Annotated in this window: 37 protein-coding genes; 14 read left to right on the plus strand and 23 right to left on the minus strand. The window is 27.0% G+C overall.

Going from position 1 to position 51,507, the window contains the following annotated elements; translation table 11 throughout:
* Both X274_RS06810 and X274_RS06815 read left to right on the plus strand, forming a co-directional pair.
* A partial coding sequence (locus X274_RS06810; protein WP_047266078.1) for an ATP-binding protein occupies window positions 1–320 on the plus strand: 320 nt, incomplete at its 5' end.
* A 48-nt stretch (window positions 321–368) separates the two neighbouring features.
* Window positions 369–599 (plus strand): hypothetical protein, encoded by a 231-nt coding sequence (locus tag X274_RS06815; RefSeq protein WP_047266079.1) that lies wholly within the window; start codon window positions 369–371, stop codon window positions 597–599.
* A 103-nt stretch (window positions 600–702) separates the two neighbouring features.
* Here X274_RS06815 and X274_RS06820 read toward each other — a convergent pair whose 3' ends face one another.
* Entirely contained in the window at window positions 703–2,070 is a 1,368-nt protein-coding gene (locus tag X274_RS06820) for an ATP-binding protein (RefSeq protein ID WP_047266080.1), read from the minus strand.
* A gap of 351 nt (window positions 2,071–2,421) precedes the next feature.
* Between X274_RS06820 and X274_RS06825 the strand changes: the two genes are divergently transcribed.
* Both X274_RS06825 and X274_RS06830 read left to right on the plus strand, forming a co-directional pair.
* Window positions 2,422–3,060, plus strand: coding sequence for a hypothetical protein (locus tag X274_RS06825; protein ID WP_047266081.1), 639 nt, complete (start codon window positions 2,422–2,424; stop codon window positions 3,058–3,060).
* 12 nt (window positions 3,061–3,072) lie between these two features.
* On the plus strand, window positions 3,073–3,390 hold the full coding sequence (locus X274_RS06830; protein ID WP_047266082.1) for a hypothetical protein: 318 nt from the start codon (window positions 3,073–3,075) through the stop codon (window positions 3,388–3,390).
* 422 nt (window positions 3,391–3,812) lie between these two features.
* Here X274_RS06830 and rsmA read toward each other — a convergent pair whose 3' ends face one another.
* The 5 genes from rsmA to recJ form a co-directional block, all read right to left on the minus strand.
* Window positions 3,813–4,610 carry a 16S rRNA (adenine(1518)-N(6)/adenine(1519)-N(6))-dimethyltransferase RsmA gene (gene rsmA, locus X274_RS06835; protein ID WP_047266083.1) on the minus strand — a complete coding sequence of 266 codons (798 nt, stop codon included), beginning with the start codon at window positions 4,608–4,610 and terminating at the stop codon, window positions 3,813–3,815.
* Window positions 4,611–4,766: 156 nt separating this feature from the next.
* Window positions 4,767–5,747: an AI-2E family transporter gene (locus X274_RS06840; RefSeq protein WP_047266084.1), complete on the minus strand. Its 981-nt coding sequence runs from the start codon at window positions 5,745–5,747 to the stop codon at window positions 4,767–4,769.
* A gap of 4 nt (window positions 5,748–5,751) precedes the next feature.
* Window positions 5,752–6,408: a Holliday junction resolvase RuvX gene (ruvX, locus tag X274_RS11610; RefSeq protein ID WP_052913229.1), complete on the minus strand. Its 657-nt coding sequence runs from the start codon at window positions 6,406–6,408 to the stop codon at window positions 5,752–5,754.
* A complete protein-coding gene (locus tag X274_RS06850; protein ID WP_047266085.1) occupies window positions 6,405–6,650 on the minus strand; it encodes a hypothetical protein in 246 nt (81 codons plus the stop codon). The genes ruvX and X274_RS06850 overlap by 4 nt, the downstream gene beginning before the upstream one ends.
* 1 nt (window position 6,651) lies before the next feature.
* Window positions 6,652–9,780: a single-stranded-DNA-specific exonuclease RecJ gene (gene recJ, locus X274_RS06855; RefSeq protein WP_047266086.1), complete on the minus strand. Its 3,129-nt coding sequence runs from the start codon at window positions 9,778–9,780 to the stop codon at window positions 6,652–6,654.
* Between the two features lie 201 nt (window positions 9,781–9,981).
* Between recJ and X274_RS06860 the strand changes: the two genes are divergently transcribed.
* Window positions 9,982–11,190 (plus strand): hypothetical protein, encoded by a 1,209-nt coding sequence (locus X274_RS06860; protein ID WP_047266087.1) that lies wholly within the window; start codon window positions 9,982–9,984, stop codon window positions 11,188–11,190.
* A gap of 315 nt (window positions 11,191–11,505) precedes the next feature.
* Here X274_RS06860 and X274_RS06865 read toward each other — a convergent pair whose 3' ends face one another.
* The 9 genes from X274_RS06865 to X274_RS06905 all read right to left on the minus strand — a co-directional run bounded on the left by X274_RS06865 (window position 11,506) and on the right by X274_RS06905 (window position 23,739).
* A complete protein-coding gene (locus X274_RS06865) occupies window positions 11,506–12,351 on the minus strand; it encodes a carbohydrate ABC transporter permease (RefSeq protein WP_047266088.1) in 846 nt (281 codons plus the stop codon).
* A gap of 9 nt (window positions 12,352–12,360) precedes the next feature.
* Window positions 12,361–13,236 carry a carbohydrate ABC transporter permease gene (locus tag X274_RS06870; RefSeq protein ID WP_047266089.1) on the minus strand — a complete coding sequence of 292 codons (876 nt, stop codon included), beginning with the start codon at window positions 13,234–13,236 and terminating at the stop codon, window positions 12,361–12,363.
* A gap of 54 nt (window positions 13,237–13,290) precedes the next feature.
* A complete protein-coding gene (locus tag X274_RS06875) occupies window positions 13,291–14,604 on the minus strand; it encodes an ABC transporter substrate-binding protein (protein WP_047266090.1) in 1,314 nt (437 codons plus the stop codon).
* 147 nt (window positions 14,605–14,751) lie between these two features.
* A complete protein-coding gene (locus tag X274_RS11785) occupies window positions 14,752–16,788 on the minus strand; it encodes an HD domain-containing phosphohydrolase (RefSeq protein ID WP_084822674.1) in 2,037 nt (678 codons plus the stop codon).
* An 8-nt stretch (window positions 16,789–16,796) separates the two neighbouring features.
* Window positions 16,797–18,119, minus strand: a complete 1,323-nt coding sequence (locus X274_RS11615) for an NYN domain-containing protein (RefSeq protein ID WP_052913230.1) — start codon at window positions 18,117–18,119, stop codon at window positions 16,797–16,799.
* 25 nt (window positions 18,120–18,144) lie between these two features.
* Window positions 18,145–19,743, minus strand: a complete 1,599-nt coding sequence (locus X274_RS06890; protein ID WP_047266091.1) for an NAD(P)/FAD-dependent oxidoreductase — start codon at window positions 19,741–19,743, stop codon at window positions 18,145–18,147.
* A 182-nt stretch (window positions 19,744–19,925) separates the two neighbouring features.
* The gene (locus tag X274_RS06895) at window positions 19,926–21,095 is read right to left on the minus strand and encodes a sugar ABC transporter permease (RefSeq protein ID WP_047266092.1); all 1,170 of its coding nucleotides are present in this window, start codon (window positions 21,093–21,095) and stop codon (window positions 19,926–19,928) included.
* A 12-nt stretch (window positions 21,096–21,107) separates the two neighbouring features.
* Window positions 21,108–22,622 (minus strand): ATP-binding cassette domain-containing protein, encoded by a 1,515-nt coding sequence (locus X274_RS06900; RefSeq protein ID WP_047266093.1) that lies wholly within the window; start codon window positions 22,620–22,622, stop codon window positions 21,108–21,110.
* 55 nt (window positions 22,623–22,677) lie between these two features.
* Window positions 22,678–23,739, minus strand: a complete 1,062-nt coding sequence (locus X274_RS06905) for a sugar ABC transporter substrate-binding protein (protein WP_047266094.1) — start codon at window positions 23,737–23,739, stop codon at window positions 22,678–22,680.
* A 255-nt stretch (window positions 23,740–23,994) separates the two neighbouring features.
* Here X274_RS06905 and X274_RS06910 point away from each other — a divergent pair, with 255 nt between their 5' ends.
* From X274_RS06910 to X274_RS06920, 3 genes are read left to right on the plus strand one after another with little or no spacing between them, the layout of a single operon-like run.
* Window positions 23,995–25,971: a sensor histidine kinase gene (locus X274_RS06910; RefSeq protein WP_047266095.1), complete on the plus strand. Its 1,977-nt coding sequence runs from the start codon at window positions 23,995–23,997 to the stop codon at window positions 25,969–25,971.
* Window positions 25,968–27,320, plus strand: coding sequence for a sigma-54-dependent transcriptional regulator (locus tag X274_RS06915; protein WP_047266096.1), 1,353 nt, complete (start codon window positions 25,968–25,970; stop codon window positions 27,318–27,320). The genes X274_RS06910 and X274_RS06915 overlap by 4 nt, the downstream gene beginning before the upstream one ends.
* Window positions 27,320–28,522: an ABC transporter substrate-binding protein gene (locus X274_RS06920; protein ID WP_047266097.1), complete on the plus strand. Its 1,203-nt coding sequence runs from the start codon at window positions 27,320–27,322 to the stop codon at window positions 28,520–28,522. The genes X274_RS06915 and X274_RS06920 overlap by 1 nt, the downstream gene beginning before the upstream one ends.
* A 311-nt stretch (window positions 28,523–28,833) precedes the next feature.
* On the opposite strand, the gene nagA is transcribed toward X274_RS06920, so the two are convergent.
* The 8 genes from nagA to X274_RS06960 form a co-directional block, all read right to left on the minus strand.
* Entirely contained in the window at window positions 28,834–29,922 is a 1,089-nt protein-coding gene (gene nagA, locus X274_RS06925; RefSeq protein ID WP_047266098.1) for an N-acetylglucosamine-6-phosphate deacetylase, read from the minus strand.
* Between the two features lie 29 nt (window positions 29,923–29,951).
* Complete coding sequence (locus tag X274_RS06930; RefSeq protein WP_047266099.1) at window positions 29,952–30,881, minus strand: SIS domain-containing protein; 930 nt, start codon at window positions 30,879–30,881, stop codon at window positions 29,952–29,954.
* The gene (locus X274_RS06935; RefSeq protein ID WP_047266100.1) at window positions 30,878–32,113 is read right to left on the minus strand and encodes a carbohydrate ABC transporter permease; all 1,236 of its coding nucleotides are present in this window, start codon (window positions 32,111–32,113) and stop codon (window positions 30,878–30,880) included. Before X274_RS06935 ends, X274_RS06930 begins: the two co-directional genes overlap by 4 nt.
* Window positions 32,110–32,988, minus strand: a complete 879-nt coding sequence (locus X274_RS06940) for a carbohydrate ABC transporter permease (protein WP_047266101.1) — start codon at window positions 32,986–32,988, stop codon at window positions 32,110–32,112. The genes X274_RS06935 and X274_RS06940 overlap by 4 nt, the downstream gene beginning before the upstream one ends.
* Before the next feature lie 52 nt (window positions 32,989–33,040).
* Window positions 33,041–34,249, minus strand: coding sequence for an extracellular solute-binding protein (locus X274_RS06945; protein ID WP_047266102.1), 1,209 nt, complete (start codon window positions 34,247–34,249; stop codon window positions 33,041–33,043).
* 13 nt (window positions 34,250–34,262) lie between these two features.
* Window positions 34,263–35,690: a glycoside hydrolase family 3 N-terminal domain-containing protein gene (locus X274_RS06950; protein WP_047266103.1), complete on the minus strand. Its 1,428-nt coding sequence runs from the start codon at window positions 35,688–35,690 to the stop codon at window positions 34,263–34,265.
* The gene (locus X274_RS06955) at window positions 35,687–36,790 is read right to left on the minus strand and encodes an ROK family transcriptional regulator (RefSeq protein WP_047266104.1); all 1,104 of its coding nucleotides are present in this window, start codon (window positions 36,788–36,790) and stop codon (window positions 35,687–35,689) included. Before X274_RS06955 ends, X274_RS06950 begins: the two co-directional genes overlap by 4 nt.
* Window positions 36,791–36,986: 196 nt before the next feature.
* Entirely contained in the window at window positions 36,987–37,685 is a 699-nt protein-coding gene (locus X274_RS06960; protein ID WP_047266105.1) for a zinc metallopeptidase, read from the minus strand.
* 340 nt (window positions 37,686–38,025) lie between these two features.
* On the opposite strand from X274_RS06960, the gene X274_RS06965 reads away from it, so the two are divergent.
* The 6 genes from X274_RS06965 to X274_RS06990 all read left to right on the plus strand — a co-directional run bounded on the left by X274_RS06965 (window position 38,026) and on the right by X274_RS06990 (window position 51,281).
* Window positions 38,026–40,245, plus strand: coding sequence for a hypothetical protein (locus X274_RS06965; RefSeq protein ID WP_047266106.1), 2,220 nt, complete (start codon window positions 38,026–38,028; stop codon window positions 40,243–40,245).
* 13 nt (window positions 40,246–40,258) lie between these two features.
* Window positions 40,259–44,620 (plus strand): outer membrane protein assembly factor BamB family protein, encoded by a 4,362-nt coding sequence (locus X274_RS11620; RefSeq protein ID WP_052913231.1) that lies wholly within the window; start codon window positions 40,259–40,261, stop codon window positions 44,618–44,620.
* Window positions 44,621–44,723: 103 nt separating this feature from the next.
* A complete protein-coding gene (locus tag X274_RS06975) occupies window positions 44,724–46,457 on the plus strand; it encodes an NAD+ synthase (RefSeq protein ID WP_047266107.1) in 1,734 nt (577 codons plus the stop codon).
* A gap of 4 nt (window positions 46,458–46,461) precedes the next feature.
* A complete protein-coding gene (locus X274_RS06980) occupies window positions 46,462–47,205 on the plus strand; it encodes a hypothetical protein (RefSeq protein WP_047266108.1) in 744 nt (247 codons plus the stop codon).
* A gap of 76 nt (window positions 47,206–47,281) precedes the next feature.
* Complete coding sequence (locus X274_RS06985; RefSeq protein ID WP_047266109.1) at window positions 47,282–50,242, plus strand: Eco57I restriction-modification methylase domain-containing protein; 2,961 nt, start codon at window positions 47,282–47,284, stop codon at window positions 50,240–50,242.
* Window positions 50,243–50,252: 10 nt separating this feature from the next.
* Entirely contained in the window at window positions 50,253–51,281 is a 1,029-nt protein-coding gene (locus X274_RS06990; RefSeq protein ID WP_047266110.1) for a potassium channel family protein, read from the plus strand.
* Window positions 51,282–51,507: the final 226 nt, after the last annotated feature.

Genomic DNA, 51,507 nt, shown 5'->3' on the forward strand with positions numbered 1-51,507 from the left:
AAAATAGATTAGAAACAAGATTAAAGCATTTTTCGAAATACAAAGTATTAATAATAGACGAAATAGGATATTTGCCAATTGATACAGATGCTTCAAACTTATTTTTTCAATTAATATCAAAAAGATATGAAAAACACAGTACAATAATTACAACAAATATGCCATTTTCAAGTTGGGGTGAAATATTTGGTTCTCCAGTTTTAGCTCAAGCTATATTAGACAGATTATTGCATCATTCTCATGTTATTTCAATTAAAGGTGAATCTTACAGACTAAAAGAAAAAATGGATTTTTTTGCTAATTCTGTTTCTAATTCTTAATCCCTTTTTTGTACATTTTTATTTTCCCTTTTTTTAACATTCTTGTAGTTGTTTTTACACTTTGAGAAGGGTATTGAGAAAGGTATTGAAAAAGGAAATTTTGAAGGCGAAAAAACAATCGCAAAAAGTCTTTTATTCAAAAAATTTGGAGATAATATTGTTCCATACTTAAATAACCTTGATTATTTGGATATAAAAACAATTGAAGATTTAACTAACAATATCTTTGATATTACTCTTGAAGAGGCTATTAACCTTCTTAAAAATTCATCTAATTAAATTAATAGATATTTTCAATTAAATAGACAACGCCAGGAATAACTCCTGGCGTTGTTGTATATGCTTGGATATCGTAATAAAAATAAAAAAAACATGGGAGCTACTATAAATTATAAATGTTTTCTATATCTTTTGGGCTAAATAAATATAAATTACTGCCTTTTAATTTGAGAAGTTCATTTGAAAATCCACTTTTTGAAAAAATAGCATATATTATATTTTTGTTTTTTACATTCAAAAATTCACTTCTTAATCTTAATTTATCATATACATCGATATCTACTTTTTTATTTGTCCATTTACATTCAGTAAAAACAATATTATTTTTATCATACGCGACTATATCTATATCATATGATTCATTTTTCTTGTATGGAACTCTTCCCCAAATTTTTCCAATCTTCTCTGGTGTAAACCCAAATAAATCGGGATTTTCCATAATGAATCTTTTACTAATTTCTTCAAATTGAAACCCCATAAATGTATTAAAAGTATCTTTAATTTTTTCAATTGCTTTTTGAGGTGCAAACTCCATTAATGAATAATTTTTATATATGTGATAAAAATAAAAATTGTAAAAACTATCTTTTATAACATATCTAAAGTTTTTGCTATTTTTCCCAAATAATGATTTTTCTTTTACAATTATCTCGTATATATCACTTAATTCATTAAGAAATTTTGGCAAATTTGTTTGTGGAATGCCTGAAATATCTGAAATTTCAGAACTTGTTCGCATTCCACCTGATAGAGATTCTAATATGGAAAAATAGGATCTATGTTCTGAACCAAATTCAGTAATTAATATATTTTTTGCTTCTTCCTTTAAAGGGGCAAAATCATCAACAAATAATTCATAGACCAAATCTTTTAAATTTTTTTTGTTTTGAAACAACCATAAATATTTAGGTATTCCACCTGTTATTCCATATATTTCTAATGATTCTATAATATTATAACCAAAGTCCTTTAACATAATTAAAGAATCCATTAAAGAAAAATCTTTGATTTTTAAAATATAATCATTTCTTCCAAACATAGGCATTTTCTCATCTGTAAATATTTTCTTTATCATTCCTACATATGATCCTAGAACAATTAATTTATTATTATTTCTATTTTCATCCCAAGCATGTTGAAGTGCATATAAAATTTCTTTGTTCACTTTAAAGAAATTTTGAAATTCATCAAAGATAATATATTTAAACTTTTTAAATAGATCAGAAAACAGGTCATACCAATTTGTATATATTCCCTTTGAAAATAATAGACTAATTTCTTTTAATAAAGTTTCTTCTTTTTTTGCTTCAACAAAAAAATAAAATGTATTTTTTTTGTTTTTATAAACCTCTTTAATGAGAGTAGTTTTTCCAATTCTTCTACGACCGTATAAAACAATAAAAACCTTTCTATTTAATTCATTTATTTTATTGAAGAAATCAATTTCCTTTTTTCTGTTATAGAATTTCATAATCTCATCCCCATTATTCTAATAATAATTATACTAATCAGAATTATTCTAAACAGTATAATTATAATACTATTAATAATGAATGTCAACTATTAATTCAATAAAAATAAATCTTTGTGCAATGACTTTTTATTAGTAAAAAAAGATAAAACAAAAAATTAACTATATTAATATATCAGGTGATATATTAATTGAGTAATTATTATTAATTTTAGAAATATAAAATTAACAGCAAATTTACCACGTTTTTGTTTACTTTTTTTTTTTTTTTTTGATAAAATAATAAGTGAATAAATTAATATTTTCTGCTGGTGCCAGTTTTATTAATCAAAAAGTATTGGAGGGATGGTAGTGAAAAAGTGGTATGTTTTTATTATATCGATGATGTTATTTGTGACAAGTTTAAATGCAGCTACGATTATAGGTAGTGAAGAAAATAGAAGCTTAAATAATGTCAGCTCTAAAATCGATAAGACATTAGAAATTCAAATTGACAATAAAGTTATAAAATTTATTCCAGAAAATAATATTCCAAAAAATATAAAAGTTTTTTGGGTAAAAGATATTGCAGAATTAAAGAAAATTATTAATGAAATATATTCATTAAAATTAGTACATAGTAAGAAAAATTTTTTAGATAATAAGATTTCGAATACATTAAACATAACTAATCGTACGCATTTTAATTATCTTTTTGATACTTCGGAATATAAAAACAGATGGAACCAAACTGTATTAAAAGTAGTGTTAATTGGAAAGTACTTTTATAATAATAAAAAAGTTACAAGTATAAATGTTAATTTGGAATCTTATACATATAGACCAGGATGGGAGATTGTATCAATGAATAAAAATTATGGTGGAATAGGTTATGATTATGCCTGGGCTTCTGGAGAAGTTGTTTTTAGATTTTATTTAGGAATACACCCCATAGGTGTAACTATTATAACGAAAACATTACATGTTTATGATCAGGCTTTTATTAAATAAAGGGGTGATTAGATGAATTTAATAAATAAAATAATAAAAATAAATTTAGCTATTATATTATCAATAATATCTGTTGTGTTAATTTTTCAGGTAATTTCAATTTTCAGTATTGCAGGCGGTGAAGAAATTTCATTATCAGAAAATAAAATTATAAAAGATATAGTAGATAATTATATGAAAATCGAATTTTATATAGAAAAAGCAAAAAAAGGTGAAATTATTGATATAGAAAAAATAAATAATTTATTGAATGAAATAGAAAATTATAAAATAAGATTAAAAAGAGATATTCAAAAATATTTTCAGGAAGATATGTCATCTGCTGAATAAAAATAAGAAAAACTCATTCTTTCACAGAAATAACCATATAAAATAAAAAAAGGTAAAAAAAGAAAATAAAAAACAAAAGTCATTTTTGACTTCGTCAAAAAAATTATTATTAAAAAGATAAAAAACGAAATCAGGAGTAAGATACTTTAAAGACCTTTTGCAACTTTTCTTCGAAAAGCTGTTTAATGAAAAATAATTATTAAAATAAAAACCGAATAATTTTTGACTTTGCCAAAAAGTTAGGTAATGTTAGCTTTGAATTGAGGACCATTATCAGTTCTAATAATTAAATTTTGAGGGGTAGCATTTCTAAATTTAATAGCCTGTTAATAAATAAAATTTTTAATTTTATTTATTACGGATTTGAGAAAAAAAGTTAAGAAAAAGATGGTTAAAAAAGAGGTGCTTTAAGCACCTCTTTTTTAATAATGTTTAATATAATGAAATATTTCTACGAATTTTTCTATAGAGATATTTTCTGGTCGTATTTTTGGATCTATACCACATTTTTCTAATATATTATCAGTTTTATCATTAAATAATATTTTTAAATTATTTTTTATAGTTTTTCTTCTTTGTGAGAATGCAATATGAACAAACTTAAAAAATCTTTTTTTATTTATATCTGGAATATTTTTTTTAGGAGTTAATTTAACAACAGTTGAATCTATTTTCGGATTTGGTATAAAAGCGTGTGGAGGAATATCGAATAATTTTTCTACATTGCAAAAAAATTGAACAAATATACTTAAAGGGCTGTAATTTTTGCCGGATTTTGCCAGCATTCTTTGGCTATATTCTTTTTGTACCATGAGTATTGCAGACTGAAAATTTGGAGTTTCAAGAAATATTTTTTCCAGAATTGGTGATGTTATATAATATGGAATATTTGCTACATATTTTGGAGAAGATACTTTCGATAAATCAGCTTTTAAGAAATCCATAAATTCTATTTTTATATTATTAAAACTTTTAAATCGCTCTTCTAATAGTGGTTTTAAGCGCTCATCAATTTCAAAAGCTAGTATGGTTGCACCGCTATTAATAAGTTCTTCTGTTAATGTACCTGCCCCAGCTCCTATTTCTATAACAATATCGCCTTTTTTTATTTCTGCTTTTTCTACAATTTTTTTAGCGTATTCCTGTGTTGATAAGAAATTTTGCCCGAGGCTTTTTTTGAGGTATATGTTATATTTTTTTAGCCAATCACTTGTTTTCATAAAAAACTCCCTTCACTTGACAAATTAAAAAAAATGTTGTATAATATCGAAAAAACAAAATAATAACGATTAAATAGAAATATAAACGAATATCAACCAAAAACAACTTTTTAATTCCCCCTGTTTAACCCTTGGCAGCCAAAAAGGCTGCTTTTTTTATATTTTTTTCAAATAATTTATTATATAAATTTTCCAGATGTTCCTGAATACTATAAGCAAAGGTATTGTAATTAATACACCAACTACACCATACATTTGCCCAAAAATTAATAATGAAACTAAAATGAGAAACCAGTTTAAATTGACCTTTCCTCCAGATATCCTTGGGGATAATATCCACATTTCTAGTTGATTGGCCAGGGTAATAATTATAATCCCTTTTACAATACCCATTAATCCAAAGTTCGTAAAACCAAGGAGTAAAATAGGAATTGCAGTAATGAATATTCCGAGATAAGGGATAAAATCTGTGATTCCTGCTAATAATCCCAGAAATAAAGGGTATGGAAATCCAAATATTAATGATGTAAACCATGTTATAACGCCAACAAAAAGCGCAGTGATAATTTGTCCGGAAACAAATTTTTTTAAATCTCTAATGGTAATAATTAAAAATCTCTTTGTTTTTTTTATATCGGAATTTGGGAAAAACTTATCTATAATTTTCCATAAACGTTTATTGGCAATGGCCATGTATGCTGAAGCTACAATTAAAAGCAATCCAACTGTTATAAAATTGGAGATATTTGATGCGAGGTAACTGGCAAATTGTATGATTATATTTTTTAAATATGTTCCTGTAGTATCAAGTAATGTGTTTATTACTTCACCTGTTGTTCCCGGTATATTATTAAAGTCTATATTTTTTATAACATCAAAAGCCTTTTTTCCTTCTTCAACGGTTATTGGAATTAAACTATAAAAGGAATACACTATGGCACCGTAAAAAATGAGTGAAGCCATTGGAACTGTAACTTTTCTTGAAATTTTTAATTTTTCAAGATATGATGCTATTACATCTATTAATATTGTAAAAAACAAAGCTACAACAAGACTTCCGACTATTGTCGGAAATAATTTTAACAATATCAGGAAAAATATTAAATAAGCAACTAAAAACCAGAAAGATTTGGGCATAAAATCACCTTAAAAAAATAATTTTTTTATACTTTATTTGTATGTCAAGTTCAGTAAAAATAACATCGTATTCATTTTTTAAATCTTCGAACAAAGTAGTTGAAGTTTTATTTCTTTTATAATACCACCAAAAAACATATGGATCTTTTGCGAGAATATCAGAATTGTTATATATATTGCTATTTTTAATAATAACATCATTAATTAGGATATTTGTTGAATCTAACTCTTCAATTTTATAAGGATTTTTAATATTTAAATTTATACCAATATTTGGGTTATCAAGAAACATTTGTAATATAAATAGGGCACTGTTTTGATCTTTAGCTTTTTTAGCTTTCTTAGAGTTTAAAAAATTCTTTGTTAATGAATAACTTTGTCGTGTGGTTAAACGTTCATCCATTAAAACAACATCTGTATTAAAATTATTCTTTAATTTTAAACAAAAGTCTATTGTTTCGAATGTTTGTTTTGAATATCTTCCAGACATGGATATTGGAAGTCCAACTACAAATATATCCTTATCCTTATAAATTTTATTTAATTCCTTAAATAAAAATTTTGTTTCAAATGTTCCTTTTATTGTTGCTATTTTTAAAACTGCGTCTCCTGTGGCTATACCTGTTTTGCTTAGTCCATAGTCAAGTCCAATATACTTCAAAACTTTAACATCTCCTCAATAATATCTGTTTTTGTTTTCTTTATCTCGTATTTAATATCCATATTTTTTAGAATCTGTTCAACTATTTCCTCATCTTCATTCGATATTGCAATAATAGGGAATCCCCCCAGAGGGAAGAATTTAGAAAAAATCTTATTTTTTCTCAATTTGTCTAAAACCTTTACAAGATATTTTTGTTCTACTTTTATATACATATTTAAATCTTTTGTGGTCTTTTTCATATTATTTTACCTCCGCAATTTGATTGTTTAATAATGAAATTAGGCTTCTTGATTTGAAATTTAAAAAAAATCTAATTGAGTTTTTAAGAATCCACTTATCTAAAATACTTTCTTTCGATTTGACATTTTTATGTATTAAATCAAGTCTGAAATTTTCCATAGTTTTAAGTCCGTTTGATGTATTTATTACTATACCGGAATTAATTAATTCATCTATGATGTTTTTTACCAGCTCAATATCATCATTAAAATATTGTTTTGAAATAGTGTTTATATTTATACTATCATTTTCTTTTATTATTTCATAAACCTTTTTCATAATTTCCGTAGAAGGATATGTTCTTGAATAATCATACATAAATTTTGTAGAAAAGTCTGTATTATATGCCATAACAAATATAATATTATCTTTTTTATTATGAGGCCAGGATGAAATTAGATCAAGCAGTTCTATACGCGTTTTTGGAACGTCATATAACATAATTATCGAATTCCTGTCTTTTTGTTCAAGAGACAATCCATCGTTGGCAAATTCTGAAATTAATATTCTTGAAGGTCCTTTTTTATTTAATTCTCTGATATTTATTTTTTCAAAAAATGTGTGTGTGTGTGAATAATATATAATATAATCCTCTGAATATTCATAAGTGGTTGATATATATGATTTTAAATTTATATAGGGTTTTACATTATTGACTATAATATTTAAGTTTTTTGAGTTATATAAATAATCCTTTATCAATTTAAATTTATTTGAATTTATTTCCTTTACTACCTCAAAAGATGGAACATTGGTATTTACGTTTGCTACTCTGTAACCGCTTAATTTAAAAAATTCTTTTATACTTTCATCATAAAATGTTCCTAATATATTGATATCGTAAAATCGTGTTCTTATAATTTTTCTGAATTGTATGTATTCGGGAATATTAGCTATTATTGGATGAGAAAATGAATATATTGGTTCATCTATTAATAATTTTCTGGAAAAATCATTTAATCGCTGAATATTTTGAATATATGCCGGAACAGTGATCAAAATTACTTTTTTGCTTTTCAATATAGAATTTTCAACCTTTGATTTTTTATTATAGTAAATATTTTCAGAAGATATATATTGAGTGATTATCTTATAGGTATAATCGAGTAATAAATGAGATGAACCTATAATTATTAATTTTTCACCACTTGATATCGTATTCTTAATTTTTTCGATTAATAGTGTATTTTTAATTTTTATAGGAGCAAAGATAGCATTTCTTGCTTGATTTATCATATCGAGCAATATTTTATATTTATAATTAGCAAGATGATGGACATTGTCTTTTGCATGTAATGAAATTAATAAATTACCAGAATTTCCTTTTTCTGTTAATGAATCACCTATAAATTCTATATCCTTTACATAAAATTTTAAAACCTTTTGATTATTATAAAAGGTTCTTTCTATTCTAAAATTGCCAACGATATTACATTTCATATTACCAGACAATGTTTCTTTTTTGTTGTTTAATATGCCATATCCAACAACTTCAAATATCATCCCTTTTTCTGTTCTTGCAACAGCTGCAAGATTTTCTTCCTCAGCACCAAATATTTTTACCCTTTCCAGCGAAACGTTTCGTATTAAAAATATTGGCTCTGGATTTTTATATCCATAAGGTTCTAATGCTGTGATGTCGTCAAAAAAGGTACTCCATAAATTTTCAATTTCCATATCAATATCTATTTCAGATTCAGGTTCTTTATTACCATATATGTTTGCATAAATTTTATTTATTTCATCTCTTAAATATTCGATTTTTTCAGAATCAATAGTAAAACCTGCGGCCAATTCATGCCCGCCATATTCTTTAAAAAAATCTTTATTTTTTTGAGTAAGATTTTTCATCAATTCTATCAGACTAATTCCCTGAGGACTTCTTGCAGAACCTTTTCCGGTGTTATCATTAGAAGTGGTTGAAACAAGTAAAACTGGTTTGTTAAATTTATTAGAAAGTTTTGAAGCAACTATGCCTAAAACACCCAGATGCCAATCTTTACCACTTAATACAATAACTTTTTTATCATGATAATCGGGATTAATATCCATTAAACTTAATGCGGATTTATATATTCTACGTTCATGTTTTTGTCGTTCTGAATTTAAATCGAGTAATTGTTTAACCTTTTTTTCCAAATTTTTATTTTCTTCAGTCATTAAAAGCTCAAAAGCCTTCATGGCATCAGACATTCTTCCAGCTGCGTTTATTTTTGGAGCAATTTTATACGCAACTACATATGATTTCACATCTTCGGGAACAACACCAATTTCTTTCATTAAATATTTTAATGCAGGATTAGGATTGTTTCTCAATTTATCCAGACCTTTTTTTACAAAAAATCTATTTTCGGACCTTAGCGGGACAATATCAGCAATTGTTCCAAGGGCTACCAGGTCAATCAACGAAAAAGGATCGAAATCGTCTTTATTTAGAGTTTTATGAATTGCAAATAATACCTTAAAAGCCACTCCAACACCTGATAATCCTTTAAATGGATATTCGTCATCCTTTCTTTTTGGATTGACAATCGCATCAGCATCAGGTAAAATATTTTGTGTTTCATGATGATCCGTTATTATTATTTTCATTCCTTTTTCTTTTGCGTGTGAAACTTCATTTAATGATGTTGTGCCACAATCCACAGTAATTATATTTTTATATCCTTTTTCATAAAGTTCATCTATTGCCTCTATGTTTAAACTATAACCTTCATCTATTCTATTTGGAATATAAGCTTCAATATCCCAACCAAGAGCTTTAAATCCCTGATATAAAACCGCAGCAGCTGTTACACCGTCAGCATCATAATCACCATAGACCACAAGCTTTTCTTTTTTTTCTTTTATATCAATAAGCAAATCAACAGTCTTATCCATATCTTTTAATAGAAATGGATCAATTATAGATGATTCATCTGGATATAAAAATTCCTCTATATCCTCTTTGGTTCTTATTTCTCTGGAAATAAGTAATTTTATTAAAAATTCTGATAAACCCGTTTCCGCAGCCAGTTTTCTGGCTAACTTTAAATTTTCTGTAAATAAAGGACTACCTGAGTCCCAATAGACCCTCCAATTCTTTTTCAAAATATTCTCCCCTCTCTATTTATTTTTTTTATTTTGTTATAATTATACAAAATTTTTGCTATAAATAATATTAGGAAAATATTCCATTAGCTTTAATTTAACGTTAATTCGTTTATCCTGTATGAATAAAAGGTTGTGGGATGTAACAATTTTAGAAATATCATGGTATAATAAAATAAACGAATTTTTGGGGGTGAGGTTATGCGAAAAATACCTTTTATTTTAATTGTATTGGTATTTGCAATATCTATTTTTGCAGAAGATAGTAGAAAAACACTATTAATATACTCAAAAGGCTATTCAACATTGAGTACGAAAGTTGAACACAAACTAAAAGAAAGATTACTTGATATGGGAAAATATCGATTAATCGAAAGAGATTTAAATGTATTAAGTGAAGTAGAAAGAATATTAAGTGGAATAGCCAATAAAAAAGACTTTAAAATGAATCAATTGGCGGCTGATTATATTGTGTATGTAGAAGTAATAGATGCGTCATCACGTAGAAAAGAAGATGATGATGGTAATGTATGGTATGAATTTGAAATTGAAGGAGCATATAGATTAATAGATGTAGAGACAAGCCAGATTTTAGAAGTAAGAAGTATAAATGCATATGGTTCATATAATGTAACTAAGTTTGTAAGTGAATATGAAGCAAGAGATCTTGCCAAAAATCAGGCTATAGAATATTTGGTTAATACCCTTGTTTATAGAATGAATAAATTATTTTTGATTAATGCAAGTATTATAAATATAGAGAATAATATGGTTTTAATAGATGCTGGAAGAAATGTAGGAATATATAAAGGTATGATGTTTTCCTTTTCTAAAATATTTAAAGTAAAAGATGATATATATAGAAAAAAGGATGGAAAGCTAATAGTTAGAGACGTTTCAAATAACACATCTATTCTGGAAATCCTTGTAAAACCAAAATTTGATTTAAATAATAATATTAAAGTTATAGAAAATCCAGATTTATCACCAATAAGAGGACATTTTATTTTAAGCGGTGGGTATGTATTAAACGATAATTACTTATTTAGAATGGATTTTCTTGGAGATAACTACAAAGGATTTGGATTTGGATTTTATTTAGATTTTATATTTGGTAAAGATAATCCTGTATTTTCAACTGGTATCTCATTAAATTATATGAAACAATTTAATAAATTTATGCCAATAATTGGTGTTGATTTATATATGAGTTCTTCAATGGAATATGATACAGAATATGCTACAAATATAGCCCTTGGTATAAGTCCAAATATAGGAGTAAATATATTATTAAACGATAATTTTGGAATTACATTAAATGGAGGGTATAGATTTGAAACTAGCGTTGAAGGCAACTATAAACCTATTAATTCTCCGTTTATAAGAACTGGAATTGACATAATATTTTAATAAAAAATATTAAGGATTATATAATTGAAAAATATAATAGGTTGTCCAAAAAGTAAAGCCGCTCAAACCTTAATTGCTAATCTTCAAAAATAGCATATTTTCGCCGGTCGTATCAGACTCACATCCATGTTCGGCTTCACTCAATTTTGCATCCGTGCAAAATTGTCCGGCTTCATATGCTATTTTTTCAGGCAATTTTCGAGTTTTCGCTTACTTTACTAATTGGACACCCTAAAAATATAATACAAAAAATCCCCATAAATGGGGATTTTGTTATATAAATTTATCAGAAAAATTTTCTGTACGTTTCTTTTATTATCCTTTAAGACCTGAACTAACAAGGCTTTTAACGAATAGGTTCTGGATTGCAAAGAATATTATTAAAGTTGGAACAAGAGCGATCATAGTTCCAGCCATTATTGTTCCCCAATTATTAGAAGCTTCTGCATCAATTAGCATCTTAACTCCAATTTGAATTGTTTTCATTTTATCTTCCATAGTGACAACCAAAGGCCACAAATATAAATTCCATGCATAAACGAAATTAATCAAAGCGGCACCACCTAACATGGATTTTGATAAAGGCAAAAGTATTTTCCAGAAATATTGCATTGAAGTTGCACCATCAATTTTTGCAGCATCGCTTAATTCTTTAGGAATAGTTAAAAAATGTTGTCTCATCAAAAATGCATTTGTCGCACTGGCGGTGAAAGGGATAATTAAAGCTAAATAGGTATTTATCCACCCAAACTGTTTCATAATAAGGAATAGAGGTAAAATCATAACAGTTTCTGCCGGTAAAAATAAAGTTATAAATAATATCATGAAAGAGAGATTTTTCCCTTTAAATTGAAAGTTAGCAAATGCATATCCTGCAAGTGTTCCTGTTACTAATTTTCCAAAAGTTATAAAAAATGCAACTATTGAAGAATTTAAAAGCATTCTTCCTAAATCCACCAATTGAAGTGCCTCTACATAATTTTGCCAGTGAAATGAGCTGGGAAAAAGTTTTGGTGGGAAGGTATATACCTCAGCTGGTTTCATAAAACTCATGCTTAAGGCTAATAAAACAGGAGCCATTACTATCAAAGATATAATTATTAAAATAATTTCAGATAATATCAAATTAATTTTTTTCTTTCTTGAAATACTTGAAGCCATAATTTCACCTCACTGATAATGAACGGATTTTTCAACATTGTGGAAATAAATAAAGGTTATAACCCCCATTACTGCAAACATTACAATAGATTGAGCAGCAGCTGATCCATTATTTTGAAATGCAAAAGCATCCAAATATAACTTATATATCATAGTTGTTGTTGTGCCGAAAGGACCACCTTTTGTCATAATGTCTATTATACCAAATGAAACAAACATTGTTGTTGTGAAATTCATTATGAATAAATAAAATGTAATAGGAGATAATAATGGAAATTTTATTTTCCACATTCTTTGCCATAGATTAGCGCCATCTATCATTGAAGATTCCAGCAGTGAATCTGGAATCGATTGTAGTCCAGCTATATAAAAAATTAAATCAAAAGGAAGCATTTTCCATATAGTAGCCAACATAACAGCTATAAATGCATATGGAGTTGTTGTAAGCCAGTCGGTATTTATTCCAAAAAGTTCTATGAATAAATAATTCAAATATCCTACAGTTGGTGTTAACAAAAAAGACCATAATGTGCCTGCTATTGCTGGAGATATTGCATATGGTGTAAATATAAATAGTCTAAACAATCTCGTACCTGGAATATTTTGAACGAGTAATTGAGAAATCAAAAAAGCAATAAAAATAGTTAAAAAAACAGTTGAAAATGAATAAATAAAAGATGTAAAAACAGCCTGATAATATTCTGGATCACTAAACAAATCAATGAAATTATCCAACCCAACAAAAATACTTTTATTTCCAAAAAAAGATTCCTGATAAAAACTTAATTTAAAAGAATATGCTGCAGGCCAGTAAATAAATATAATTATTACAAGAAAAGTAGGAATAAGTAAAAGATAAGGGGTGAGTTTGCTTTTCCAGGACATATGTAATTCCTCCTTTAAAAAAGGGCGGATTTCTCCGCCCGTATATTTGAATTATTATTTAAATACTCTATTATATCTTTTTAAAGCATTTGTAACTGTTTTGGCGGCATCATTAAGAGCTCTTTCAACAGTTTTTCTTCCGTTTATAACATTTTCATATTCTTTTTCTATTATTTCTCTTGTTTCAGGGAATACACCCATAACTGCACCATTTGTATTAACTGTTTGTTTTGATAATAATAATTCCATTATAGCTGTTAAATAATTTGGATGCTGTGAATAGAATCCTTCTGCTAATAATTGTTCTATAGCATCTTTTCTTACAGGGAAATATCCTGTTTCAAGGTGCCATCTAATCTGTTGTGCTGGTTCTGTCATCCATTTTACAAATTCCCATGCTGCATCAATTTCTTCTTTTGGATGATTTTTAAGAATCCATAAGGATCCGCCACCAATAACAGTTCCACCCTGAACACTTAAATCAGGTTTTGGTAAGAATGCAGTTCCAACTTCAAATCCATTTTCTTTTGCTGTTTCAACAAAGAATTTAACATCTGATGTTGAATATAATACCATACCAGCTTTTTGTGAGATGAATATCTGTCTTGCACCAGACCAATCTTCTCTTTTTGTATTTAATAATAAACCTTCATCGGTCATTTTTTTGAATAAATTAAAGATATTTTGACCAGCTTTTCCATTAAATACAGCTTCAGTTGGTCTTACGCCAGCTCTTCCATTGCCGTTATTTACTAATGGTGCGTTTTGTACAGCCATCATTTGTTCAAAGAACCATGAATGTGTTGGCCATGTTAATCCATATCTAACAACATTACCATTTGCATCTTTCTTTTGTAATTTTCTTGCATATTCGATTAATTCATCATAAGTTCTTGGAGGTTTTTCTGGGTCTAATCCAACTTCTTTGAACATAGTTTTGTTGTAGAATAATATAGCTGTTGATGAGTTGAAAGGCATGGAATACATTTTTCCATCAACTGTATAATAATTTGTAACCTGTTCTAAAAAAGCACCTTTATCGATAGTTGGGTCTTCATCAATTAAATCTCCAATAGGAACAGCAATTCCACCATCAATCATTGCTTGTGTTCCAATATCATATATTTGTACAATATGTGGAGCATTCCCTGCTTTAACACCAGCGATTGTTTTGTTAAAGGTGTCTCTGTAAGAGCCCGTATACTGGACGTTAACTTTTATATTTGGATGAGTTTTCATAAAATCTTCAGCCATACTTTTTAAGAGTTCAATTCTCCATCCACTCATAGCATGCCAAAATTCTATAGTTACCTGTGCAAACATAGAAATGCTTAAAACAACTACCAATAAAACGAGTAACTTTTTCATACTTTTCCCCCCTTGGAATGAGATTAAGAAAATAATACTATAATTTATTAAATGCTAAAATAAGAAATATTAAGAAATATTAAATTGTATTAATATTATACATCTTTTTTTAATAAAAATCAATATCTCTATTTAAAATTAGAAAGATCAATTGTTTTTCATATTTTCATCGTACATTTTTTTAAATTCAATATGGTATTTTTTAAATATTTCTAGTATTTTAGGATTAAAATCATCGGGTTTTGTTCTGTTATCACCTTTTAGGATGATTTCTGTCGTTACTTCATGTGAAAACTCCTTTTTATAAGGTCTTTTGCTCCTTAAAGCATCATAAATATCGGCAAGGGCTACAATTTGAGCTTCTATTGGGATTTCATCTCCTTTTAATCCGTAAGGATATCCGCTACCATCATATTTTTCATGATGGTATAAAGCAATATTTCTGGCGATTTTAAAATAAGGTTCATCTAAAATTTTAGCACCATATATTGTATGTTTTTTCATTTCCTGCCATTCTTCGTCTGTTAAATTTCCATTTTTTAATAAAATTGATTTATCTATGAGAATTTTTCCAATATCGTGTAAAGGAGCATAAAGGTATATGTTTTCAATTGATTTTTTGTCCAGATTTAATTTTTCAGCTATAAATCGAGAATATTTTGCCAATCTATGTATATGTTCCCCCGTGACTTCATCATATTCTTCAGCAATATATGCCAATTTATTTGCAAGATTAAGATATACTTCTTTAATATGCTCATAAGATAATTTTTGAATCCAGAAAGCGCGTGCGAGATTGGCAAAAATTTCCATAATTTCAACAGATTCTTCAGAAAAAACTTTTTCACTATTTTTATCGATGTCAAGACAGAAATTAATCCATTCATTATTCTTTATACTTATTTCGTAAATCAAACTTTGCTTTATGGGTTTTGAAGCTTTTAACAGTATGTTATAAGATTCTTTGTCCATTTCAAGTCGTTCATTTTCAACAATATTATCAATAATTCTTATATTTTCTGTTTCTGGGATATGACCAGCAGCAAATGTGATTTTTTTCAATAGTTCAAAATTATGGCCATATGCACTTAAAAACTTCCAGCTATTATTAGAATCAATAAAAATTATACTACCATAATCTGCTTCTGGAATTAAATATATAGCAGTTCTAAGTAATTCTTCGTAAAAATCATCAAATGAATTTGTTATTTTTAGTTTTGAAATCATTTTTGTTAGTTGTAATAATTTAAAATTCAATGTTTCCATATTAGAGTAACTTTCTTCTAATTCTTCATTCATTGCAATAATTTCATTATTATATGCTTCCAATTCATCATTTTTTCTTTTTAATTTTTTGGTTGCATTTTTCAATAATATATAAAAAGTAATGGATATAGATAAAAGGATGATAATTATAGCAATTACTAATTTTATTATTTTTTCAAAGTTTGTATTTCTTTTTTTAAAAATATATTTGTCCAATAATGAATAATATATGGAATTTTCATCTAATTTCCATTTATCAAGATAATAATTAACATTATTTATAATATTTTTAGAGACATTTTTTGAAAATCCAAAATATATTTCAATTGGTAAAAAAACTATAGGAGTTTTGTATAAATTATATGTATTACCATTATACAATCTATTAACAATACCAGCATCACATGATTTGTTTTTTACGGCTTTCAATACTTCATCATAGGAATCAAATTCGTAAAAATCAAAATTCAAATTCATTTTTTTTGATAAATTTTTAATACCATTTTCGTGAATATAGTATATGTCATTTTTCAAAACAGCAACTTTTTTATTTTTCAAGTCTAAAATAGAATCAATGGAATCATTATTGGTATAAATGGTTCCCCAATTTGTAAAAAAGGATTCTGAAGGGTAAACGATAAAATTTTCTCTCTCTTTTGTTTTTCCTAATGCAATCAATATATCTATTTCATTGTTATTTATTTCGTTCAATAAATTTTTAAAAGAATTATATTGAAATATCAATTCCCAATTTTCTTTTTCGGCAATGCTTTTTAGTAAATCAGCGGCTAACCCCTTATATTCATTGTTTTCTTTGAAAACAAGAGGTGGATTTTCATATACGCCAACGATTAATTTTTCTGAATATAAAAAATTAAAAATAGAAATTAAAAAGAATATTAAAATAAATTTTTTCATAAAATCACCTATCTATTTAAGTTTTTATAATACTTATAATAAGGTTTGACATAAAATACCTCCTGTAAATTCATTAAATATTCTATTATTTCATTAAGTTTTTTTTGATTTTCTGTATTATATATATAGTTTGAAGCTATAGGTAAGTTCTTTTCGTGTATATCTTCATCTTTTAAAATGCTTTTTAAATAAAATGCTTCTACTGCAATTCTAAATTCTTCAAAATCAGCATTTAAATAAACAGGTGTTTTCATACTTACATAGTCACTTCCATCCTTCCCGATAAATTTACCGGAAAATTTCAATGCAATTCCAAAAGAACCAACCACTTTATTGGTTAAGTTTAGATCTTTTTTTGCAGAATGTATGGCTTCTATTATAGAATTCGCTTTCTTTTCCTTGAATAGATTATACACATATTCTATAAAATTATCCCTGAATTCAGGATAAGGTAGAATTTTTTCATGTTTTATTTCCCATCTCCTTGGTATAGGCACGAGTATATACCCTTTGGAATTTTTCCATAATCTTTTTTCTTCTATCATTTTTTTAATCAGTTCTTTTAATGAATATTTGGAATTTTTTGTTATCCATGGGTTTTTTTCCTGTGCTTTTTCAATGAGTTGTTCTAATTTTAATGGTATAACACTTGTTGCCAATAATCTTTCGACATATCGCATATAATTTTCTTCATATTCGCTATATTCCCCGTTTTTCGAATAAAATTCCTTTCTAATTTCTTTGATTAAATAACTGATAAAATCATTATAAGATAAAAATTTGAAATCTCTATAATCAATTTTCATACCAGCAATAATTCTTTTTATAATGTTTTCATTTACATCGTTATATTGATGTTCTTCTATTATTCTGATTATCTCATCAACAACATCTTCAATTGTATCTTTGTCTTCGATTTTTTCTGACTTAACAATATCTTCATATGGAATAAAGATATCCGCCGAGAGTTCCATTTCTTTAGAAGTATTTTTGCTTCTGCTAACCACAATAACTTCTTTTCCGTATATTCTTAATTTTTTCACTAACGGAACAAAGTCCGCATCACCTGTAACTAAAACAAATACATTTATATGCGGTAATGAAAACATAGTTTCTATAGCATCTATAGCTAACTTTATGTCATTTCCTTTTTTGTTTTCAAAGCCATCTTCTGGCATCTCAATTAATTCGATACCATGCCTTGAAAACGAAAACATCGTTGCAGGATATTTTGACCAGTGTGCATAGGCCTTTCCTCCAACTATTTTTCCCAATTCTTTTATTTTTTCTATTATTAATTCTGGATCAACAGGTTGATTCTGATAATCCATAAAGATAAAAACACTTTTGATAATTTCACCATCCCTTTTTATAAGTTTTTATTATATGTTCAGCTATTCTAATACCATCAACTGCTGAAGATGTAATTCCTCCAGCATAGCCAGCACCTTCGCCTATAGGAAATAACCCTTTTGTATTAACGCTTTCATAATGCCTGTTCCTCTCTATTCTAACAGGAGAAGAACTTCTTGTTTCTACACCTGTCAATAAAGAATCATAATACGAAAAACCTTTTAACTTTTTTCCCATTGCCAGGATTCCTTCTTTTAGGGCTGAGGAAACATAAGAAGGTAGGATTTTATTTAAATCATAAAAAATAGTTCCAGGTTTATATGTTGGTAAAATTTTACCAAATGATGTTGATTTTTTTGATTTAATAAAATCGCCGAATAATTGAACAGGTGCATAATAAGAATTTGTTATTTCAAATGCTTTTTTCTCGTATATTCTTTGAAATTCCACTCCGGCAAGCGGGTGATTAGAGGGGAAGTCAGCTGGGCTAACACTAATAAGTATGGCGCTGTTTGAGTTTATATTGTCTCGGGCAAATTTACTCATTCCATTTGTAACAACCATATATTCTTCAGAAGCAGAACCAACCACATATCCTCCTGGGCACATGCAGAAAGTATATACTGCCCGTTTATTTTTTGCTCTATAAGATAATTTATAATCAGCTGCTTTTAAATTTGGATGATTGTAGAATTTCCCGTATTGACTTTTATCAATTGTTTCTTTTAAATGTTCTATTCTAACTCCTATGGAAAAAGGCTTTGGTAATATTTTTACACCTCTATTTAATAATACTTCAAATGTATCTCTGGCACTATGTCCTATGGCAAGAATTACAATATCTGAGAGCATTTTTTCATTATTGTTTATAACTATACCTTTGATTTTACCATTTTTTATTATAAAATCGGTGACTTTTGAATTAAAGTAAAAACTTCCCCCGAGTTTTTCAATCTTCTTTCTAATATTTTTTACAGCAATTTCCAGTTTATCAGTTCCAATATGTGGTTTGTTTGTATATAAAATTTCCTCAGGTGCTCCAGCCTCAACAAATTCTTTCAACATTTTTTGTATTCTATGAAATCTATCTTTTATTTGGGTATTTAACTTACCATCAGAAAATGTACCTGCCCCACCTTCGCCAAATTGGACATTGCTTTCTGGATTTAATTTTCCAGTATTCCAGAAATAATCTACATCTTTTTTTCTTTCATCGACTTTTTTCCCTCTTTCTAAAATAATAGGTTCAAATCCAGCTTCCGCCAAGATAAGCCCGGCGAATAAACCAGCAGGTCCTGTGCCTATTATAATAGGCCTTGTTAATATAGGCTTATCTCCAGATGCAGGTAGTTTATATTCTTTTTCTGGTGTATATATAATATCTTCAGAACTATTTAAAAGTTTTTTTTCATTTTCTACACTAAAATCAATAGAATATATAAAGTATATCATTTTATTTTTTTTCCGAGCATCTATTGACTTTTTAGCAATTCTTATTTTGCCTATATTTTTTTGGGATATATGAATTTTTTTAGCAATTTCAATTTTTATATCCTCTATAGTATGGTCAATAGGTAGTCTTATATTATTTATTCTCAGCATATAATTAACCCCTTCTTTTATCTTAAATTTTTTATAAAAAATCTAAGCGTAATTAGACAGTCTTAGATATAAATAATAAAGTGTATTTAACCAATCATTTGACAGACTATTTTTAAAGTGGTAATATTATTATAACATAAAACTCCTGCAGGAAGCAGGAGTTTGCAATAAATTTATAATTTTCATGAAATTTTATTTCTAGTTTTTATATCAAATACAACAGCGGCTACTAATACAGCTCCACGTATAATATACTGATAAGAGATACCCACACCAATTAAGTTCATTCCATTAATAAGTGAAGCCATAACCAAGGCACCTACTATAGAATTTGTAACTTTACCAACGCCACCTGATGCAGAAACACCGCCAACATAAGCTGCTGCAATAGCATCAAGTTCAAATAATGTACCAGCTGTGGGAGTAGCAGATTGGAATCTTGATGTATATAGAATACCAGATAATGCCGTTAAAAATCCCATAGAACCAAAAACAAATAATGTGATTTTGTTAATGCTGATGCCGCTTAATTTTGCAGCTTCTGGGTTACCGCCAACAGCATAAATATGTCTTCCTAAAGGGGTTTTTGTTGTAATTATATGATAGATAAATGCAACAATTAAAACTATTAAAAAGGTCCAGGAAATGCCGTTATAAGTAGCCAGAGTCCAGAATACATATCCAATAACGAAAGAAATTAATGCAATTTTCAATATAAATACTTTTATAGATAATACTTCAAAATTATATTTAATTTTATTGTTTCTCTTTTTTATTTCAGACAATATATAGAAAAATATTATTATTGCACCTAAAACCAGAGAAGTCATATGAATATTTTCATTATGAAAAATATCAGGAATAAACCCATTGCCTATTTCATTAAACGTATCATTTAATATAATTATAGTTCCAGTTTTTTCTGTTGAAACAAGCAAAGCTCCTCTAAAAATCATCATTCCTGCTAGTGTCATAACAAATGACGGAATTCCTATATATGAAATAAAAAATCCATTTACTAAGCCGAAAATTATTCCAATAATAATTACAATGAATATTGTCGTCAAAACAGGAAGATTGTATTGCATCATCAGAATAGCAGCAATTGCACCAAGGAAACCAGAGCCAAAACCAACTGAAAGGTCTATATGCCTGATAACTATTACCAATGTCATACCAACCGCTAAAACAGCTATATACCCCATTTGATTAAATAAATTACTTAGGTTTCTTGAAGAGAAAAATAATCCATCTGTTAATAAAGAAAATATTGCCATAATTATTACAAGAGCAATATACATTCCATATTCTCTTATATTTTTTTTAAGTAATGTTTTTAATTCTTCAAGCATGCTCTTTCCTCCCTAATATTCTACAGCCATAGTCATTATTTTTTCTTGTGTAGCTTCTTGACTGTTTAATTCTCCAACTATTTTTCCACCGGCCATGACATAAATTCTGTCACTCATACCTAATACCTCAGGTAGTTCTGAGGATATCATAATTATACTCATACCTTCTTCAACAAGTTTATTCATTATTGTATATATTTCATGTTTAGCACCAACATCTATACCTCTTGTTGGTTCATCTAAAATCAATAATTTTGGAGATACAAATAACCATTTTGCTAATTGTACTTTTTGTTGATTTCCGCCGCTTAAGTTAAGAACTTTTTGTTCAATGCTATGAGATTTTATTTTAAGAGATTTTCTATATTTTTCAGAGATAATAATTTCTTCGTTTTCATCAACATATATGTTTTTTAATATATTTTTCAGATTTGCGATTGTTATATTTGTTTTTATATCAAAATCAAGAATCAATCCATTACCTTTTCTGTCTTCAGACACATAAGCAATACCAGCTTTTATTGCGTCTGATGTAGATCTGAATTTTTGTTTTTTACCTTCAAAGTATAATTCTCCATCGATTATATAATTATCTGGATTCCCGAAAATGCTATGTGCAAGTTCGGTTCTTCCAGCACCAATTAATCCAGCAATGCCAACAATCTCTCCTTTTTTTACATAAAAGTTGGCAGATTTTACAACATATTTTCCATCTTTTTTGTCATATGCTTTCCAATTTTTGATTTCAAATAACTTTTCTCCAATTATATGATTTCTTTTTGGATAAATATCTTCTATTTCTCTTCCAACCATATATTTAACAATATCATTTTCTGTTATATTTTTATTTTCTATTGTTGTTATAGTTAAACCGTCTCTTAATACGGTGATTGTATCAGCAACTTCTAAAACTTCTTTAAGTTTGTGTGATATTAAAATAGAAGTTATGCCGTGATTTTTTAATTCTTTCACTATTCTTAAAAGATTTTCACTATCAGTTTCATTTAATGAAGAAGTTGGTTCGTCTAAAATCAGCAGTTTAACATTTTTGCTTAAGGCTTTTCCAATTTCAACGATTTGTTGTAAACCAACACCTAATTCTTTTACCTTCTTTGAAGTATCCATATTGTATCCAAGTTTTTTTAACACTTTTTTGGATTCAGAAATAGTTTTGTTCCAATCAATTACGCCATTATTTTTTATTTCATGGCCCAAAAAAATATTTTCATAAATTGTTAATTCAGGAATTAGTGCTAATTCTTGATAAATTGTAACAATACCAACTTTTTCACTATCGTATATATTTTTAAATTTCATTTCTTTTCCTTCAAAAATAATTTGACCTGTATAACTACCATGCGTATGAAAACCGCTTAAAATTTTCATAAGTGTAGATTTTCCAGAACCATTTTCGCCAACTAAACAATGGATTTCCCCTTTTTTTACTTTGAAATTTACATTATCAAGTGCTTTAACTCCTGGAAATTCTTTTGTTATATTATTCATTTCAAGTATATAATCATTCAAAGAAATCACCTCACTTTTTTAAAAGGGTAGTGATAATCACTACCCTTTTAATAATTTACCATCTGAAATCAGATATTTTATAATAACCAGAATCGATTAAAATCTCTTTTACATTATCTTTTGTAACAACTTGAATCTCTGATTGAATTGCAGGAACCATTTTTGCTCCATTATCGTATGATTGAGGAGTAATTAACTCCACACCTTTCAAAAGGAATTGAGCTAAGTTAATAGCATCTTTAACAAGAAGTCTAACATCTTTAAATACAGTCATTGATTGCTTTCCGTTAATAATATATTGTATAGATGCTTTTTCTGCATCCTGACCGGTTACATAATATTTTTTTACAGCTCTATCTTGTCTAAATGCATCTGCTATAGCTCTTGCTGTTCCGTCATTTGGGGCTAAAATATATACAGTGCCTTTGTCTGTTTTTTTAGCTCTTGTTAAGTTATCTTCTGCTTTTCTTCTTGCTACTGTAAAGCTCCAATCTGTTGTAACCTGACCGATTATTTTTGCCATTTCTTCACGCGTTAAACTTTTTTTATCTTGCAATTTTTTGGCTTCAGAAGAATTTATAATTCTAAAAGTACCATCAGCAATTTTAGGTTGTAAAACTTCCCATGCTCCCTGGAAAAATAAGAAAGCATTATTATCAGAAAGAGCGCCAGCGTACAAATATAAAGGATTATTTTTCCCAGTTGCATGTTTTATTAAAAATCTACCTTGTGCTCTTCCTACTTCAACACTATCAAAAGTTACAAAATAATCAACCGCTTTAGTTTGTAAAATTAATCTATCATATGAAATAACTTGTACCCCAGACTTTTTTGCCATTTCTACAGTTCCAGCAGCAGCTACGGCGTCTTGAGGACATATAATAAGAACTTTTATACCTTTTGACAATAAAGCCTCAACATTTTGTCTTTCTCTTGCTGGTGAACCTTGACTAAATAATACTTCCACAGAATAGTTAGTATCTTTTAAAGCATCTCTAAAGCGCATTTCATCCTGAACCCATCTTGGTTCATCTTTTGTTGGAAGAACAATACCAACATCAACAGCATAAATGGTAATAGCCAAAACAACTAAAATACCTAATAAAAACTTTTTCATCTACTACACCTCCACCTTGAAATATTTGGATTATTATAAAGGATATTCTATCCAAAATAAATATTAGCAACACCGTGCCAATCTAAAATCTTCTGTAGAAAAATTAAAAAAATAAAGTATTTGACTTATTATTAGTTTTAAATTAATTTAATAGTTCTTAATATCTCTGCGCAAAATTTGCATAATAATATTAAAATAAGTATAATTAAATGTGCAAAATTTGCATACAGTATGCAGAAATTTGGTGGTGAATTTATGGATTTGAAAAAAAGATTTATTTTTATTATTTTAATTTTTGCTTTTTTTCCGATAATTACAATTATTTTTAATAAGGTATATATTACAAAGTATCTCTTTAATGAATTATCTGGATATACAAAATCTACCATTAATGATTTTGGATTTGAAATGGTCAACAAAATTTATCCTACTACTATAAATAACTTTTATGAACAACAGAAGATGTTAAGAAATTTTTCTAAAAGCATTTTAGAAAATCAGAGAATTATAGATTATGCCAAATTTGGATTATTAAATACTTTAAATATTTATATAACCGAATTGTTGAATTCTTCAGATGTAGATGGTGTCAGAATAGTTGTTAATAAAAATAAAATTATTAATATTGGCGATTTTATTCAATTAAAAGAAATTAATGAAGGTTTTTTTGAGGATAAAGAGTCAATATATATGATTGCAAGATATTCAAAGAATAATGTTTCAGTATATGCATCCAAAAAAATAAATCAATATTTTTTAGATTCTTTAAATTATTCCTCAATTTCCATTATTTCTTTAATAGGAAAAAATCATAAACTTTTTCAAAAAGAATCATTTTATAAAGAATTTGAAATTAAAGATAATTTTGTTATTTCAGGAAAATACAAGTATCCCTCAAAAATTCATTATCTTTCAAAAGATTTAATATTAGTTTTGTCTTTTGATATTTCTCAATTAAATGCAATTCAAAATAAAATAAAAGACATATTTTTTGAAAATATATCTTTAAATTTAAATACGACATTAATAATATGGACTATAATTTCACCATTATTAATATATTTTGCATTATTTTATTTTGGTAAAGATATAGGAACTCTTGAAATTTCTATAGAATCTATTTCTAAAATAGCAAAGGGAAATTTTGATGTAAATATAAATATAAAAAATCTAAACAATAACAGATATAAGACTCTTGTTGAGTCAATAAATTTGTTGTCAAAAAATTTAAATACTATGAGGAATGAGATAGAAAAGAATATAGAAAAAATAGAAGAAGAGAAAAATACTTTAAAATATTTAGTTGAAAATTTATTTGAAGGAATAATATTTTTTGATATGAATAACAATATAAAGGCGAAAAATGATTTTGGTGAAAAAGTTTTAAAGGAAATTGGTATTGAGGAAATAAGGGCATCTAAAAATAGAATATATTATATTCAAATTTCTAAAAAACAGAAATTAATAGAAATAACGAGAGAGGTATTTGAAAATGGATCGATGTTGATAATAATAAGAGATATTTCCCTTGAGAAAGAAATGAATGATCTTTATTCTTTAAATGAGAGATTAATTGAGAAAGAAAAATTTGGAAGAATAGCTGCACACGAAATAAGGAATCCTTTAAATTCAATGTCGCTTAATTTGCAATATTTAAAAATGGAGTTTGAAGACAATAGCAAAATAGCAAAAATATCAGATTTAATAATGGAACAGATAAAGACTATAGATACTATTGTAGGCGATTTATCTTCGAAAGCCATACTTGAATCTAATGAAAGAAATATAAATATAAATAATGTTATATCTCAAATTTTAAACTTGTTAAAATATAGATTTTTGGAAAATTCTATAGAAGTAAACTTGAAAAGTTCACATGAGGATATATTAATCAAGGCTAATCCACAAAGGTTAAATCAATTATTTTATAATATAATAAATAACTCCATAGAAGCTTTAGAAAATAAAGAAGGAGAAAAATATATTTTTATAAATGTATTAAAAAATAATAATAAAATTAAAGTTTTAATAGAAGATAATGGCGAAGGAATACCAGAAGAATTAAAAAATAACGTTTTTAAAAAACCATTTACAACTAAAAAATATGGAAATGGAATAGGTCTATTTATTGTGCATTCTATAGTTAAAGAATTAAATGGAGAAATAAAGTTTGAAAGTTCGAAATCTGGAACAAAATTCATTTTAGAATTCAAAAGTGAGGAGATACTATGAAGAATATTTTGATAATAGAAGATGATAAAAATAGCGCGAAAATTTTAAAAAAATTTTTAGAGAAGAAAAATTATAAAGTTGATGTTTATTATGATTTAAAAAGTATTCAGAATATAAATTTAAATGATTATGATATAGCGCTTGTTGATATGATATTGCCTGATGGGAAAGGAACAGAGAAAATTAAAGATTTTATTAAAATTAATCCATATTTAAAAGTTGTGATTATGACGGGGTTTGGTGATGTTCAAGATGCTGTATATTCAATGAAATCAGGTGCATTTGATTTTATAAAAAAACCAATAGATTTAAAAAGATTGTTTTTTGTAATTGAAAAGGCTTATGAAGAAATAGAATTAGAAAAAGAAAATTTAAAATTAAAATATATAGTTCAAGAAAGTATAAAAGAAGATTTTGTTATAGGGCAATCTGAAATAATGAGAAACTTAATAGAAATAGTCAATAAAGTAATAGAAACAGATGCTAACCTTTTAATAACAGGAGAAACTGGAGTTGGAAAAGAAGTTTTTACAAGATATATTCAAAGGTTTAGTAAAAGAAAAGAAAAACCATTTATTATAGTTAATTGTGCAGCAATACCTAAAGATTTAGTTGAATCTGAATTATTTGGATATGAAAAAGGAGCATTTACAGGAGCTGAAAAAAGCAAACCAGGGAAATTTGAACTTGCAGATCAGGGAACAATATTTCTTGATGAAATAGGAGAATTGTCCTTGGAAATTCAAAGTAAGCTTTTAAGAGTATTAGAAAATGGAACTATTGAAAGGATTGGGGCAAATAGAGAAATTAAAGTTGATGTTAGAGTAATAGCGGCAACTAATAGAAATCTTGAAGAAGAGGTGAAAAAAGGAAATTTTAGGATGGATTTGTTTTATAGGTTAAATGTAATAAATATAAATATACCCCCAATAAGAGAAAGGCGGGAAGATATTCCAATATTTATAGAGTTTTTTAATAAAAGATATGCTAAAAAATATAATAAATCAGAAATTAGATTTTCAAAGGATGCTATGAATATGTTATTAAATTATAATTGGCCAGGAAATATTAGAGAAATTAGAAATTTTGTCGAAAAAATATTTATCATATTTGATACAAATAAAATAATTAAGAAATCTGATATAAGTGTATTTTTTATAAATAACAATAAAAAAGAAGATTTTGAATATTCATCAATGACACTTGATGAAATAGAAAAAAAAGTAATTTTAAATACATTAAAAAAATATGAAGGAAATAAAACAAAAACAGCTAAAGCATTGGGGATTAGTTTAAGGACATTGCAATATAAGTTAAAAAAATATGAAAAACTGCAGGGGGAAATATAATGAAAAGAATCCTTGTTTTTATTCTATTCATAAGTATATATATTTTAATATTTAGCATAAATTTTTTATATATGTATCAGGCGGGATATCAACCTGAGGATTTAACAAATTATATATCTCGAGAAGCAACTAATATAGAGGTTACGTTTAAATTTTATGAAGAAATGCATGAAAATTTAAAAATATCAATAAATTCGGCTATACCATTATATGATCTTGTTTTAGTTGACTTGATATGGATACCTGAATTAGCAAGTAATAATATGTTGTATCCTTTAGATGATTTAATAAGCAAAGAATATTATAAAGATATTCCTGATTATATATTAGATCAGTTTAAATATAATGGAAAAATATGGGCTATTCCATATCTTGTAAATATACAGCATTTTTTTGTGAATAAAGAAATATTGAAAAAAGCAGGTTTTGATAATCCTCCAAAAACTTTAGAAGAGATGGTACATCAAGCAAAAATTATTAAAGAAAAGGGAATTTTAGAATATCCAATAGTAGATTCTTGGTTAAATAAGGAAGCATTAACATGTGAATTTACATGGATCTTAGGCGCTTTTGGAGGAGACTATTATAAAAATGGAAAACTAAAGATAAATACAGTTGAAGCGGTAAAGGCTCTTAATTTTATGAAACATTTGTTAGATGAAAAATTAATTAATCCCATGTCTTTAGAATTTAAAGAAGATGATGTTTTAAATATATTTTTAAATGGTGATGCAGCTTTTACTACTAATTGGACATATCAATCAAGATACATGGAAGATAAACGATATTCTAAAATTATGAAACAAGGAATGCTGGATTTAATACCTGTAGCTAAAAAAATAAGTAAATATAAAAAAACAGTTTCAGTAAGCGGATATCAAGGCCTCGCAATACTTAGAAATACAAAGAAAATTAAAGAATCTATTAATGCTATAAGAATACTTACAAAAAAAGAATTTTTTAAAAAATTTAATTATGAAATTCCACCATTTAAAAGCATGTATGATGGGTATATAAAAGAAAAAGAGTATAATTATAAAAAAATTTTAGAATTAAAAAATGCAGTAAATAGACCTTATCTAATAGAATATAATAAATTTTCTGAGATTTTAAGAAGATATATTTTAATGGTATTAAAGGGATTATTAAGCCCAGAAGAAGCATTAAATAAAGCACAAAAAGAAATGTCTAATCTAAAATGAGAAAAGGGATTTTTTAACGATGAAACATTTAATATTCAAAATTACCAAATAGGTTGTCTAAAAAGTCTCAAATGAAACGAAGGCTCGAGGATTGCCATTAAAATTATGAATGTAAGCCGTCAAAAAAACAGGACGTTTTTTTGAGTGAAGCTTTTTCATGGATGAAAAATCTGAACGACGGCTGAGAATGAATAATTTTAAGGATAAGCAATCGAGCTGCCTGAGTGAATTTGATTAGACATCGTATTACCAAAGAAACAAAAAGCGGAGAATAATAATTTCTCCGCTTTTTTGTGTATATAATAATTTGTCTAAATTTTTCTATATACAATATCTCCATTAAATATAGTTTTTATGACATTTAAATTTTTATCCATAATAACAAAATTTGCGATATATCCATCTTTTATTCTTCCTTCATTTTTTATATTTAAATTTTGTAATGCATTATAGGATGAAACTTTAGATAATTCTTTTAAAGAACAATTGGTTATAGAATAAAAATTTCTAACACCTTCATCAAAGGTTAAGGTGCTGCCAGCAATAGTTCCATTGTCTAAAGTAGCTCTTTTGTTTTTTACAGTAACTTTTAATTCGCCTAAAGAATAAATGCCATCTTTTAAGTTTGTAGCTGAAATAGAGTCAGTTATTAAGATAATATCATCTATATTTTTTATTTTATAAATCAATTTTATAAATTCTTCAGATGTATGTATATTATCAACGATTAATTCTATTTTGAAATTCTCAAGCAGCCCAGCACCGACTCCTCCAATTTCTCTATGATGTATAGTTTTTAAAGCATTAGGAAAATGCGTTATTCTATTTATTCCATGTAATATAGCTTTTTTAAATGTGATATAATCAGCGTTTGAATGTCCAAGAGATATTATGATAGATTTGTTTTTTAAATAATCAGCTATAAGAAAGAAATTTTTAGATTCTGGTGCCATTGTTATTAGTTTTACTTTCTCACTAATTATATTATCAATAATGTCTATTTCAGGTGAATGAATGAATTTTTCATTTTGAGCGCCTTTTTTTGTTTTATTTATAAAAGGTCCTTCTAAATGAATACCAGCTGCAGATAATACAGGTGAAAATTTATTTGTTATCCTTTTAAGTGTTTCTATTGATGCAGATACGGTTGTTGGAAAAAATTTTGTTATACCATGAGAAAAGTTGAGTTCAGCCCATTTTCTTATATCTGAAATTGATGAATTCATTGTATCAATACCCTTATAGCCATGTGTATGTGTGTCAACAAAACCAGGCATTAGAATATATTCATATTCTTTTTTCTCTTTTAAAACTTTCTTAATTTTATTATCAGATAGTATTATTTTACCAGTATACTCGCCGTCAATAGGATCAACGATTAATATATTATCGATAATCATATTCTAACCTCACAATTAAATATAACAGATTAATCCAAAATTACAGATTTGCTTAAATTTTTCGGTTTATCAGGATTGAGATTTTCAATTATAGCTTTTTTATATCCAAGATACTGTGGAAAAATCATTTTTAAAGGACTTTCAAATCCTGAGTCATAATCTATATTTATATCGCCGTTTTTACCTATGAATATAACCTTTGCACCTAAGAGTTTAAGTTCTTCAGCAAGTATTTTTTCTTCTCTTGTATCTTTTGAATTTATTATTACAAGAGTGTTATCTGTTAAAGTGGATTTTGGTCCATGTCTGTATTCAAGTGGCTCATGAAATTCTACATTTTGAATGGCCATTTCCTGTATTTTTAACGCACCTTCTTTTGAAATTCCGTATTGTTCATCAAATCCAAGAAAGATAAAATGATTGAAATCTTTTAAGTTTAAAGAGTCTATTAAAGTTTTAGAATTGTTAAGAACATTAAAACTTTTTTCTGATAAATTATTGTGTTGAATACCATTTAATAGGAAATTTAAAATAAATATAAAAGATCCAGTCATAACTACACTTTCTTCATTTGCAAAATCAAATATAAATGACTCATCACATATTTTTGTTAATGAAGAGTTTGGAGTGCATGTAATACCAATAGTTTTAATATTATTTTTCTTGAAATTTTGTACAGCTTTTACTGTTTCAGTTGACTCACCAGTTCTTGATATGAATATTGATATATCAGCACTTGGAACTTTATTAAAAACAATTACTTCACCTCCGGATATAGTCGAAGAACAATATCCATGGGTGTTTAAAATTTTTGAAGCTATAAATCCAAGATTATAAGAAGAACCGCACCCTACAAAAACGTATTTTTTACTTTTTGTAAATGAAAAATTAAAATTATCAGCTTTTTCTAATAATTCTGGTATTCTTTCTATTTCCCTTATAGTATATTTACCAATCATCCTTTCACCGCCCCTTGAGTTATTCCAGAAATTATATGTTTTTGAAATATTAGAAATGCTATTATTACAGGAATTCCTATTATAGAAGATGCTGCCATTAATATTGGCCAATCAACTTGGTTGAATTTCTGAAACAAAGCGAGACCAACTTGAACTGTTCTCATGTTTTTTGAAGAAGTCATTACTAAAGGATAAAAAAGCATGTTCCATGATGTAATAAAGGTATTTATCCCCATTACAGCTATAGCTGGCTTTGAAAGTGGGAATATTACATGAAAAAGGATTTGAAATGTATTAGCGCCATCAACATATGCGGCTTGTTCTAATTCAATAGGTAATTGTTCTATATACTGTTTTAATAAAAATATTCCAAATGGTGTAACTAAAAAAGGAATAATTAGGGAATAGTATGTATCTATCCATCCAAAATTTTTCATTAAAATAAATATTGGAATTATAGTTACCTGAGGAGGAATCATCATTGTAGCTAATACAATTAGAAATAAAAAATTTTTCCCAAAAAATTCTCTTCGTGCAAATGCATAAGCAACAGTTGTGGAGAATATAATATTTCCTAATACAACAAGAATAGCAATTAACAAACTATTGAACATGTATCTTCCAAAATTATTTTCTCTCCATACGATAACAAAATTCATTAGAGTTGGAAATTTATATTTAATCTTTATATCATCTATATAAATATAAGCTCTTTTTTTAGAATAAAAAGAAAATGCTATTTTTGTTATATGTTTAAGATCTATTTTTTTAACGTTAGTCAAAGAAATAAAAATTTTATCCCATTTATTTAAATCACCATTTATTTCGATTGGAAATGAGTAGGAATTTCCATCAATATCATAAAATTCTATATTGAAATCATCAATGTCTGGGAGTTTTGCATATAATTCAATCCCTTTTGATATTCTTAAATCAAGGTCGCCTGTTAATAGAGCAACTTTTTGATTTTTCTCAGGAGAAATTTCTATTTTTAAACTTTGAGTTGAAACTGGAGAATCTTTAACTATACTTATTTTTGTTCCATTATAAGTTTTAATTTTTCTTTTTATATATCTAATATATTTTGTTTCAAAATCATTTAAAAATTTTTCTGTAACAATATTATTTAGATTTCCCTGAGGTACAATAGCTGTAAAAAACATTGTTAATAAAGGGAATAAAGAAATTATAAGTAATATAAACATAAGAAATAAAAATATAAATCGTTTCATTGTATATCACTCCTGAGAAGATGTTTTTGAATTACAGTAAAAATCATAATAATAGCCATTAATATATAAGCTATAGCAGAGGCATATCCCATATCAAATTGCCTAAATGAAGTTTCATAAAGATAATGAACTACAGTTTGAGTTGAATTTGAGGGGCCTCCCTCAGTCATAGTAAAAATTTCAGCAAATATTTGAAAAGACCTAATAGTGTTTAAAGAAATTATAAAAAACATAGTTGGTTTTAATAATGGTAAAGTTATAGAAAAAAAAGTTTGAGTTTTTGTTGCACCATCTATAGAAGCAGCTTCATAAACTTCATTTGGAATACTTTGTAATCCTGCTAAGAATAATATGGTATAATATCCAATAGCTGCCCATATATCCATGATCATAATTGAAATTAGAGCAGTTTTTGTTGAGGCCAACCAACTTGTACCAAGAGATTTAAATCCTAAAAGAGTAAGCATATTATTAAAAAAGCCATTAGCACTGTACAGGTACATCCATATTGTCGATATTACAACCATTGAAATTACAGAAGGTAAAAAAAATCCAGCTTTAAATAAATTTTTTACAGGTAATAATTTGCTATTTATTAAGATAGCAAGTAAAAGTGAAAATATCGTTGTAAAAGGAATTGTTCCAACAACAAAAATAAACGTATTTTTTAAGGCTATTAAAAATATTTCATCATTAAAAGCTTTTATATAATTAGATAGTCCAATCAAATCATAGTGAGGATTTAATCCTGTATAATTTGTAAAACTCATAAAAAAAGAATAGGCAATGGGAAATATCCCAAAAATTGCAAATAGAATCAAATATGGAGATAGTAATATAAGAGTTTCAAGATTGTATTTTGTTTTCTTTTTCATTTTTTCAACTCCTTAGGAACCTGCGCAGGTGGCTCTGCGCAGGGTTTTTCTTTTAATGATTTAATACCTGTTGAATTTTTAAATTATAAAATCTTAGAGTATTGTTTATATCTTCATTTTCAAGTATAATTTTTTCAATAGCTTCTGTTAAATATTGTTGTATTTTAAACCATTGAGGGTGTGATGGTGCAGGTTTTGCATATTTATTTTGTTCATAAAAAACTTGATGCATAGGATGATCTTCAAACCATGGATCATTATCAGCACCTACAACTGATGGGAATACAGAAGGAACTAATTTTGTAACTTGCATAGCAATATCAGATCTTAATAAAAATTCAGCTAATTTCATAGCAGCATCCTTATTTTTTGATTGTTCTGTTACAGCTAAAACTTCAGCACCAGCAAATGAAGCATGATATCCACTCCATTTTGTTGGTTTTGGCAATAATGCAACATCAAAAACAACATTTGGATAATTTTTTTCTATTCCAGAAATATCCCATGCGCCACTTACATACATTCCTACCTTGCCTTCTCCAAAAGCTTTTGCAAGATCAGCTTGTTTTGTTTTTAAAGAATATTTAGATAAAGCCTTATAGAATTCAGCAGTTTCAATAACTTTTGTTGAATATAGTCTTGCTTTTTTAAAATCTTCTGAAAGAATAGAACCATTATTTCCCCAAACTGCTGGCAAGAACCATTGTTGCCATGGGCTGAAATTCTCTCCTGCACACATACCATATCCGTAAATATCATCACCAAGTTCATTAATTTTTTTTGCAGCTACGTATAATTCTTCCCAAGTTTCTGGAGGATTATTTGGATCAAGTCCGGCTTTTTCAAATAAATCTAAATTAAAAAATAATGCCCTTGTTCCCAATAACCATGGTAATGCCCAATAGTGAGTATCATATTTTACAGAATCCCAGCCAAAATACTTATCTTTAACTTTTGAATAATAGTCATCCATATTCATAATAGTTTTGTTGCTTGCGAAATTTGCAACCCATGTGTTACCTAATTCTACAAGATCAGGTGCATTATTTGCGGCAATTGCTGTGACGATTTTGTCAAAACCATTTGACCATGCAAGTTGTACGTATTCAACTTCAATATCAGGGTTCTCCTTCATAAATTGTCCGAGAATTTTAGCAGAAGATTCATCATCTAACATAAATCCCCAGAATGTAATCTTTGTTTTACCAAATGTAAAAATAACCAATACACTTAAAAGGATTACCAAAAATAACTTTTTCATAAAAATACCTCCCCTAAAGTTTTTTAATAGCCTTAATGGCGTTATATATTGATATTAATTTTGTTGAATGAGTAATTATATAAGATTCATCTTTATATAAGGTTTCATCCTGATCATTCCTTATAATTACATATATAATATCTTTATTTAAACTTTTAATTTTTTTATGCAATTTATATTGTCCGGGAAATCTAAAAGAATCAAGGACAAAAGATATAACTTTAGAATTTTTTGGTAGTTCTGAATAAGTTTCTCCATTTAAAGGGTTATATTTAAAAATATTTGCATTTTTAAATTCTAAATTTAATAAAGATTCTAATTTTTCTAAATCTTTAGCAGTGGTATCAGCCTGACTTAAATTTTTAGGTTCAGGTATCACGATAGAAACTTTATCTGTATCCAAATTTATATGAAAATCTTTTTTTATATTTATTTTTAAGGATTTTTTAGCAATATCGGTTAAAAATTTTCCTTCATAATTTTCATTAAAATATTTTTTTTGAATTTCATTTATTTTCTTTATTTTCAAATTAATGGATTCTGTGTCTATTTTTTTATTTTCAATGAGATTAATAAAAGAAGTATAAATAGGTTTAAAATTTTTTTTAGCTTCAGCAATCATCAAAATATCTCCACCATTATTAAAAAATAATTCAACACCTTTATCAGGGAAATAGTTATTATAAAATGCTTTCATCTCAATGGCATCGCTAATTATTAATCCATTATAATTTAATTTTTTTCTTAACAGGTCATTTAAAATGATTTTAGATACTGTACCCAAATCTTCATCGAGATTTTTATATATAATATGTGCTGTCATAATCATTTCAACGCCATTTTTAATAGCATTTTCAAAAGGTAATAAATCATAATCATTAAAAGAAAAGTTATCAATAACAGGAGTTTCTTCATGAGAATCATGAGTAGCTTTTCCGTGGCCGGGGAAGTGCTTTGCAGTTGAAAGAATACCAGCATCATTTAATCCTTTTATATATTGTGTTCCAAATATAGAAACCTTTTCTGGAGAATCAGAAAAAATTCTGAATCCAGTAACTGCACTTGAATCTTTATGTAAAACATCAAGAACAGGAGAAAAAACCATGTTAAAACCAAATTCTTTCAATTTTTTTCCAAGATAAAATGCATATTTATAAGTAATATTTGGTTCATTTGTTTTTCCAATAGCATAATTTCCTGGTGAAGATAAGATTCCAGGAACAGTTTCCAATTGACCACCTTCGTGATCAGATGAAATAAGTAAAGGAATATTAAGAGAATATAATTTATCCATAGAAATCTGCAACTCTTCAATACTGTTCATATTTCCTGGATATAAAATTACACCTGCAGGTTTATACTTTAAAATTATATTTAAAGCTTCATCATCAATTCCGTCTGGAAAACCAAGAAAAAACAATTTTCCATATTTATAATTCATTTAATATCGCCTCTTTTCATCAAATAAATTTTTAAAAAATTTTCAGTACCGCGTTTATTTGAAAACATTTTATGTAAAACTATAGAGACAGCACCACGAGAAGTTAGATAGTCTTCTGGAGATATATGATTTATCTGCAATTTTCGTATATTTGGAATGAAAATATTTTTTTTAATTTCTTCAATGAAAAAATTTAAAAATTTTTCATTTAAAAGAGTAATATTACCCCCGATTATGATATTATCTGGATCAAAAATACTAATATAATCACCAATTTTTTTTGAATATATGTTAATAAAATCTCTACTATTATTTATTAATGTATCTATATCTTCATTTAAAATAGATGTGAAAGAAATATTTTCATTTGTATTTATTAAAGGGATTTTAAATTCTACTTCTCCAGCACAATTATTGCTTCCATGATATAATTTGTTTTTAATAACAATACCTATACCCAGTCCAACATGGTCTGTAGCGAAATATGGAATTGAAATATGGAAATATAAAATATTATGTGATTTATCTTTATATTTCAAATTAAAAAAAATGGCTCCACAATTACTATCATTTTCTATAAATACAGGAACATCAATTTCTTTTTCTAATGCTGTTGATAAATCCAAATTTTCAATATTTAAAGCTTTAGAATATACAATTATTCCATTTGAAGAATTAATTATACCTGGAAGTGAAATACCAACACTTAAAATTTTATAATCGTAAAATTGACTGTAAATAGAGATAATTTCATTTACGATATTGTTTTTGTCTATTTTTATATTTTTTCTTTTTGAAAAAATTATAATTCCTTGTAAATCTGTTAAAACAAATTCAAGGCCATCCTGTTCTATTGAAATACCTAAAATATATCCAATAGAAAAATTGAATGAATAAATAGAAGTTTTTCTTCCACCAAGTGGAGAAGCTGAAAGTTCATCAACTTTTTTTATTAAGTTTAAATTTTTTAATTTATTCAAAGATCTGGAAACAGTTGATTTTTCAAGACCTGTTTCTTTTGAAATTTCCATTAAGTATGTTTTTTCTTTTTTCCATATAAAATTCAATACTTTTATCAATGAATCAGTGATTTTTACCATATAGATCACTCCTAATATTAGTTGTTTGTTTCAAGCAACTAATTAAAATATAACATATTCATATTAGAAAAAAAAGTATGAAAAATGAATATTATAGATTATTATACTTAAATAAATCAGATTATATGTGAATAATATAGAAAATTTTAATATTAGTATAAAAATAACCCGACATAATGTCGGGTTATAAAGTTATTTAATCTCTATCTCCAACGATACCTGCTAACATAAGCATTCTTAGTAATTGTAAAATAGCCATGGCAGCAGAAGCAACATATGTCATAGCAGCAGCACCCAATACTTTTTTCACATGTGATACTTCTGATATTGGCATACCCATTGAAGGGAGGATTTTTATAGCTCTCGCGCTGGCATTAAATTCAACTGGTAATGTTATTATAGTAAATAATACTGCAAAAGAAAATAATATAATACCAAGTTGGATTAATGTCTGACTATAAAAAAGAAATCCTATTATAAAAATAATCCATGATAAATTTGATCCAATAGAAGCAAATGGAACGGAAAAGTTTCTTAAAACTAATGGTAAATAATTTTCCTGATGTTGCATAGCATGTCCTACTTCATGGGCGACTACGCCTAAAGCAGCAACTGACCTGCTTGAATAAGTGGCAGAAGATAGTCTCAAAACTTTATTTCTCGGATCATAATGATCTGTTAAAAAACCAGAAACAGCTTCAACTCTTACATTATATAGTCCAAGATTATCAAGCATTCTTCTTGCAAAATCTGCACCGGTTTCACCTGTTGAAGAAATAACTTTAGAATATTTTGAAAAAGTTGATTGTACAGATGCCTGAGCTATTAAAGACAATATTAAACCCGGTAATAAAATAATAAATGTAGGATCAAACCAGAATGGATAAAAAAACACACGACCACCTCCAATTACAAATCTTTTTTAGTTCTTTCTAATTTTAGAAATATAAAATATCCTATCCATTAGACTATAAATATTTCAAAATGTTCAAGAGTATTATAGCATAAATATCTTAAAAAAGACTTAAATTATGTTATAATATTAAAAAAGCAAAAAGGAGTGGAATTATGAAACTTAAATAAATATATTTAGAAAATACATTTTAATATTTAGTAAAAAATTCATGTAATAAAAATTATATAATAATAAATTGAAAAAGAAATTTTATAAGTTAAAATTTCTTTTTTTTTTAGTCGATATATAAATATAAAGAAGGATTTTTAGGAGGGGCTATATGAAAAGAAAATATTATGCAATATTGTTTATAATTATATTTATATTATCATCCTGTTCTTTTAACGATTCAATTTCCCTTGATTTAAACGTTTCGTTTGAAAGTGATTATGTTTTGATAAAATGGAAAAGTTCGTCTTTTATAAAAAATTATGAAATATACAGAAAAGAAAAAGGAGAACAGAATTATACTCTTATAAAATCAGTTAATAATATTTCAGAATATAAAGATTATGAGTTTTCCCCGCATAAATCTTATGCTTATCAACTTGTTGCGTATTCTAATCAGAATAAAATAATAAAAGAAGAGAAATATATCAGTATTCCCAATAGATTACCCGATAAGGTAAATATAATATCTCCGGAATCTGGAGATATTGTAAATCCTGATATGAAAATTATATGGACAAAATCTAATGACCCAGATGGAGATGGATTAGAATATATAATTAAAATAAAAAATAACGATAATTTGATAGATTCTGCTAAAGTGTTTACCACTGAGTATAAGGTGAATTTAAAATATAATTTGGAATATTCTTTAACAGTTGATGTATCTGATGGATATGGTATTGTTAAAGGAGAGGAAATAAAATTTTATACAAAGTCACCACCGGAAAATCTGGATAAACCAGTAATAGAAATTACAAATGTGTCAACAGATACAATAACATTGAAGTGGAATAAAATTGACAAAGCTTCATATTATGAGATATATAGGAAGGATGATAAAACAGAATATAAATTATTAAAAAAAATAGAAGAAACACAATATGTAGATAAATACCTGGAAAGAAAGATGAAATATACTTATAAAATAATAGCCTGGGAAAAAGATGAGAATGACAATATAATAGCCAGATCGCCAGAATCAGATGAAGTATCAGAAACAACAATAAATAATCCTCCAGAGAAACCGGAATTAATAAGTCCGGAGGATTATTCTGAAAATATAGATTTAAAACAAAAATTAATGTGGGATTCATATGACATAGATGGCGATAAAGTTTTATATGATGTATATTTAAGTGAAAACAGAACAGAGGTTGAAGAAGAAAAATTAAATGCAAAGGTTGCATCTGATTTAGAAAATGAAGAATATAGTCCAAATTTGTATATAAAAAAGACATATTATTGGAAAGTTGTGGCAAAAGATGAATATGGGGATATAAATAAAAGTGATGTATGGAAGTTTAAAACGAAAGAAATAGAAAATAATAAACCCATTATAAATATGCCTGATCAGGAAATAACGGAAGATAGCACAATAATTCTGAATTTATCCGATTATGTGTCTGATGCTGATAATGAGGAGCTATCTTTTGTGTTAATATCTGGTGTTGGAACAATAATAACAACTAAAGAGGCTACGCAATATATCTATTATGCTGATTATGATTCTGCAGGTGAATATGAGGTAAAAATAGGTGTTACAGATGGATTAGAATTGGCTGAAGATACTTTTAAAATAACGGTTAAAAATAAAAATAGAGCTCCAGACACACCTGTTTTTGAATATCCAACAAATGGGTTGGAAGATGTTACAACAAAAAACTTAAAATTACGCTGGGAATGTTCAGATCCAGATGGTGATGTTCTTCAATTTGCTATATATATGTCGGAAAATAAAGATGACATTGAAAATAATAAAATTTCAGAAGGATTGAACATTTCAGAATATATATTAAGTAAGGAACTGAAATATAAAACAACGTATTATTTAATGATTGAAGCGAGCGATGGAGAATTAAGCTCGAAAAGTCAGGTGATCCAATTTAGAACTGAGGAAGAACCAGCAATTATAGAAATAAGTGATATGAATATTAATTTAGACGAAACAGGTTATGCAACAATATCAACGAGTAAATTATATTCTGTTAATGGTTTAAAAAATATAGAAATAGTTTTTGATTCGAATTTTCTGGAAGTTGATGAAACAAAAGAAGCCTCGGGAATAGAATTTTTAAGAGAAGATATAAATATATTTTTTCAGGATATTAAAATAAGCGATTCCAGTATAAAAATAAATATAGCTTTTGAGAAAAACTCTAATGTAACAAAATTAGAAGGAGATATTATAAAAATATATTTTAAAGGGAAATCAACAGGTGAAACAAAATTAAGTTTTAAAAATGCGGAAGGGGTGAGGTATATTGGGGATGATGAAACAAAGATTATAAAATTTGATTATTCGGATATCGGTAATGTAACTATAAACTAAGAGGAGGTGGGTTATGAATTTCAAAAAAAAGCATATATTATTAAGTATTATTCTTTTAACCATTCTTTTAATCTTAAACGGTTGTTTAACAAAACAGGAAAAAACTGAAAAAATTTCGGATGTATCCATTAACGTTTATAAAGATTTTATAAAAGTAGAATCAAATAATAATGAAATACGATTTGAAGTGGCTAAAGATTTAAATGGAGTAGAATTTGAGTTTGGTTCTATTCTTTCAAAAAAAGAAAAGGGGAATTTTGAATTTTCAAAAAACACATTACATCTTTTTTATGAGAAAAATGGTAAAACAAGATTAATGGTGGCAAAAAAGGGAAAAATAGGATTTAAGAAAGGCGAGTTTTTGTATAAATTTAAGAATATTAAAACAACGTATAGAATTTCAGATGTGGATATCAATAAAGGAAATATAATTAAAGTTTCATCTGAGAATATTGAATCAGGAATTTCAATTATAGATAGTCTCATGAATAAAGATGGATACGAGGAAATAATTGTACACGCTAAAAATATAAATAATGTAAAAATATTAGAATTTGAAATAGATTTTGATCCTGATATAATTTCAATTGATGAAAGCAGAGGAAACGACGGTATTGAATTTTTAAATAGTTTAAAAAATTCTCAGATTATAAGTATAAGTTCAGATAATGAAACTGGAAAGATTATTATCAGTGTCACCTTAACACAGGAAGTTAATTTTAATGATGAAGATATCATGAAAATTTATGTTTTAGGTAAAGGAAAAATAGGAATATCAAAATTTGAATTTGTTAATGATAATGCAACTGGAGAAGAAAAGAGTAGCGTTATAAACGAGGCGGGAGAAAAAATTAATGTTAATTTTTATGATGGTGAAATAAAATTAAAATCACCTGTATTACTCGGTGATTTTAACAGTGATGGGATAGTTGATTTAAATGATATAGTTTTATTTGCACAATATAATGGACTCGAAGAAGGAGATAAAGATTATAAAGAAATATATGATATATCTCCAGCATATAATCTATTTAATAAAGATGGATGGGAACCCATAATAGATACTGGTTATAGTGATGGCTTTATTAATTTAAAGGATTTCACAACATTGTCCTCTAATTTTGATAAATCTGTTCCGAATAATGCGCCATTATCTCCTGTATCTTTGAATCCAAAAGATGGAGAGGTAAGTGCCTCTATACAGCCAACATTGCAATGGTATTCTAATGATAAAGATGGAGATAAGTTATCTTATAGTTTATATTTTGGAGAATCATCTTCTCCAACATTAATTGCGACTATAGATTTTGCGGGAGATAAACAAACTAATTATTCATATGATTTAAGTCAAAAATATGAGAAATTAGATAATAATAAAACATATTATTGGCAGGTTTTAGCAACGGATAGCAGAGGTGCAACAACATTAAGTGATTTATTTTCCTTCACCACAGAAGGCATTTCAAATTTAAAACCAGTAGCTTCTGATATTTCCAGTCAGGAGATTTCTGAGGGGGCAACATTTACATTATACTTACCAGATTATTTCACAGACCCAGAAGGAGATACATTGACTTTTGGCGTTGGAGAAAATAGCGAAGTTGGAGAAATAACCGATGGAGCAACATTTATTTATGCACCAAATTTTGACGTAGTTACAACATCAGAAGCTTCAAAAACATTTAATGTTGTAATTGAAGCTTGGGATTCAGAACATATTAATAATCCAACGCAATTAATCTTTTCCATTAATGTTATAAACAAAAATAGAAAACCAGAAGTACAAATAGTCTCCCCATCTAATGGTCAAAAGTCTATAGATACGACAAAAATAGAATTTAAATGGGATGCAAATGATGCTGATAATGATAATTTATCCTATGTATTTTATCTTGGGGAAAATAAAAATAATTTTAATATAATAAATGAAACTAATAATAGCGGTAATTCAGATTTTAGTATAGATTCTAACATAGCAACCTATACAGGAACTTTAGCTCAGGGAACGACGTATTACTGGAAAGTTGTTGTTAATGATGGAATAGATGAGGTATCATCAGATATATATTCATTTACAACAAAAGGTTTTAGAGATGGTGGTCAGAAAGATAAAATCGATGTAAATAACCCAATTAGAAATGGATTAGCTATTTCATCCGATGGGTATTTATATTTCACATCGGATTATGAAGAAGACAAAGGAAAAATATACGTCTATAATGCTGTTGATACAACAAATAAAATTGATGAAAAAATTATAGATTCACCGATTACTACAATTCCCACACTTGATAATGATGGAACGGTATATTTTGCAACGCTTGAAGGGAAGGTTTATGCATATACGTTTAACGGAGATGTTTTAACAGAAAAGTGGCAATCTATTATTGGAGTTCCGGTTTATACTTCCCCAGCAATTGATGCTGAAGGAAGATTATATATTGGAGATAGCGACGGAATATTACATGTTTTAGATATAACAGACGGTGAAGAAATAGAAACATACGTCACTGGAAATAAAATAAAATCAAGTATATCAATAGATAATGATGGAAATATATATTTTGGTTCATATGATGGAAATTTATATAGTTTGAAGTGGAATAATAATACATTAAAACTGAGATTTTCTGTTGAATTAAATTCTCCAATTGTAGTTAGCCCAGCAATTGATAATGATAATAATAAATTATATATTGCAACATTAGAAGGTAAGATTTATTCTATAAATCTTGACGATGGAACAGAAAATGAGATAACTGATACAGGAGATTATATAAAAATATCGCCAGTTATAGGAGATAATGTATATTTTGTAACAACATCTGGAAAAATATATAAAGGATCTAATAAAATAAGGGATTTTGGAGAAGAGATTACAGGGATCCCAGCCATAGGACATGATGGATCAAATAATGAATTATTATATATACCTGTTGGTGGAAAAATATATGCTTTGGATGCTTCGGGCAATGAAAGATGGACGTTCAGCACCTCATCAGATAATGCAATAAGAGGAAATATAGGAATTTCAAAAGATGGTTCTATATATGCAGGTTCCACAAATGGAAGCTTATATGTAGTTTATGATTCTGAAAATTTAGGTATATATGCAGGTAAATGGCCGGTATTTCAAAAAAATAGTTTTCATACAGGAGGTAATAGGCCACCGATAAGACCATATGGATTATCGCCAGAAAATAATAAAAATAGTATAGATCCAGAAACAGAATTGGATCTTCAATGGAATTCAAAAGATTATGATGGAGATAATATCACTTATTATATTTACAAAGGGGAATCTGAAAACAACCTTACGTTGTTAGGATCTACTACTGCATATTCAACGACATTAAACAGCGATAAATTAAAATATACACACACGTATTATTGGAAAATTGAAGCGGTTGATTCTAATAATGCAACAACTTCCAGTGATATACTGAAATTTAATACAAAGATGCCAATTATTGCAGGAAGCAGTTCTGATATATATAGTATAGACGTTAGTGATAAAGAAAATCCAGATAAAATTAAAAATGCGACTCTATCTTCAACAATAATAAATGCTATGACATTTGATGGAACATATGTATATCTTGCAACGAATGATGGTTTGTATACATATGACGCTTCTCCAAATAATATAAATTCAAAGTCAAGCGATACAAAATCCGCAAAAAATTTAATAGACTTAGTTAAAGAAGGAAATTATATTTATGCATTAAGTGAAGATGCCAGTAAGTTAATTGTTTATGATGTATCAGATATTAATAATATAACTGCTCAAAGTACAGCATCAACTGACTTAACTGGCGCCAAAGCAATAGATGTTGAAGGTAATTATGCTTATATTGTAGTTGATTCTACCACAGATAGTTTTGTTATTTATGATATATCGGATCCAACAAATCCTACTGTGAAATCGTCCATGACAACTAATATTTCAACTCCAACAGATATTGTAATCAATAACGATTATGCATATATTTCATGCGACAATGATGGAATTGTTGTTATAGATATATCGAATCCAGGTAATCCAATTTATATAGACACGTTCAAGTATGAAGATGAAAATACAAAAGCCGGGAAACTATATATTTCAGGAAATAGACTATATGTAATAAATAATGATGGGCAAAAGGGCATAGCGGTAATAAATTCAACATATCCAGATAATATGACAATGGAAAGATTTATAGAAGTTTCGAGTACAGGAGATTTAATAGATCTTTATGTAAATAATAATTACATTTATGTAGCTGCTGAAACTGATGGATTGAAAATAGTGGATGAGGCTGGTGAAGCAGTAAAAGGTGAATATACAGGTAATTCAATAACAGTAGTTGCCGGTATATACGTAGAAGAATAATAACAAAAACAACTCCGGGTGTTTGCCCGGAGTTGTTTTTTATAGACAAATGGAGTTATAATTTGATATAATAATTATATAAAATAATGAATGGAGTGATACTATGAGACTTAGAATTGGAATTGCGCAATTAAATTCGCATGTTGGAAATCTGAATGAAAACTTAAATAAAGCAAAAAAAGCCTTTAAATTCGCGGAGGAAAATGAAGCTGATTTGTTGATTTTTCCTGAATTATTCTTGACCGGATATCCGCCAGAAGATCTGGTATTGAAAACAGGATTTTTAAATGATTCAAGAAATTTTTTGAAACAATATATTGATTATACATATGGTAGTGATGTAATATCAATAATTGGAAATCTTGATTTTGAGGTTGATGCATATAATACAGCATATGTAATATACAATGGAAAAGAAGAAGCAAAATACCATAAAATATATCTTCCGAATTATTCAGTGTTTGATGAAAAAAGATATTTTTCTCCTGGGAAACAACCTCTGATGATTGAGCTGAAAAATGGTTTAAAGATAGGAGTTACAATTTGTGAAGATATATGGGTTCCAAATGGACCGGCTGTTGAATTGGCTGAAATGGGTGCTCACGTAATTGTTAATTTGTCGGCATCACCATATACAAAAGAAAAGCCAAAAAGCAGGCTGGAAATGTTAAAAACAAGAGCAGCAGAACTTTCAACATGGCTGGTATATACAAATTTAATAGGAGGACAGGATGAAATTGTCTTTGATGGTGGAAGTGTTGTTATAAATCCATTTGGTGAAATTGAACATTCATTACCTCTTTTTGATGAAAAAGTTGATTTTATAGATATAGATCCCATATCATCTACAAGGGCAAATTTAAGAGAAGGAAAAAGAAGACATCTATTATATGATAATCATAATGTTGAGATTAAAATAATTGAAAAAGAACCGAATAAAAAGAGAAAAATATTAAAAGGCAATAAAAGGGTTAACTTAATGGAAAAATATGAAGAAATATATAAAGCTTTAAAATTAGGACTTGAAGATTATATTCATAAAAACGGTTTTTCAAATGTTGTTTTGGGATTAAGCGGTGGTATGGATTCCGCATTCGTTGCGGCTTTAGCAGCGGATGCTTTTGGAAGTGACAATGTTTTAGGTGTATTAATGCCGTCACAATATTCATCGAGAGGTAGTATAGAAGACTCAATATTATTAGCGAAAAATCTTGAAATGAAAACTCATACAATACCGATAAGAAGAACATTTGAAAGTTTATTAAAAGAATTAAAGGTTGCATTTGAAGATTTACCCATGAATGTAGCCGAAGAAAATATTCAGGCTAGAATTAGAGGGACAATAGTAATGGCGTTTTCAAATAAATTTGGGTATATAGCGCTTGCTACTGGTAATAAAAGTGAGGTTGCAACAGGTTATGCTACATTATATGGTGATATGGCAGGTGGGTTTTCTCCAATTAAAGATGTTTATAAAACAGAAATATATAAACTTGCGGAATATTTTAATAAAATTAAAGGCAAATGGATTATACCGGAAAATATATTTATTAAAGCACCATCTGCAGAATTGAAGCCTGATCAAACAGATCAGGATAAATTACCGCCATATGAAATACTCGATGCAATTTTAGAAAGATATATAGAGTATGAAATGAGTATAGATGAAATAGTTGAAGATGGATATGATATTGAAACAGTAAAATATGTAATAAAACTTGTCGATTTAAATGAGTATAAAAGGCGTCAGGGAGCGCCAGGAATAAAAATAACTCAAAGGGCATTTGGAAAAGACAGAAGAATGCCAATAACCAATGGATATAAAATCTGGAGGTAAGAATATGAATAATTTACTTAATAAAGAAGAGAGAAAAAAAGGTGCCAAATCATTACTAATTATTTTTGCAATTATGTTTGGTATTTATATTATTATATGGTTTATATGGTCTCAATATGAAAAGGTTTTAAATGAATTTAAAATATTACCGTCATTACAGATTGAAAAAGCAAATTGGTATAACATATATTCCAATAAAAAAATAATTGAAACAAAATATGGCGAAGTAAAAATAGAAAAAATAGATGAAACAAATTTTATTGTTAAATATAAAGATAAAGAATTCCATGAAAAGGCATTTAGATATTTTAATGTGAGGGAATTAGATGATGCATTGTTAATCTCTTTTCCATCATTTTATATAAGAGGAATAAAAAATATTTTAATAAGAAAAAATGGGGAAATATATACTTTTTATAAAGTTCCAACTGATTTGCAGGATGAATATGATGTATATTTCTCAAAATTTCTTATGGGAAATTTTGAGAAAATAAATTTTTCAGATTTACCTGAAAGATTAAAAACAGGGGATGTTGAGAAAACGATAAATATTAAAGCAAAATATACAAATTTTATATTACGTGATATGGATAAAGTATATAAATTATCAAAAAATATGTATCTATTTATGAATGAAGATTTTTCCGCTAATTATATAGAATATTATCTGGTAAATGCGGAAGAAGAGAATATAGAAGAGAAAAATTACATATTAAGAATATTTTTGGTTGAAAAACAATTAAGATAAAAATAGTCAAGATAAAATGGTTAAATAAAAAATAATTAAGAAAAACAATTAATTGGAGATAGCCTGGGGGATTTATATGTACGAAAATTTAAAAATTACAATAAAAAAAATAAAAATGCTTATAAAAAAATCTATTGATTTAAAATTGAATCAAATGGGTTTTTATGAAACAAAATATAAACCTTTTTTTAATAAGAAAGTTGTAAACAAAAATACATTTGATATGTTAAAAGAGATGTTTTTCGATGAGTATGTTGAAAAACGGAAAAAATATATTGAAAACTATACATTTAATTATTTAAATAAAATAATATCCCTAAAAATGTTGAAAGAAAAAGAAATATTAAAAGAAAAACTCAATTTTAATGAATTAAAAAAATATATACCAGAACTTTTTGATGAAATCTATGAAATTGAAATGGAAGAAAATATATTACAAAAAATATTCGAAGAGATCAATAATGTAAAGGATTGGCATAAGGAGGATATTCTTGGTTGGGCATATCAATATTATAATTTAGATGAAGAAAGATCCAGATTATTTAAACAATCACAATTTTACACACCAGAATGGGTAGTGGAATATATTGTTGATAATACTCTAACTAAATATTATTGTGAAATATATGATGATCAGGAAATAGCAGAAAAATATAAAATAAAGTATAAGAAAAGAAACAATATAAAGAAATTAGAAGAAATAAAAATTTTAGATCCAGCATGTGGAAGTGGTCATTTTTTAATAAAAGTATATGATAGACTTAAAGAATTTTATGAAAGAAAAGGGTATAGTAGATATGTATATATAAAAAATATTATAGAAAAAAACATATATGGAATAGATATAGATGAACGCTCAATAGAAATTGCCAAACTGGTATTAAAAATTAAGGCGTTGAGCGATGGTTATAAATGGGATTTAGATTTTAATCTTATTTCAACAGATTTTGAAATGATAAATTCAAATGATATTGAGGATAATATATTAAGAGATGTATATGAAAGTGTAAAAGATGAAATTGAAGGATATAAAGAATTAGGCAGTTTAATAATCTTAAGTAATAAATCTAAAGAAAAAATAAAAAATTTACAAAAGAGAAAGATAATACCTTTATTTGAAGAAAAAACACATCTTGAAAAGTATTATGTAGATAAATTGAAGAAATTCTTCGGTATTCTTATAAAAAATTTCGACATAGTGATTTCAAACCCGCCATATACAGATTCGCATGATTATACACCTTCTTTAAGAAAATTAATTAGAGAAAAATATTTTGATTTTAGGAAAAATTTATACGCAGCTTTTATAAAAAGAAATTATGAATTTTTACTTGAGAATGGTTTAATGGGAATGATAACTCCACAAACATTTATGTTTATAAGTAGTTATGAAAAATTAAGAAAGTTTATAATAAAAAATATGCATATAGAAAGTTTGGTACATTTTGGATTAGGTGGGGTATTTGAGGATGCGCTCGTTGATACCGCTATGTTTATTTTTAGAAAGAATAATGCAAATGAAGAGAAAGGTATATATATAAATCTCAATGATGCACCATATGAGAAAAAAAAGAATGAATTAAATAAAATAACTGAAAAAATATATAAAAATGAAAAAATAAAAAGAGTTTTCAAAGAAAATCAGAAAGAATTTAAAAAAATCCCACGAATACCTTTTGTATACTGGATAAACGATGAAATAAAAAAAATATTTGAATATGATAAATTAATAAAATTTGCAGACGTAAGGCAGGGTATTGCAACAGGTGATAATAAAAGATTTTTAAGATATCATTGGCAGGTACCAAAAAATGAGATAAGCTTTAATCATAAAATTGATGGGAAAAAATGGGTACCTTATGTTAAAGGAGGCCCGTATAATAAATGGTTTGGTAATTTATGGTGGGTAATAGCTTTTGATGAGGAAAATTATAATATATTAAAGAAAATGGGAAATCACTTGCCAAATAAACAGTATTATTTTAAACCTGGAATTACATATTCTATGACAACGTCAAAAGGCCCGACATTTAGATTGCTGCCCGAAAATTTTCTTTTTGATTGTAAAGGAAGCAGTATATTTATTAAAAATGACGATTTAAAATATGCTTTATTGGGGTTTCTTAATAGCAAACTTGCTTTTTATTTATATAAATTTATTGCAGGAAGTGTAGATCTTGAAGTGGGAGATTTAAAACAAATTCCAATAGCAACAAGATTGGTAAATAAAAACAAAAAAAGAGATTTATTAATAGATATAGTTAAAATGATAATTATAATAAAAAAACAAAATACAGATTTTTCACCTTTAGAATTTCATTATAAAGGGTCGCCTTTACATCAAAACTCAAAAGGAAGTTTTGAAGAAAAAACATTAAAAAAAATATATGAAAAAGATTTACTTGATACATATATATTATTGCTTGAAGCGCTTGTAGAAAAAATAATCTTTCAAATGTATGGATTAAAGAAAAGTACAATAAGAGAGATTTTTCATAAAGAAGGATATCCAGCAGGCTGGTTAAAAAACGGAGAAATTGAGAAAATCCCTTCTATAATAAATTATTTAAAAAAAGAATATGTAGAAGATCTAGAATTACACAATGAAAAAATAAATGATATAGAGAAAGAAATATACCGCTTTTTAAAATATATATTTCCTAAACGGGATTCTATTGAATATGATAAAAATATAATGTTAAAGATATACAATAAAAAAGATAGAAATGAATATGATAATGCGATAGAAAGAATATCATTAAATACTAAGGTAAACCCCATAACGGTTTTTAACACTATAAAAGATAGAATATCTTTAGATAATTATAGAGTAAAATATTTTTTATTTTTAGCGATAAATGAAGAATATATAAAAAATAAAGGGGATATAAAAAAAATAAAAGCAGGACTTGAAAAAATAGGAATAACAGATGAAACAATAAAAAAATATTTAAGAAATAGATTGGAAAACTATATAGAAAATAAATTTTTAAAAGAACAGTTTAATTATTATAAAAAAGCTAGACCGTATATTTAGGGGGAATAATATGGAAGAATATAAAAGAATATTTAAACAAATAACCTTTTCGCTGTTAATAATAGTTATAATATTTTTTATTGGAATTATAGGATTTATGATATTAGAAGGATGGGATTTTTTTCAGTCTTTTTATATTACGGCGATAACTCTTTCAACCGTGGGGTATGGTATGCCAGAAAATATTTCTCGAGCAACCATAATATTCGATGCATTTTTAATTTTTTCCGGTATTTCTGTTGTTTTGTATTTGATTTCTTCACTAACAGCATTGTTTGTGGAAGGGGATTTTAAAAAGATAGGAGGAATATTGAAAATGATGAAACGTATAGAAAATATAACGAATCATTATATTATAGTAGGTGGGGGAAAAACTGGAAAATATATTATTGATGAATTTATAAAAACGAAAACACCTTATATAATTATAGAAAAAAATCAGGATAGAATGGATAAATTAATTGAAAAAGAAGAATATAAAAATATAAATTTTGTAATTGGAGATGCAAAAGATGAGGATGTATTAATAAAAGCAAAGATCTTTGAAGCAAAGGGGTTATTATTAACCTCTCCAAGTGATGTGGATAATCTATATATAGCCCTAACAGCCAAAACATTAAACCCATCATTATATATTGTATCAAATGCCACAAGTTCTGAAGAATTGAGAAAATTGTTATATGCAGGTGTGGATAATGTTATACTTCCGCCGGAAATAACTGGAAAAAGAATGGCGTTAATGGTTTCAAAACCAAATGTATTATCTTTTATTGAAAGTACACAAGTGGATTTTGGAGAAACGTTTGGATTTGCAGAAATAAGAATACCAGAAAATAGCTGGATGGTAGGAAAAGAATTTGGAGAATTAGAAATTTCAAAAACACTTGATATAATTGTAATGGCTATTAGAAGAAATGGAAAGGCAAAATATAATCCGAAATCTAACTTTAAAATAAAACCAAAAGATTCACTTATGGTTATAGGTGATCAAGAGGATATAGAAAAGTTAAGAAGATATGTAATAATGGCAAAAGATTAAAATATTGATTATAAAAGAAAAAGACATCAATTCACTAATGATTAACAAAAATTAACGGTATTGTAAGTTGACAAAAGGGAAGAAAGGTGGTAATATATATACTCGGACGCGGACGAAGAGCCGCGGGAAGGAAAGGAAAGCTCCTTGACAAGTGAACAGAGACACCCAGCGGAAGTAAAAAAGAGAGTGAGCGATCGAACTCGAAAAGTTGGATGGAGGGTTTGAT

Source organism: Marinitoga sp. 1155, assembly GCF_001021175.1.
Lineage (GTDB): Bacteria > Thermotogota > Thermotogae > Petrotogales > Petrotogaceae > Marinitoga.

What these genes read in the sequence shown, in the direction of transcription:
- X274_RS06820 (WP_047266080.1), bottom strand. Translation starts at nt 2,070, where the DNA reads ATGAAATTCTATAACAGAAAAAAGGAAATTGATTTCTTCAATAAAATA.
- X274_RS06830 (WP_047266082.1), top strand. Translation starts at nt 3,073, where the DNA reads ATGAATTTAATAAATAAAATAATAAAAATAAATTTAGCTATTATATTA.
- rsmA (WP_047266083.1), bottom strand. Translation starts at nt 4,610, where the DNA reads ATGAAAACAAGTGATTGGCTAAAAAAATATAACATATACCTCAAAAAA.
- X274_RS06840 (WP_047266084.1), bottom strand. Translation starts at nt 5,747, where the DNA reads ATGCCCAAATCTTTCTGGTTTTTAGTTGCTTATTTAATATTTTTCCTG.
- X274_RS06850 (WP_047266085.1), bottom strand. Translation starts at nt 6,650, where the DNA reads ATGAAAAAGACCACAAAAGATTTAAATATGTATATAAAAGTAGAACAA.
- X274_RS06860 (WP_047266087.1), top strand. Translation starts at nt 9,982, where the DNA reads ATGCGAAAAATACCTTTTATTTTAATTGTATTGGTATTTGCAATATCT.
- X274_RS06865 (WP_047266088.1), bottom strand. Translation starts at nt 12,351, where the DNA reads ATGGCTTCAAGTATTTCAAGAAAGAAAAAAATTAATTTGATATTATCT.
- X274_RS06870 (WP_047266089.1), bottom strand. Translation starts at nt 13,236, where the DNA reads ATGTCCTGGAAAAGCAAACTCACCCCTTATCTTTTACTTATTCCTACT.
- X274_RS06875 (WP_047266090.1), bottom strand. Translation starts at nt 14,604, where the DNA reads ATGAAAAAGTTACTCGTTTTATTGGTAGTTGTTTTAAGCATTTCTATG.
- X274_RS11785 (WP_084822674.1), bottom strand. Translation starts at nt 16,788, where the DNA reads ATGAAAAAATTTATTTTAATATTCTTTTTAATTTCTATTTTTAATTTT.
- X274_RS11615 (WP_052913230.1), bottom strand. Translation starts at nt 18,119, where the DNA reads ATGGATTATCAGAATCAACCTGTTGATCCAGAATTAATAATAGAAAAA.
- X274_RS06890 (WP_047266091.1), bottom strand. Translation starts at nt 19,743, where the DNA reads ATGCTGAGAATAAATAATATAAGACTACCTATTGACCATACTATAGAG.
- X274_RS06895 (WP_047266092.1), bottom strand. Translation starts at nt 21,095, where the DNA reads ATGCTTGAAGAATTAAAAACATTACTTAAAAAAAATATAAGAGAATAT.
- X274_RS06905 (WP_047266094.1), bottom strand. Translation starts at nt 23,739, where the DNA reads ATGAAAAAGTTTTTATTAGGTATTTTAGTTGTTTTGGCTATTACCATT.
- X274_RS06910 (WP_047266095.1), top strand. Translation starts at nt 23,995, where the DNA reads ATGGATTTGAAAAAAAGATTTATTTTTATTATTTTAATTTTTGCTTTT.
- X274_RS06915 (WP_047266096.1), top strand. Translation starts at nt 25,968, where the DNA reads ATGAAGAATATTTTGATAATAGAAGATGATAAAAATAGCGCGAAAATT.
- X274_RS06920 (WP_047266097.1), top strand. Translation starts at nt 27,320, where the DNA reads ATGAAAAGAATCCTTGTTTTTATTCTATTCATAAGTATATATATTTTA.
- nagA (WP_047266098.1), bottom strand. Translation starts at nt 29,922, where the DNA reads ATGATTATCGATAATATATTAATCGTTGATCCTATTGACGGCGAGTAT.
- X274_RS06930 (WP_047266099.1), bottom strand. Translation starts at nt 30,881, where the DNA reads ATGATTGGTAAATATACTATAAGGGAAATAGAAAGAATACCAGAATTA.
- X274_RS06935 (WP_047266100.1), bottom strand. Translation starts at nt 32,113, where the DNA reads ATGAAACGATTTATATTTTTATTTCTTATGTTTATATTACTTATAATT.
- X274_RS06940 (WP_047266101.1), bottom strand. Translation starts at nt 32,988, where the DNA reads ATGAAAAAGAAAACAAAATACAATCTTGAAACTCTTATATTACTATCT.
- X274_RS06945 (WP_047266102.1), bottom strand. Translation starts at nt 34,249, where the DNA reads ATGAAAAAGTTATTTTTGGTAATCCTTTTAAGTGTATTGGTTATTTTT.
- X274_RS06950 (WP_047266103.1), bottom strand. Translation starts at nt 35,690, where the DNA reads ATGAATTATAAATATGGAAAATTGTTTTTTCTTGGTTTTCCAGACGGA.
- X274_RS06955 (WP_047266104.1), bottom strand. Translation starts at nt 36,790, where the DNA reads ATGGTAAAAATCACTGATTCATTGATAAAAGTATTGAATTTTATATGG.
- X274_RS06965 (WP_047266106.1), top strand. Translation starts at nt 38,026, where the DNA reads ATGAAAAGAAAATATTATGCAATATTGTTTATAATTATATTTATATTA.
- X274_RS11620 (WP_052913231.1), top strand. Translation starts at nt 40,259, where the DNA reads ATGAATTTCAAAAAAAAGCATATATTATTAAGTATTATTCTTTTAACC.
- X274_RS06975 (WP_047266107.1), top strand. Translation starts at nt 44,724, where the DNA reads ATGAGACTTAGAATTGGAATTGCGCAATTAAATTCGCATGTTGGAAAT.
- X274_RS06980 (WP_047266108.1), top strand. Translation starts at nt 46,462, where the DNA reads ATGAATAATTTACTTAATAAAGAAGAGAGAAAAAAAGGTGCCAAATCA.
- X274_RS06985 (WP_047266109.1), top strand. Translation starts at nt 47,282, where the DNA reads ATGTACGAAAATTTAAAAATTACAATAAAAAAAATAAAAATGCTTATA.
- X274_RS06990 (WP_047266110.1), top strand. Translation starts at nt 50,253, where the DNA reads ATGGAAGAATATAAAAGAATATTTAAACAAATAACCTTTTCGCTGTTA.